At 34.3% G+C, this 43,142-nt stretch carries 46 protein-coding genes and 2 tRNA genes; 28 read left to right on the top strand and 20 right to left on the bottom strand.

The annotated features are described in order from the left end of the window. Positions 1-143: 143 nt before the first annotated feature. The 11 genes from BM227_RS06865 to BM227_RS06810 form a co-directional block, all read right to left on the bottom strand. The gene (locus BM227_RS06865; RefSeq protein WP_092912425.1) at positions 144-461 is read right to left on the bottom strand and encodes a hypothetical protein; all 318 of its coding nucleotides are present in this window, start codon (positions 459-461) and stop codon (positions 144-146) included. A 65-nt stretch (positions 462-526) separates the two neighbouring features. Then, positions 527-1,204 (bottom strand): serine O-acetyltransferase, encoded by a 678-nt coding sequence (gene cysE / locus BM227_RS06860; RefSeq protein WP_092912423.1) that lies wholly within the window; start codon positions 1,202-1,204, stop codon positions 527-529. A gap of 26 nt (positions 1,205-1,230) precedes the next feature. Then, positions 1,231-3,105: a biosynthetic arginine decarboxylase gene (speA, locus tag BM227_RS06855; protein WP_092912421.1), complete on the bottom strand. Its 1,875-nt coding sequence runs from the start codon at positions 3,103-3,105 to the stop codon at positions 1,231-1,233. Beyond that, positions 3,083-4,297 carry a histidine--tRNA ligase gene (gene hisS, locus BM227_RS06850; RefSeq protein ID WP_092912419.1) on the bottom strand — a complete coding sequence of 405 codons (1,215 nt, stop codon included), beginning with the start codon at positions 4,295-4,297 and terminating at the stop codon, positions 3,083-3,085. Before hisS ends, speA begins: the two co-directional genes overlap by 23 nt. Before the next feature lie 7 nt (positions 4,298-4,304). After that, positions 4,305-4,883 (bottom strand): dTMP kinase, encoded by a 579-nt coding sequence (tmk, locus tag BM227_RS06845; protein WP_092912417.1) that lies wholly within the window; start codon positions 4,881-4,883, stop codon positions 4,305-4,307. Beyond that, positions 4,883-5,368, bottom strand: a complete 486-nt coding sequence (gene coaD, locus BM227_RS06840; RefSeq protein ID WP_281244309.1) for a pantetheine-phosphate adenylyltransferase — start codon at positions 5,366-5,368, stop codon at positions 4,883-4,885. The genes tmk and coaD overlap by 1 nt, the downstream gene beginning before the upstream one ends. Further along, on the bottom strand, positions 5,355-5,894 hold the full coding sequence (locus BM227_RS06835) for a UbiX family flavin prenyltransferase (RefSeq protein WP_092912416.1): 540 nt from the start codon (positions 5,892-5,894) through the stop codon (positions 5,355-5,357). Before BM227_RS06835 ends, coaD begins: the two co-directional genes overlap by 14 nt. Further along, the gene (gene flgA / locus BM227_RS06830) at positions 5,891-6,655 is read right to left on the bottom strand and encodes a flagellar basal body P-ring formation chaperone FlgA (protein WP_143089710.1); all 765 of its coding nucleotides are present in this window, start codon (positions 6,653-6,655) and stop codon (positions 5,891-5,893) included. The genes BM227_RS06835 and flgA overlap by 4 nt, the downstream gene beginning before the upstream one ends. A 113-nt stretch (positions 6,656-6,768) precedes the next feature. Further along, a tRNA-Gly gene (locus tag BM227_RS06820) sits at positions 6,769-6,843 on the bottom strand. Between the two features lie 24 nt (positions 6,844-6,867). Beyond that, a tRNA-Leu gene (locus tag BM227_RS06815) sits at positions 6,868-6,954 on the bottom strand. Between the two features lie 89 nt (positions 6,955-7,043). Then, complete coding sequence (locus tag BM227_RS06810; protein ID WP_092912411.1) at positions 7,044-7,319, bottom strand: HU family DNA-binding protein; 276 nt, start codon at positions 7,317-7,319, stop codon at positions 7,044-7,046. A 177-nt stretch (positions 7,320-7,496) separates the two neighbouring features. Here BM227_RS06810 and BM227_RS06805 point away from each other — a divergent pair, with 177 nt between their 5' ends. The 4 genes from BM227_RS06805 (at position 7,497) to BM227_RS06790 (ending at position 15,361) form a co-directional block, all read left to right on the top strand. Further along, a complete protein-coding gene (locus tag BM227_RS06805) occupies positions 7,497-9,968 on the top strand; it encodes a flagellin N-terminal helical domain-containing protein (protein WP_092912409.1) in 2,472 nt (823 codons plus the stop codon). A gap of 75 nt (positions 9,969-10,043) precedes the next feature. Then, entirely contained in the window at positions 10,044-12,233 is a 2,190-nt protein-coding gene (locus BM227_RS06800) for an FtsK/SpoIIIE family DNA translocase (protein ID WP_425431717.1), read from the top strand. A 135-nt stretch (positions 12,234-12,368) separates the two neighbouring features. After that, a complete protein-coding gene (gene acnB, locus BM227_RS06795; RefSeq protein ID WP_092912406.1) occupies positions 12,369-14,942 on the top strand; it encodes a bifunctional aconitate hydratase 2/2-methylisocitrate dehydratase in 2,574 nt (857 codons plus the stop codon). A gap of 50 nt (positions 14,943-14,992) precedes the next feature. Beyond that, a complete protein-coding gene (locus BM227_RS06790; protein WP_092912404.1) occupies positions 14,993-15,361 on the top strand; it encodes a hypothetical protein in 369 nt (122 codons plus the stop codon). 8 nt (positions 15,362-15,369) lie between these two features. Here BM227_RS06790 and wrbA read toward each other — a convergent pair whose 3' ends face one another. Continuing rightward, positions 15,370-15,981, bottom strand: coding sequence for an NAD(P)H:quinone oxidoreductase (gene wrbA, locus BM227_RS06785; RefSeq protein ID WP_092912403.1), 612 nt, complete (start codon positions 15,979-15,981; stop codon positions 15,370-15,372). Between the two features lie 195 nt (positions 15,982-16,176). On the opposite strand from wrbA, the gene BM227_RS13340 reads away from it, so the two are divergent. The 10 genes from BM227_RS13340 (at position 16,177) to BM227_RS06740 (ending at position 23,627) form a co-directional block, all read left to right on the top strand. Further along, positions 16,177-16,419: a DUF6868 family protein gene (locus BM227_RS13340; RefSeq protein WP_092912401.1), complete on the top strand. Its 243-nt coding sequence runs from the start codon at positions 16,177-16,179 to the stop codon at positions 16,417-16,419. A 30-nt stretch (positions 16,420-16,449) separates the two neighbouring features. Beyond that, positions 16,450-17,238: an SDR family oxidoreductase gene (locus BM227_RS06775; protein WP_092912400.1), complete on the top strand. Its 789-nt coding sequence runs from the start codon at positions 16,450-16,452 to the stop codon at positions 17,236-17,238. Between the two features lie 84 nt (positions 17,239-17,322). After that, positions 17,323-17,790 carry a tRNA (cytidine(34)-2'-O)-methyltransferase gene (locus tag BM227_RS06770; protein WP_092912398.1) on the top strand — a complete coding sequence of 156 codons (468 nt, stop codon included), beginning with the start codon at positions 17,323-17,325 and terminating at the stop codon, positions 17,788-17,790. Beyond that, complete coding sequence (locus tag BM227_RS12740) at positions 17,787-17,936, top strand: hypothetical protein (protein WP_177202011.1); 150 nt, start codon at positions 17,787-17,789, stop codon at positions 17,934-17,936. The genes BM227_RS06770 and BM227_RS12740 overlap by 4 nt, the downstream gene beginning before the upstream one ends. Then, positions 17,933-18,376: a D-aminoacyl-tRNA deacylase gene (gene dtd, locus BM227_RS06765; protein ID WP_092912396.1), complete on the top strand. Its 444-nt coding sequence runs from the start codon at positions 17,933-17,935 to the stop codon at positions 18,374-18,376. The genes BM227_RS12740 and dtd overlap by 4 nt, the downstream gene beginning before the upstream one ends. Positions 18,377-18,380: 4 nt before the next feature. Beyond that, on the top strand, positions 18,381-18,671 hold the full coding sequence (locus BM227_RS06760; RefSeq protein ID WP_092912395.1) for a cupin domain-containing protein: 291 nt from the start codon (positions 18,381-18,383) through the stop codon (positions 18,669-18,671). A gap of 53 nt (positions 18,672-18,724) precedes the next feature. Further along, positions 18,725-19,243, top strand: a complete 519-nt coding sequence (locus BM227_RS06755) for a hypothetical protein (protein WP_092912393.1) — start codon at positions 18,725-18,727, stop codon at positions 19,241-19,243. A 59-nt stretch (positions 19,244-19,302) separates the two neighbouring features. Continuing rightward, positions 19,303-21,354 carry a glycine--tRNA ligase subunit beta gene (gene glyS / locus BM227_RS06750; protein WP_092912391.1) on the top strand — a complete coding sequence of 684 codons (2,052 nt, stop codon included), beginning with the start codon at positions 19,303-19,305 and terminating at the stop codon, positions 21,352-21,354. A gap of 57 nt (positions 21,355-21,411) precedes the next feature. Continuing rightward, positions 21,412-22,515: a methyl-accepting chemotaxis protein gene (locus BM227_RS13415; protein ID WP_143089709.1), complete on the top strand. Its 1,104-nt coding sequence runs from the start codon at positions 21,412-21,414 to the stop codon at positions 22,513-22,515. Further along, on the top strand, positions 22,512-23,627 hold the full coding sequence (locus tag BM227_RS06740) for an NAD(P)/FAD-dependent oxidoreductase (protein ID WP_092912388.1): 1,116 nt from the start codon (positions 22,512-22,514) through the stop codon (positions 23,625-23,627). The genes BM227_RS13415 and BM227_RS06740 overlap by 4 nt, the downstream gene beginning before the upstream one ends. A 52-nt stretch (positions 23,628-23,679) precedes the next feature. On the opposite strand, the gene cysS is transcribed toward BM227_RS06740, so the two are convergent. Beyond that, on the bottom strand, positions 23,680-25,083 hold the full coding sequence (gene cysS, locus BM227_RS06735; protein ID WP_092912387.1) for a cysteine--tRNA ligase: 1,404 nt from the start codon (positions 25,081-25,083) through the stop codon (positions 23,680-23,682). Then, positions 25,070-26,479: a murein biosynthesis integral membrane protein MurJ gene (gene murJ, locus BM227_RS06730; protein ID WP_092912385.1), complete on the bottom strand. Its 1,410-nt coding sequence runs from the start codon at positions 26,477-26,479 to the stop codon at positions 25,070-25,072. The genes cysS and murJ overlap by 14 nt, the downstream gene beginning before the upstream one ends. 84 nt (positions 26,480-26,563) lie before the next feature. On the opposite strand from murJ, the gene BM227_RS06725 reads away from it, so the two are divergent. From BM227_RS06725 to BM227_RS06680, 10 genes are all read left to right on the top strand, one after another. Continuing rightward, a complete protein-coding gene (locus tag BM227_RS06725) occupies positions 26,564-28,495 on the top strand; it encodes a flagellar assembly protein A (RefSeq protein WP_092912383.1) in 1,932 nt (643 codons plus the stop codon). Next, positions 28,496-29,059 (top strand): Holliday junction branch migration protein RuvA, encoded by a 564-nt coding sequence (gene ruvA, locus BM227_RS06720; RefSeq protein ID WP_092912381.1) that lies wholly within the window; start codon positions 28,496-28,498, stop codon positions 29,057-29,059. A 27-nt stretch (positions 29,060-29,086) separates the two neighbouring features. After that, on the top strand, positions 29,087-30,133 hold the full coding sequence (locus BM227_RS06715; RefSeq protein ID WP_092912379.1) for a D-alanine--D-alanine ligase: 1,047 nt from the start codon (positions 29,087-29,089) through the stop codon (positions 30,131-30,133). 17 nt (positions 30,134-30,150) lie between these two features. After that, positions 30,151-30,420 carry a hypothetical protein gene (locus BM227_RS06710; RefSeq protein ID WP_092912378.1) on the top strand — a complete coding sequence of 90 codons (270 nt, stop codon included), beginning with the start codon at positions 30,151-30,153 and terminating at the stop codon, positions 30,418-30,420. A gap of 109 nt (positions 30,421-30,529) precedes the next feature. Beyond that, a complete protein-coding gene (locus BM227_RS06705; RefSeq protein ID WP_092912376.1) occupies positions 30,530-32,242 on the top strand; it encodes an ABC transporter ATP-binding protein in 1,713 nt (570 codons plus the stop codon). After that, positions 32,239-32,925 (top strand): fused DSP-PTPase phosphatase/NAD kinase-like protein, encoded by a 687-nt coding sequence (locus BM227_RS06700; RefSeq protein WP_092912374.1) that lies wholly within the window; start codon positions 32,239-32,241, stop codon positions 32,923-32,925. Before BM227_RS06705 ends, BM227_RS06700 begins: the two co-directional genes overlap by 4 nt. A 2-nt stretch (positions 32,926-32,927) precedes the next feature. Further along, the gene (locus BM227_RS06695; protein ID WP_092912373.1) at positions 32,928-33,662 is read left to right on the top strand and encodes an alpha/beta fold hydrolase; all 735 of its coding nucleotides are present in this window, start codon (positions 32,928-32,930) and stop codon (positions 33,660-33,662) included. Next, on the top strand, positions 33,659-35,098 hold the full coding sequence (locus BM227_RS06690; RefSeq protein WP_092912371.1) for a Mur ligase family protein: 1,440 nt from the start codon (positions 33,659-33,661) through the stop codon (positions 35,096-35,098). Before BM227_RS06695 ends, BM227_RS06690 begins: the two co-directional genes overlap by 4 nt. 9 nt (positions 35,099-35,107) lie before the next feature. Then, complete coding sequence (locus BM227_RS06685) at positions 35,108-35,608, top strand: TRAP transporter small permease subunit (RefSeq protein ID WP_092912369.1); 501 nt, start codon at positions 35,108-35,110, stop codon at positions 35,606-35,608. After that, positions 35,605-36,900, top strand: coding sequence for a TRAP transporter large permease (locus tag BM227_RS06680; RefSeq protein WP_092912367.1), 1,296 nt, complete (start codon positions 35,605-35,607; stop codon positions 36,898-36,900). The genes BM227_RS06685 and BM227_RS06680 overlap by 4 nt, the downstream gene beginning before the upstream one ends. Here the strand turns inward: BM227_RS06680 and BM227_RS06675 are convergent. Beyond that, complete coding sequence (locus BM227_RS06675; protein ID WP_092912365.1) at positions 36,881-37,090, bottom strand: hypothetical protein; 210 nt, start codon at positions 37,088-37,090, stop codon at positions 36,881-36,883. The genes BM227_RS06680 and BM227_RS06675 overlap by 20 nt on opposite strands. A gap of 120 nt (positions 37,091-37,210) precedes the next feature. Here BM227_RS06675 and BM227_RS06670 point away from each other — a divergent pair, with 120 nt between their 5' ends. Beyond that, on the top strand, positions 37,211-37,702 hold the full coding sequence (locus BM227_RS06670) for an HIT family protein (RefSeq protein WP_092912363.1): 492 nt from the start codon (positions 37,211-37,213) through the stop codon (positions 37,700-37,702). Between the two features lie 21 nt (positions 37,703-37,723). Here BM227_RS06670 and BM227_RS06665 read toward each other — a convergent pair whose 3' ends face one another. Genes BM227_RS06665 through BM227_RS06655 form a run of 3 tightly spaced genes read right to left on the bottom strand, consistent with a single transcriptional unit; the run spans position 37,724 to position 39,335 of the window. Beyond that, on the bottom strand, positions 37,724-37,993 hold the full coding sequence (locus tag BM227_RS06665) for a tetratricopeptide repeat protein (RefSeq protein WP_177202010.1): 270 nt from the start codon (positions 37,991-37,993) through the stop codon (positions 37,724-37,726). 32 nt (positions 37,994-38,025) lie between these two features. Further along, positions 38,026-38,553: a hypothetical protein gene (locus tag BM227_RS06660; RefSeq protein ID WP_092912359.1), complete on the bottom strand. Its 528-nt coding sequence runs from the start codon at positions 38,551-38,553 to the stop codon at positions 38,026-38,028. After that, positions 38,553-39,335 (bottom strand): inositol monophosphatase family protein, encoded by a 783-nt coding sequence (locus BM227_RS06655; RefSeq protein WP_092912357.1) that lies wholly within the window; start codon positions 39,333-39,335, stop codon positions 38,553-38,555. Before BM227_RS06655 ends, BM227_RS06660 begins: the two co-directional genes overlap by 1 nt. A 61-nt stretch (positions 39,336-39,396) precedes the next feature. Between BM227_RS06655 and BM227_RS06650 the strand changes: the two genes are divergently transcribed. Further along, on the top strand, positions 39,397-39,942 hold the full coding sequence (locus BM227_RS06650; RefSeq protein WP_092912355.1) for an HD domain-containing protein: 546 nt from the start codon (positions 39,397-39,399) through the stop codon (positions 39,940-39,942). Then, positions 39,939-40,304: a diacylglycerol kinase gene (locus BM227_RS06645; RefSeq protein WP_092912353.1), complete on the top strand. Its 366-nt coding sequence runs from the start codon at positions 39,939-39,941 to the stop codon at positions 40,302-40,304. Before BM227_RS06650 ends, BM227_RS06645 begins: the two co-directional genes overlap by 4 nt. On the opposite strand, the gene BM227_RS06640 is transcribed toward BM227_RS06645, so the two are convergent. Next, on the bottom strand, positions 40,292-41,041 hold the full coding sequence (locus BM227_RS06640; protein WP_092912351.1) for a sulfite exporter TauE/SafE family protein: 750 nt from the start codon (positions 41,039-41,041) through the stop codon (positions 40,292-40,294). The two genes, BM227_RS06645 and BM227_RS06640, sit on opposite strands and share 13 nt — an antisense overlap. Positions 41,042-41,056: 15 nt before the next feature. After that, complete coding sequence (locus BM227_RS06635) at positions 41,057-42,616, bottom strand: endonuclease/exonuclease/phosphatase family protein (protein ID WP_092912349.1); 1,560 nt, start codon at positions 42,614-42,616, stop codon at positions 41,057-41,059. 258 nt (positions 42,617-42,874) lie between these two features. Here BM227_RS06635 and BM227_RS06630 point away from each other — a divergent pair. Then, on the top strand, positions 42,875-43,142 hold a 268-nt coding region (locus tag BM227_RS06630; RefSeq protein WP_143089708.1), incomplete at its 3' end, for a transposase family protein.

The following is a 43,142-nucleotide window of genomic DNA, read 5'->3' as shown; positions in this document are numbered from 1 at the left end:
ACAGGGGGTATAAAAAGACTTTTTAGCTCTTTGGTTAGACTGTGATTAAGTTAAAGATCTGAAGTCTAATTTCTTCATTCTTGATAGTAATAATTTAGAGTTAATTTTTCAATCCTTTTTGGATGAAAATCTCTAAATTATTTCTATAAATGTATTATACGAGGGTAGAAAATATGCTCATACTCACTTAAAATTTCATTGCATCTCTTTTTAAGAGAGATAATGACTTCAGTTCTGTTTTCATAGCATTTATCTTCTAGATGGCTCAATTCAAGAATTTCTGCAATGGAGTCTCTGTTAAAGCCGTGTTCAGTTACTACTTTCGTTTCAAGGTTGAATGTTTTAATAATATGAGAGACAAGATATCTTACACTTGCTAACTCTTCTACTTCAATTAATGAAGATAGGTTTCCAATTCTGTTGTTGGATTTTCTACGTCTAATATTTTTAACTGAAGCCATCTTTTCTCCTCTATCTAGTGTGATAGAGGAATTTTAGTTTATATGGATGACAACATTGTGTCGTACTACTTCATAGATTTGAGGAATGCTTGGTATATCTCATCAAGTTTTTGATCTTCTTCTAGTAACTCTTTATGCTCTGGGGCTAAAATATGCTCAATGACGGCTACACGTTTTAGAAGATACTCAAACAGCTCTTTGTTTATATCTGGAAGCTTGTTGTGGCTTAGAGGACTTTTGTCTCGTCCTTTTGTTACTACACGGGCAGGTATTCCAACTGCTGTTGATTCTGGTGGTACAGATTTTATGACAACAGAGTTTGCACCTATTTTACTGTTGTATCCAATAGTAATGTTTCCAAGTACTTTTGCTCCTGCACCTATAACTACACCGCTTTCAATTGTAGGGTGACGTTTTCCAGAGCTTAGTGAAACACCACCAAGAGTAACCCCTTGATATATAGTAACATCATCACCTATAATAGCAGTTTCACCAATTACAACACCGATGCCGTGATCTATGAAAACTCTTCTACCAATAGTTGCGGCAGGGTGAATGTCTATGTTGGTAAAGATTTGAGATATTCCCATCCACATTCTTGCAATTAGACGAAAACCTTTTTTATATAGCCAATTTGCTATACGATAGTTTGCAATAGCCCATACACCCGGATAGTTAAAGAAAATCTCTATGCGAGAGTGTATTGCAGGGTCATTTTTATAGACACTGTTTATATCTTCCATTATTAGCCGAAAGAGAGATGGCAACTTTAGCCTCCTTCTGAAAAATTAATGGTTCTAAGATAACCATTTTCACTTAAGTAGAGGTAAAGTTCTCCAAGTATCTCTTTTTTCTCATCTTCAGCAATAGTGTTTGACTCTTCTAACAACTTTCTAATTCGACGCTCTATCTCTTTAGTATCATAGTCTATGTCATCTAGTACATCAAGAATATTTTGTGCTTCTGTAATTTCACTTATAGTATAGTTGCCATCTTCATCAAAAGCTACAGTTGCTTCTGTTGGATGTGTAAAAAGGTTATGTCTCATTCCAAGAATCTCTTGATATGCTCCGACTTTAAAAAATCCAAGAAAATACTCTTCATTTTCAACATCTACATCGTGTAGGTAGAGTGGGTTGTCTAGGTTAAAGGCAATCTCTCCATCACTGTCACAGGTAATGTCCCAAAGGCTTGCTGACCTTGTAGGTGCTTGATCTAGTCTATCTAGTGGCATAACTGGAAAGTTTTGTCCAAGTCCCCAGTAGTCTGGAAGTGACTGAAAAAGTGAGAAGTTTACAAGGTATCTCTCTTGAACACGATCTAAGATTGCTTTGATCTCTTTTGATGGTTTGTTACGTAAAAGATCAAGTGCTTTTTTAATGATGAGATGTACCAAAGTTTCTGTATTGGCTCTATCTGTTAGGTCAATATAGCCTAAGTCAAATAGAGTTAAAAGAGACTCCATATGATCCAGTGCATCGTGAAGATACTCTCTGGCATTTTTGGTTGAGATCGATCTATACAGGTCATAAAGCTCTTGTACCAAAGGTGGATTTTTCTCTTTTAAACGTAAAATCTCTTCACTATACTCTTGGCTAAAAAGTTCTAGAACCGGTGCAACTAAAACAGCGTGGTTGGCGGCTACATATCGTCCAGATTCTGTAAAAATTGTAGGTTCTTGTACATCTTTTGCATTTGCAATCTCTTTAAGCAAAAAGACAACATCATTTGTAAACTCTTCAAGAGTATAGTTTCTGCTAGATTGTCCCTCTTGTTGACTATATTCAACTGCCAATCCACCACCAATATTGATGGCATGAAGGTTGTCAGCCCCCATTTTTCTTAGCTCTGCGTAGATGTTACCAGCCTCTCTAATAGCCTTTTTCAGCGGAGAGATATGGTTCATTTGTGAACCTATATGAAAGTGGATCATAGAGAGTCTATCTGTAAGTTTATGCTCTTTTAGCAGATCCATTGCTTCAAGCAGTTCAGTAGATGTTAGTCCAAACTTTGAACTGTAGCCACCACTTTTAGCCCATATGCCAATTCCTCCAGTATGAAGACGTATGCGAAGTCCTATCTTTGGAGTAGGGGAGCCTAAACGTTTTGCCTCTTTTATGATAAGTTCTAGTTCATTGATCCCCTCAATTGTCAGAGTAATGTTATGACCCATTTTAGCGGCTAAAAAGCCCATACTTATCATCTCTCTATCTTTAAAGCCGTTTACTGTAATTGGTTTGCCTAAATTTGTATAGCTCATAGCTAAGATTAACTCAGCTTTACTACCGGCTTCAAGACCATACTCTAAATCTTTTGTAGCTTCCATTAAAGGTATGACAAATCCGGGGAATTGATTTACCTTTAGTGGAAATACGGCTTTAAATTTGCCTTTGTAGTTAAACTCTTTTTTTGCTCTTTCAAAATGTTTAAAGAGAGTACGAACATTTTGTGCTGCAAGGTGCGGAAAACGGAATAGAAGAGGTCCTTTATATCCCTTTTCACGCATACCTTTAGTTAGATCAATTAAAGATGGTTTGTTTCCATAGTTTACTTTAACTACGCCATCTTCAACAATAAAGTTTCCTTCTCCCCAAACGTGGATTCCATAGCTCTTTTTTGGATCAGTTAAACTGGTTGATGGCAATACGTTTCTCCTCTTTTGTCTCAAGATCTTTTACCCATATTTCACCTGCTTTAAGCTCATCTTCTCCAATAATAGCACACTTCTTAACACCCAGTCTGTCAGCAGCTTTTAGGTGAGCTTTGAGTGACTTTTTATTGTACTCAGTATATACCTTTTGGTTTTGGCGCTGAATATGAGCGAGTTCAAGTATAGTATTTATAGCTTCAGGCTCCATAATACCCAGATAGAGTCCATCTCTTTTAGCTTCAGGCATTTTAACAAGCTCTATAATTCTCTCTATTCCCAATGCAAAACCGACTGCTGGTGTAGGTTTTCCATCTAAAAACTCAACCAGTCGGTTGTAACGTCCACCACCAGCAATAGCGCTTTGCGCTCCTATCTCATCGCTTACAAACTCAAATGCTGTGCGTGTATAGTAGTCAAGCCCACGAACAAGTTTTGAGTCTAGTTCAAAAGGCAAGTTATGCGATTTTAGCATTTCTATAAGTTTGTTAAAGTCGCTGTCACACTCCTCACACAGATTCTCTACAATAACAGGTGACTCTTTTAAGAGATTTTGGCAAGCTTCAACTTTACAATCAAGCACGCGAATAGGATTTGTCTCAATTCGTCTTTGGCAATCTTCGCATAAACCATCTTGTATATCTTGCAAATGTTTAATAAGGTTTTTACGATACCCTGGCATACACTCAGGACACCCAAGAGAGTTTATTTTTATTCTGTATCCAATGCCTAGTGCATCAAAAATATCTTTGATCATTAAAATGATTGTAAAGTCTTCATAAACACTTGTTTCACCAAAACTTTCGCATCCAAACTGGTGAAATTCACGCAGTCTACCTTTTTGAGGACGCTCATATCGAAACATTGGTCCATAGTAGAAAAATCTGTTGATACCGCCTTTTTTATCGAGTTTATTTTGAATAAAAGCTCTTACTACACCGGCAGTTCCTTCTGGACGCAAACAGACATCATGACCACCTTTGTCAATAAATTGATACATCTCTTTTCCGACAATATCACTACTTTCACCAACACTTCTTTTAAATAGGGCAGTCTCTTCTAAAAGAGGTGTTTCAATATATTGATACCCATACCGTTTTGCAATACGACTTGCAGTCTCTATGATAAATTCAAACCGCTCATTATCAGGTGATAAAATATCTTTCATTCCTCTTAATGCTTGAATCATGATTTCTTTATCCTTGCTTGATATAGTTTATAATTTTTTGGGTTATTTCATCTATTGGCAACTTCGCATCAATTTTAATATGATCAATGCCAAGAGAATCTACAATATCGATCATTGTTTGTTGTACCTGCATCATATAATCAATTCCTCTAACCTCTATTGCATCACTTGTTTTAGAGCCTAGTCGTGATTTTAGTGTTGTTTCATCTATGGTAAACAGAACTATGCGATCTGGAAAAATTGAGTCAGTCGCAAATCTATTTAACTCTAACAGTTTTTCAATCTCTATTTTTTCATGTACATGAGCATAAGCTATGCCTGAAATAAATGAACGGTCACTTAAAATCATTTTGTCAAGATTTGGGCGGATCAGACTTTCTGTATGTTCAGCTCTGTCTGCAAGAAATAGCAATATTTCGCTTCTTGGCTGAATACCTCCCTCATCAAGCACAATCTTTCTAATCTTCTTACCAAGAGGAGTGCCTCCTGGCTCTTTTGTAACTATAGCATCTGGAAAGTTTTTTGCAATACGTTCAATTTGCGTACTTTTTCCTACGGTATCAATTCCTTCAAAAACTATATACATTATTTTGACTCTTCTATGATGATTTTATTTACTTGTGGTGGTACTAAATGTGCACAAGATGAGTTATGCTTGAGTATGGAACGTACTATGGAAGAGCTTATAAAAGAGTGCTCAAGGCTTGTCATAAGGTAAATTGTCTCTATTTCTGAAGACAGTGATGTATTGGCATAGCCCATTTGCAGTTCATACTCAAAATCACTAAATGAACGTAAACCGCGAATAATGATCTTTGCATCCATTTGATGGCAAAACTCAACTAAAAGGTTTGAAAAACCTTTAACCTTGACATTATCAATAGATTCACAAGCAACTTTTGCCATTTCAATGCGCTGTTTGTGTGAAAACATTGGTCCTTTTTCATTTGACTTTGCAACGGCGACAATAATTTCATCAAACAGATTAGCTGCTCTTTTAATAATATCCATATGACCATTTGTAATAGGATCAAATGTTCCTGGATAGATTGCTCTTTTAATTTTCAAGATCTGCTTCCTCTATTTTCCAACGTTTATAAAGATTGTGTTCTATACCAAGTAGGTCAAACCATTTTCCTATAATGAAGTTTTCCATTTCATCTAGGCTATTTTGTTCACTGTAATACCCTAAAATTGGAGGCGCTATGGTGATGCCAATACGTGAAAGTTTAAGCATATTTTCTAATGCTATTGCACTAAGAGGCATCTCTCTTGGTGCTAGTAGCAATGGTCTTTGCTCTTTAATCATTACAGATGCAGTGCGTGTAACCAGGTTATCAGCAATACCGCAAGAGATTTTGGCAAGTGTATTCATACTGCAAGGTGCAATAATCATAGCATCACTCGGAAAAGAGCCTGATGCTATTGGAGCAGATATATCTTTATTGTCATACATATGCACAGGCTCATGTTTTAAAACTTCTTTTGCGTGTTCTGAGACTATTAGATAGGGAGTAATACTTTTAGGTAAAAGATCTAATATTTTCATTCCAAGATGTGCACCGCTTGCACCTGTTATAGCAACAACTAATCTCATTTGATTTCAACCAAATTTTTTCTCAAAACTACACCTTTTATGGTTCGTCCATCTTCTCTTTTTAAAACTATTTCATCGCCTATATATCCATTTTGCATAGCTTCAGCATTAAACTCAATATGCACGGCACCATCTTGAATAAAACAGTTTACTGTTTCATGTTTTTTTACAGCTGGGACTGGTACTACCATAGATGAAGTTATAATCTTGTCTTGTGCAATATTTTGCTTTGCCATGATCTCTTTTTCTTCCAAGTTGTATATTGGAAGAGAGTAGATGGTTTTAAAAATAATTCTCTCTTTTCTTATAGCTTTTGAATCTATTATTTTATCTTTTTTTATTTGATGATTCGCTTTATAAACATCAATAGTGGCATCTATATAAAATTTAAAAAAGTAGCTTTTTTTGTTGCATTTAACAACAAATGTTCCTCTATTTCTTTTCAGCATTGCTCTTGATAAGTTAATAGAACACTTTGAAGGATCAAAAATAAAGTTTTCAGTGTTATGGCTTGTTGGAAATATAGATATATTTTTTATTTGCATAGTATGGTACTTTTGTAAATATAACTTTTTCAACTCTTTTTTTAGAGATGAAAGATCAAGGTGTATTTTTTTTTCAAATATAATTGTGCTAGATGATGGACGTTTAACAGAAATTCCAATTTTATTTAAAGCATTAATCAGTTTAAAGCTTGGAATTTCCCATCTGTTTCTACTGTTAGATAGTTTTATAATGCAAGAATTGTTTGAATCATACACTCCTAAAGTACTTAGTGTTATACAAGAAGATTCAAAAGTATAATATGATTTTAATTCAAACTGTTTAGCAAAAGAGTTTGTAAAAAAAAGAAGAAGTAAAAAAAATATGAAGATGGAGCGGGAGACGGGGGTCGAACCCGCGACCCCAACCTTGGCAAGGTTGTGCTCTACCACTGAGCTACTCCCGCATTGTAGAATCTCATTATTATGAATGGTACCGAGGGCCGGACTCGAACCGGCACGGGCTAATGCCCACCAGATTTTGAGTCTGGCGTGTCTACCAGTTTCACCACCCCGGCTACTGGCACCCTTAATAATCACGAGCGAAATTTTATAGATTTTATACTTAAATGCCGATTAAACATCGGCATTTATTAAAAAATTCAGATTATTTAGCAACTGCGTCTTTAAGATTTTTTCCAACTTTGAACTTAACAGCACGTGTTGCAGGAACATCAACTACACGATCAGTGCCCGGTACTTTCGCTTTTCTAGCAGCACGTTCAGCCGTACTGAATGTACCAAAACCAATGAAACTTACACTTTTTCCATCTGCAAGAGCTTCTGTTATTGTTTCTAAAGCTGCATCAATGACTGCTTCAGTATCTTTTTTTGACAAGCCCGCTTTTTCCGCAACTGCTTGAACGAATTCAGCTTTTTTCATATGGCTATCCTTATAAGAGATTTATGCGCTCATTGTACAATGTTTTATTTCAAATTGCAAGAAAATTTATATAAAAATTAAACTAAATCTCGTTAATACCGATATTACTACTAAATGGAACTAAATTTGCTTGTAGGTTTTTGAGTATCTTTGTAAATAGAGAGAAAGAGGTGTAAGATGCGTGTAACTCAAAATAATTTTTATAATAGTTTTATTTATGATCAGCAAAATTTTAAAACTGAACTTAATACAGTAAACAGACAAATATCATCGGGACTGAAAATAAAATATGGCTATGAAGACACTTCAGTTTTTGCAGATACATTAAGACTTGACTATGAAGAGCATTCACTCAATCAAGTTGTAAATGTAGCTACTGATGCACAAAATTTTGCAAATAACACAGATAGTGTTATGTTTCAGTTTACAGATGCGCTTACACGCTTTAAAACCCTCTTGGTTCAAGCAGCTAATGGCACAAATGATGATAATAACTTTTATGCCATTAGTAATGAGTTGGAATCTTTAAAAGATAATATGATAAATCTTGGAAACACCTCTATAAATGGACGCTATCTATTTTCAGGCAGTGCTACTGATGTTAAACCGATTGATGCAAATGGAAACTATTATGGTAATGATAAAACATTAAAAGCTGTAGTTGGTGCAAATGTTGAAGTTCCATACAACATTCCAGGAACAGAACTATTTTTTGGTGAAGACAACAACTACCACAGAACTGTTACAACAAATGTACCACTTTATAAAAAAATTGATTATGATAAAAAAGAGTTAGGGTTGACAGATGTTCGTCCAGATACTCCAGAGTACATTACTACAGAAAATACTCTTGAAGAGATGACTGGATGGGAAGGGGATGTCAGTAACGATAATAAAATCTACTTTTATGTAACTGGAAAAGATTCAAACGGTAAAAGTTTTAAAGATATTATGGAGTTTGACAAAGATATAAAAGTAGATGAGTTATTAGAAAAAATAGGAAATATTTATGGCAATACACCTACAAACAAAGTAGTAAATGTTACGTTGAATAATGGAAGAATAGAGATACAAGATAAACAAAGTGGCAGTAGTATGCTTGATTTTTCAATGGTTGCTTCTGATAAAAAAGTAACTGATATTAGAGAGACTTTACAAGATCCAGATGCACATGTAATGTTTTTTAATTCAGGTGAAAGAGCACCAGATTTTGCACTCTCTACAATTGCAAGCAGTAGAAATACAGATGTTACTAACAGTTTCATACTAAATACTCTCTTTTTAGATAAAAATTCTCAAAAGCAGGCAGACTTAAATACAAAACTTAAAGATATATTTCCTTCAGACAATGATGGCTCAAACAATGATGATGTAAAAAGTATATCATTTAGTGGAAAAGATGTAAATGGAAACAATGTAAATGGTTTTATTAATATAGATGATACTGCAACAATGCAGGATCTATTAAATAAACTCAACACTACATTTGGGGTAGATGCTGTTTTAAATGAACAAGGTCGTATAGAGTTGGTTGACAGCAGTGGAAATAATGGAGATAACTTTTTTATTGACAGTTTTTCAACAATGAATGATGTTAATGGCGGAGGCAGTGCTATTGATGGGCTTAGAAGTGAAGTAACAGTTGAGAGTAATGACTTTACCAAGAGTGCAAATATGCTTTTGTCAAGTGTTTCACAAATAGTAAAAGCAGATAACAGCTATGCTGTTGACTCAACCAAACTTGTAGATGTATCTGCTGGAAGTGATATTGATAATTTATCTTTAGATATGGATTTAACAGATAAAGATGGCAATAATGTAGCAGCTAATATCTTTAGAGATAGTGCAGATGGCGGAAAGATAAAAGTAAGAGTTGATACAGATAAAGATGGAACTTGGGATAAAACTTTTACAGTTAAAAATGCAGATGGTACTGATACAGTTGAAGATAGTGTAAATGATATTCATCAATTCACTATGAAACAGTTAACAGATGTTGTATCTGTAGTTATGGCTGGTAAATATAATGATATAGATTATACTACTACTCCACCATATACATATACAGATGCTGTGGATAGTGCTAGAAAAAGTGTAGATACACGTTTGGATGATAAAGGTAGAATTGTAATAGAAGATAAAACCAAAGCTGATACGAATATGAGAATTTCACTATTTGACAGTAATAGTTATGATTATACTCCTGATGCTGATGGCAAATATACAAGCAGTCTTTTTACTTTTCAATCAAATAATTCATTAACTATAGATGATCCTAAACACGATTTTTTTGCTTCATTAGATGAAGCCATAGAAGCAGTACGTTTAGGAAGATTCAGACCAGATGGAACTGATATTGTAAGTTCTAGAAATATTGGTATAGAGGGATCATTAGAAAAAATTGATCATGTTTTAAATCATTTTACTAAAGAGCATACAAAGATAGGAGCAATGTCTAACAGATTGGGATATGCTGTAGAGAGAAATGAAACATTGAAAATTAATGTTCAAACTCTTAGATCTGATATTTTAGATACAGATATAGGAGAGGCTTCAATGAGATTAAATCAATTAACACTTAATTTTCAGGCACTCTATTCTACAATTACAAAAATAAATAGCTTATCGCTGGTCAATTATATGAAATAATCGTATAATTACACTCTAAATTTTTGTAAGAAGGAATTAACAATTTTTAGGACAGCTTTTTTAATTACAGTAGCAATATGTTTAATTTATGGGGCAATTTCGACTGTTTTTCCTCAAAGTGGAATAGTTGGCACATTTGGTACCTATATTGGTACACATAATCTAAGACTTTTTGGGTACTTGGGTTATGTTGATTTTATTTTTCTTACTATAGCTCTTTACAAACTGCATAAGTTAAAAAGTTTTAAAGAGTTTGACTTTGAGAGATTTTCTGCTTGGGTACTCTTTATTTTTTCTCTCCTTATATTGCAAGCTCTTGTAGTTGATAAACCTCAAAATGGGTGGATAGGTGAAAGTATTGTAAGTTTTTTACATCCTTTTGTTGGTATTGCAGGAGTATGGCTCTTTTGGTTGATGACTATAACATTATCGGCTATCATTTTATGGGGAGATAATATTTTAGATAAACTTTCCAATCTAAAGAGAATAAAAATAAGCAGTAGTACGCCTTCAATTATAAAAGTACCAAAGCCTGCAAAAGAGGAGATAAAAAATAGAAAAATTAAAGAAGAGACAGTAGAAATTGAAGAAGATATAGAGATTGAAGAACCTGAAATAAAAGTAGTTGCAGATATTGATAAAAAAGTTATAGAAGAAGATAAGATTGTAGAAGAAACAGTAGATTTGGAAGAAGAAGAGACGATTGTACCTGAAATAGATAATGCAATAGATAATACAATTGACAAAAAAGATAATAAGAAAAATGATAAGAAAGAACACGCATCTATAGAGATTGTTCAAGAAATTGAAGAGAATAAAAAACTGCTTGAACAGATTGATATTGGTGAACAGGAGAAGCCTAAAAATTTCAAACTACCAAAATTAGACTTTTTACAAAAACCTCCAAAACGAACCAATGAAGTAAATGAAGCAGAAATAGATGCAAAGATAAGTGATTTGTTGGAAAAACTTATCAAGTTTAAGATAGAGGGTGATGTTGTACGTACATATGCAGGACCGGTCGTAACTACATTTGAGTTTAAACCTGCTGCTCATATTAAGGTTTCAAAAATTTTAAATTTGCAAGATGACCTTGCAATGGCACTAAAAGCTCAAACTATCAGAATTCAAGCACCAGTTCCCGGTAAAGATGTAGTTGGAATAGAGATACCTAACAAAGAGGTTGAAACAATCTATTTAAGAGAGATTTTAGAGGATAATATTTTTAAAAAGTCAAAGTCACCTCTAACAATTGCATTGGGTAAAGATATTGTTGGTAAGCCTTTTGTAACAGATTTGAAAAAATTACCACATTTATTGATAGCAGGAACTACGGGTAGCGGAAAAAGTGTTGGAATAAATGCAATGATTTTGAGTCTTCTTTATAGAAACTCTCCAGATCAGTTGCGTCTTATGATGATAGACCCAAAGATGCTGGAGTTTTCTATCTATAATGATATTCCTCACCTTTTGACCCCTGTAATTACACAGCCTAAAAAGGCGATAACTGCTCTGTCAAATATGGTTGGAGAGATGGAGCGTCGCTACCAGCTTATGAGTCAAACTAGAACAAAAAATATTGAAACATATAATGAAAAGGCTAAAAAAGAGAATCGAGACCAATTACCATATATTGTAGTTGTTATCGATGAGTTAGCTGATTTGATGATGACAGGTGGTAAAGATGTAGAGTTTTCTATTGCAAGGCTAGCTCAAATGGCTCGTGCAAGCGGAATTCATCTTATTGTAGCAACGCAAAGACCAAGTGTTGATGTTGTTACTGGACTTATTAAAGCAAATCTTCCTTCACGTATAAGTTATAGAGTAGGGCAAAAAATTGACTCTAAAGTTATTTTAGATTCAATTGGCGCTGAGTCACTTCTTGGAAGAGGTGATATGCTCTTTACACCTCCTGGTGGAGGAGGGTTGATTCGTTTGCATGCCCCTTGGAGTAGTGAAGAGGAGATTGAAAACATTGTTGAGTATCTAAAAGCTCAACGACCTGTTGAATATGATGAGCATTTTTTAATTGAAGGTGATAGTGAAACGGAATCAACAGGTAGTGTTGGTACTGTTGATGATATTGATCCACTTTTTGAGGAAGCAAAACAGATTGTCTTAAATGATAAAAAGACAAGTATCAGCTATCTTCAGCGTCGTTTGCAGATTGGTTATAACCGTGCCGCAAGAATAATAGAGCAACTAGAGAGTATGGGAATCATTTCTGCTCCTAATGCAAAAGGGCATCGTGAAATTATTGGTTGATTTGATTTAACTTTTAAAATAAAGTTACAATTTTACACATAGGTATAATTTTAGTGTTACAATATGTTACAAAACTGCACTGACCCATCTCCATTCTGATAAAATTATCTAAACCAAAATAATGAAGGAGAAATAATGGGTTTTATGGCCGATTATGAAAAGCATGTAAAAGAGCGTGAAGCACTTGGTGTACCTCCGCTTCCTCTTACTGCAGAGCAGACAGCACAGGTAATTGAGCTTCTAAAAGAGATTCCTATTGTTGAAGAGGAAAAGCTTCTAGATCTTTTACAAAATCGTGTTCCACCGGGAGTTGATGATGCTGCATATGTTAAGGCTGCATTCTTAAACGATATTGTTCAAGGAAAAGCTAAAACTGCTGCTATTTCTCCAGTTAATGCAGTTAAAATGCTTGGTATGATGCTTGGTGGATTTAACGTTAAGCCACTTGTTGACGCTCTTGCACATGAAGATGCTGAAGTTGCACAAGAGGCTGCTAATCAGTTAAAACACACTATGCTTGTTTATGATGCATTTAACGATGTTAAAGAGCTTGCTGACAAAGGCAACAAATATGCAAAAGAGGTTCTTGAGAGCTGGGCAAATGCTGAGTGGTTCCTAAGCCGACCTGAACTTCCTGAAGAGATTACTGTTACAGTATTTAAAGTTCCTGGTGAAACAAATACTGACGATCTCTCTCCTGCAAGTGAAGCATTTACAAGAAGTGATATTCCTTTGCATGCAAACAGTATGCTTGTTGCTAAAATGGATGATCCACTTGGTACTATCAAAAAACTTAAAGAGAAAGGTCACCCAGTTGCATTTGTAGGTGACGTTGTAGGAACTGGTTCTTCTCGTAAATCTGGTATTAACTCTGTTCAGTGGCATATTGGTGAGGATATTCCTGGTGTTCCTAATAAGCGTACTGGCGGTGTTATTATTGGTGGTATTATTGCTCCTATCTTCTTTAACACAGCAGAAGACTCTGGTGCACTTCCAATCGAAGCTCCAGTAGAAAATCTTGAAACTGGTGATGTTATCACTGTTAAGCCTTATGAAGGCAAAATCCTTAAAAATGGCGAAGTTGTAAGTGAATTTAAACTTAAGCCAAATACACTTCCAGATGAAGTTCGTGCAGGTGGACGTATTCCACTTATCATTGGACGTAACTTAACAAGAAAAGCTCGCGAAGCACTTGGAATGGGTGAAGAGAATATCTTTGCACGCCCTGAACAGCCAGAAGGTAAAGAGGGTGTAGGTTATACACTTGCACAAAAAATGGTTGGACAAGCATGCGGTATGGAGGGTGTTCGCCCAGGTATGTATGTTGAGCCTGAAGTTAAGACAGTTGGAAGTCAAGATACTACAGGTGCTATGACTCGTGATGAGATTAAAGAGCTTGCTGCGCTTAGCTTTGGTGCTGATCTTGTTATGCAGTCTTTCTGTCATACAGCTGCTTATCCAAAACCGGCAGATATTAAACTACAGCACACATTGCCTGAGTTTATTACAAGCCGTGGTGGTGTTAGCCTTCGACCTGGTGATGGTGTTATCCACAGCTGGCTAAACAGAATGGTTCTTCCAGATACAGTTGGTACTGGTGGTGACAGCCATACACGTTTCCCAATCGGTATTAGTTTCCCTGCAGGTTCTGGTCTTGTTGCATTCGCAGCAGTTACAGGTACAATGCCTCTAAATATGCCTGAGTCTGTTCTTGTTCGCTTCAAAGGTGAATTGCAGCCTGGTATTACACTACGTGACCTTGTTAATGCAATTCCTTACTATGCGATTAAGCAAGGATTGTTGACTGTTGAGAAGAAAGGTAAGAAAAACATCTTCGCAGGTCGCGTTCTTGAGATTGAAGGTCTTCCATTCCTTAAGTGTGAGCAGGCATTTGAGCTTTCTGATGCATCAGCAGAGAGAAGTGCTGCAGCTTGTACTGTAAAACTTGATAAAGAGCCAGTTATTGAGTACATCAACTCAAACATCAAGCTTCTTGAAGCTATGATTGATAACGGTTATGAAGATAAACGAACTATTCAGCGCCGAATCGACAATATGAAAAAATGGCTAGAAAACCCTGTTCTTCTTGAAGCTGATGAGAATGCAGAGTATGCTGCAGTTATCGAAATTGATCTTAACGACATTACTGAGCCAATTGTTGCATGTCCAAATGATCCAGATGATGTTGCAACAATTAGTGAAGTTCTTGCTGATCCAAAACGTGCTAAGAAGATCGATGAAGTATTTGTTGGCTCTTGTATGACAAACATAGGTTTATTCCGTGCTCTTGGTGAAGTTCTAAAAGGTAAAGGACAAGTTCCTACAAGACTTTGGATCACTCCACCTACAAAAATGGATGAGAAACAGCTTATCGAAGAGGGTTACTATGCAATTTATGGTGCAGCAGGTGCGCGTACTGAGATTCCTGGATGTTCACTATGTATGGGTAACCAAGCACGTGTTGCTGATAATGCAGTTGTATTCTCAACTTCAACACGTAACTTTGACAACCGCCTTGGTAAAGGTGCACAAGTTTATCTTGGTAGTGCAGAGCTTGCAGCTGTATGTGCGATTCTTGGACGCATTCCAACTAAAGAAGAGTACCTTGATATCGTACCTCAAGCAATCTCTGGCAAGGAGGAAGATGTTTATAAATATCTTAACTTCCACCTTGTTGACAAAGAGACACTTGAGTATATGGTTAGCTAAGACTAATAGACCGGGCATATGCCCGGTCATACTTTATTAAAGACTTCAATATGAAAAAACTCCTCTTCTTACTCTTTATGAATCTATCTCTTTATGCAACACTTCTTAAATTTGATCAAATTGATACTTCCATTCTTTCAAAAAAGGATAGTTCTTATGTAAATGTAAAGCTTTCAATTGTGCTGCAGGGGCGTGATCTTGAAGAGCATCAAATAGAGCTTATGGATGTTGTTCAAACAGTTATTGGAAATTTTTTGGCTGAAGTACTTATAACAGCAAAAGGAAAAGAAAATTTTAAAAAGATGATAGTAAACTTGGCCGATAAACAGTACGGAATAGAAGTAGATTTTGTATATATCCAAAATATCCGTATTGAATCCGATCCGCTAGAAAAATGTCGTAAACTTTTGAAAAAGTGATACTAAAACTATTGTACAAGTTTTGATGTTATTGTAGCAATGTGCCTGCCTTGAAATCTTGCACCATCAAGTTCATTTTCATCTGGTATGCGAGAGTTATCTGCTCCTGCAATAGTACTTGCTCCATAAGGTGATCCGCCACGAATTTTATCTACCCCCATCTGTCCTTGAAATGAGTAGGGCAATCCTACTATGATCATTCCTTGATGTAGCAAAGTAATGTGACAGCTAAGGATGGTAGACTCCAAACCACCGTGTTGTGTAGATGCACTGGTAAAAACACCTCCAACTTTTCTTACTAACGTTCCATCTTTCCAAAGCTCTCCTGTTGAATCAAAAAATTGACGCATCTGTCCGCACATATTTCCAAATCTTGTAGGTGTACCAAAAATTATTGCATCTGCAGATGCTAACTCTTCCAAACTGCAAATTGGTATATGGGCAAATACTTTTTGCGGTTCTATGGCTCCCATCTTTTCTAACACCTCTGTAGGGAGTGTCTCTGGTACACGACGCAACTCCACTTCTGCTCCTTCAACCATTTTTGCCCCCTCAGCTACAGCTTGTGCCATTTGGTGAATATGCCCATACATTGAGTAGTAAACTACTAATATCTTCATAATATGCTCCATATAAAATTTATTTATCAGTCATCTTAACATATCAACATAAATTAAGCATCCACTATTTTATAACTTTATATTTAATTAAGGTTCACCTTTGTTATATAAAAATTTATAATTAATATAATAATGAGTTGTCAATTTACAAGTATGTAGGTAAACTTAAACAGATTTATTATTTAAAGGCAAGCTATGAGTATAGAGACAATAAGAGAGTTTTTGGGTTGGTCCTCTTTAATCAATATAGGGGTATTGTTATTCTATTCAATGTTCATAATTTTATGGAGAAGTAAAATAGCACCTATTCATATGAGAATATTTCAGTTGGGTGAAAATGACGTATCAAGAGGATATTTTCAATATTTATCATACTACAAAATTTTGATAATTATTTTTAATATTGTTCCATATTTTGCTTTAGTAATTATGGATTAGTCTATTTATATAAAAAAGAAAGAGTTTGTAATGGAAAAGTTAATGAAAAAAAGAGTATTGATAACAGGTGCAGGTTCTGGATTTGGTAGAGGAACTGCTTTTGAACTTGCAAAAAGAGGTTATGATGTGATTGCATCTACCCAAACAGATGAACAAAAATCTCTATTAGAAGAGGATGCAAAAAAAGATAATATTGCTCTTACTGTTAAAAAACTAGATATTACTGATGCTAATGATAGATTGCAAGCAGAAGAGTGGGATGTAGATATACTTATAAATAATGCGGGCATTGCTGAATCAGGACCACTTGCTGAAATACCAATGAAATATCTTCGTGAAAATTTTGAAGTCAATGTGTTTGGTACTATAGCACTGACTCAAAGTATTGTTAAAGGAATGATGAAGAAGGGATTTGGTCAGATAATCATTGTCTCTTCTGTTGCTGGACGTATGACTGCTCCCTATTTGGGTTCATACTGTATGACTAAACATGCTCTTGAAGCAGCTGCTGATGTTCTACACGCAGAGTTGAAGCCTCATAATATCAAGGTAAGTGTGATTGAACCAGGTACATATTCAACAGGGTTTAATGAACGTATGAATCAATCTAAGTATAAATGGTATGGAAAAAACTCTATTTTTGCTTCAGATGATAAGGCTATCAAGGATGTAGAAGCTTGGGTTGAGAGTGATCAGTCTGATCCTTCTGAGGTTATTGATAAACTTGTAGAGATTGTAGAGAGTAAAGATCCAAAATTTCGCATTTGCATACCAGAAGCGTGGGAAAAAAGAGTAAGAAGTGTAGTTTGTGAAAAATAGTAATTATCTAAGTTAAAGTACTTTTATTGGGGGATCAATTTTTTTAGCTACAATTTTAGCAATTTATTTTGGAGCAATAGAAAAATGGTAAATATAGTACTCGTTGAACCAAAAATTGCCCCCAATACTGGGACTATAGGACGGCTTTGTGTAAATATGGGCGCATCTTTGCATCTAATAGAGCCGTTAGGATTTGTAATAGAAGATAAACGATTAAAAAGAGCAGGGCTTGATTACTGGCATAAACTCAATCCTACTATCTGGCCATCATTAGATGCTTTTATGAAAGAGCATGGCAATAAAAGAATGTGGCTTGCAACTACAAAAACAGACAGACCATATTTTGAAGTTGAGTTTAAGCCTGGTGATTTTTTGCTTTTTGGCAGTGAAACAACTGGACTTCCAAAAGAGTTGCTGGATGCAAATAAAGAAAAGTGCATTACGATTCCGCAGACTCCTGAGGGAAGAAGTTTAAATATATCCATAAGTGTAGGTATCATTGCATATGAAGCTGTAAGACAAAATTTTGAAACTTTTAAAGGATTGATGTGAATGGATTTATGGATGTAATTATGATAATTGGTTTTGTCCTCTTTATGGTTTGGATAATAAGAGGATACCACGCAAATAAGTATGAAGAGCGTTATGGTGATAATGGTAGTGAGTCTAACCAAAAGCAGATGGAGGATAAAAATTGATAGCCCTTTTGCAACGTGTTAGCCGCTCTAAAGTAACTGTAGATGGTGAAACTGTTGGAGAGATTGGTTTGGGTTACAATATTTTGCTTGGTGTACTTAAAGAAGATGATGAGGCAGATATAGAAAAACTGGTGCAAAAAATCGTAAATTTAAGAGTATTTGCTGATGAAAATGGCAAGATGAATAAAAATATTTTAGATGTTAAAGGTGAGGCACTTGTAGTTAGCCAGTTTACACTTGCCGGCAATGTTAAGAAGGGCAGAAGACCAAGTTTTGATAATGCTATGCCGCCAGATGAAGCAAAAAGGCTTTATGAAGAGTTTTGTTTGCAACTTGGCAAACATATAGAGGTTCAAACAGGCAAGTTTGGCGCAATGATGGAGGTTGAGATCATTAATGATGGACCTGTAACATTCATCATAGACTCCAAGGAGCTTTGAGCAAATGGCTAAGGTTGTCAAAACTTCCATAACAGATGAAAAAAAGATAAAAGAGATTTTAGAAAAAGAGGGATATTTCAATATTTTTAAATGGTGTGACAGTGAAGGGACCAAATATCCTGAACATACTCATCCACATTATGAAGTGCGTTGGATTCTATCTGGACATCTACAAATTATTGAAAATGGTAAAACAATCGATCTATTCCCTGGTGATAGAATGGAAAGTGTTGCAAATACTCCGCATAGTGCTTATGTACCAAAAGATGTTTGCTATATCTGTGCAAGTCGTTAAAATAAAAAAATTTTAACCGATATATTTTCCATAAAGTTTATGGAGAAATAGAAATGATGCATATAAACTCTCTCAACTCTACATCAAATGCTTTTTCATTCGAATTAAAGACAAGCTCAGGTGATGAGGTTTCACTATCTTTTTATGACAATAAAAGTGTCGAATTTGATGCAAAGGAGAGTAGCAGTGAGCGCTCTTTTTCTATGAGACTCAGACACGAACTTGGGTATAGCTTCTCTTACAAAGGTGATGGCATCAGCGAACAGGACCAAAAAGAGATAGAAGAGGCTATGAAAAAGATTAAGCCTTTATATCAGAAGTTTTTGGAAAATGTAAAAAAGAGTGATGAAATCCCTGGATTTAAAGAGATTACAAACTTCTCTCAAGTAATGCGAAACAATATGCCTAAATTGGAATCACCAGATTCACAAGAGTTCCTAAAAGATAAAACAGTAGATGCAATGGATGAAGTTTTAGATATTTTTGAAAAGAGCCAAAAATTACTGGAGAGTACAAAGAGGCTTTTTGACAAACTCTTTGAGAATATGGATGGCTTTGATTTTTATGCATAATTTTGTCAAAAGCGCATTTTTGATAAAATCGGGTCAATTTTTTAGAAAGTGGAGACGCTATGACCCAACCCCTTCTTATTGAAATCGGTGTAGAAGAACTACCAGCTGTTCCTCTGTTGAAAATAGTTGATGATATAGAAAAGTCTTGGGTGAAGATCCTTGAAGAGAATCGACTGTTATGTGAATTTGAGTTTTCATATACTCCTCGTCGACTTGTTTTATGGCATTCAGAGTTTTTGAAAAAACAGCCAGATAGCGAAGAAGAGCTTTTTGGACCTCCTGTGCATATAGCATTTAAAGATGGTGAACCAACTCGTGCAGCTGAAAGCTTTGCAAAAAAGTGTGGAGTATCAATAGATGAGTTAGGTAGAGGCCAAAAGGGTGGTAAAGAGGTACTTTACTATAAAAAGAAGATTGAAGGCAAAGATAGTGAAGAGCTGCTTAATGAAATGGTAAATGCCTGGATCGCTTCTATGCGATTTGGGAAAATGATGCGCTGGGGCAGTTTAAAAGAGGAGTTCATTCGCCCAGTTAGATGGGTTCTTGCTCTTTTTGGAGAGAGTGTGCCAAGTATTGAACTTTTTGGTGTAAAAAGCTCTAACACAACACGTTTACATCGCCAGGTATCTTTTGACCCAATTAGAGTTGATTCACCTAAAGATTACTTTGATGCACTAAAAGATGGTGGTGTTGAACTATTTGCCGATAAGCGTCGTGAAAAGATTTTACAAGGATTTGAGTCCATAGAGAAAGATGAAGGAGTCTCTGTAGGGCGTGATGAGAGCCTTTTGGATGAAGTTGTTGCTATTACTGAGTATCCAACACCACTTATTGGTCGATTTGATGAAAGTTTCTTAAAACTTCCGCCAGAAGTCATTATGACAAGTATGAAAGAGCATCAACGCTACTTTCCTGTCTTTAAAGATGGGACTTTGCATAACAGTTTTGTTGTTGTATCTAATGCCAAGACAGATGATTTTAGTCAAGTAATTGCAGGCAATGAGCGTGTTTTAAAGCCAAGACTAAGCGATGCAATGTTTTTTTATGAAAATGACCTTAAAAATGGTCTTAATCCTGAAGGATTGAAAAATATCATCTTTATGGATGGTCTTGGTTCAATGTATGATAAGAGTGTTCGTGAAAGTGTTATTACAACAAAGCTTGCTGAAGTTTATGCCGACAAGCTTGAAAAAGAGACATCCAAAGATGCAAAAGAGCTTAAAGAGTTGGCATCTCGTGCAGCAATGCTGGCAAAAGCAGACTTGCTTAGTGAGATGGTTTATGAGTTTACTGAATTGCAGGGAATTATGGGATATTACTATGCAAAAGCACTTGGAGAAGATGATTTGGTCTCTCTCGCTTTGCGTGATCAGTACCTTCCAAGCGGTGAAGATAGTGACTTACCTGCAAATCTTTTTGCTGCACTTTTAGCTATTGCATATAAATTTGATAATTTAATGGCACTATTTTCTGTAGGTAAAATTCCTACAGGATCACGTGACCCGTTTGCTCTTAGACGTGCTGCGGCTGGTATTATACGTATTGTTACACACTTTGACATAGCGTTTAATATTACTAAGATGGTTGAGACTTTTAAAAATGAGTATGCAGATTTTGACCTTAATGAACTTGAGAAATTTTTTAATGAGCGTTTTTATAAAGCATTAGATGCCAACCCTTCAATCATTACAGCAGTTTTAGCTAGCGGTGAGCGTGATGTAAATGAGATTGTCAAGAAGGTAAATGCTCTTAAAAACATTGTTGAAAGTGATGAATTTAAAGAGATATTCACTACTTTTAAACGTGTTGCAAATATAAGTAAAGATATTGATCTTGAATGTGATTTGAAAGTAGATAAGACTCTTTTTGAAAAAGAGGAAGAGAGAGATTTATTTGAAGCATTCCAATCTATAACCCAAAAATCTTATGATAATTATGAAATGAAACTAGATGCACTTTTTTCTCTTAAACCAGAACTGGATCGTTTTTTTGACAATGTTATGGTAAATGCAGAAGATGAAAAATTGAGAGTTAACAGACGAGCTATTGTTGGTTTAATATATAAAGCATTCAAAGATATTGCCGATATAAAAGATATAGCTTTTGATTAGTTTTTCTATTAATTAGGAAAACTAATCTTATAATTTTAAAAAGAGAGGTAAGTGTTTATGTTTTTTAATAATAAAGCTATCAATAAATTAGAAGAAGAGAATAGAAAGTTAAGAGAAGAGATTGAAAGATTAAGAGAAGAGAATGAAAGGTTAAATGATAGCTTAATAAATATAAATAATAGAAAAGATATAAATAATAGAAAAGATGATAACTTTAAAAAATTAATGAAGTATGAAAATGAAAATTTAAAAATAGGACTTTTTGATGTTCAAAATAATTTATCTAGCAGTATAGAACAGACTAAAAACATAATAGATAATTCAGATGAAGTTATTACAGATATGAAAGGTCTTTTAGATAGTGCAAAAAATGTTGTAGAAAAATTAGACCAATTAAATCAGATTTCTCAAGATAGTGCAGTAGCATCATCTGCACTATCTGAAAGAGCAAATGAGATAACAACTATATTATCGTTAATTAAAGATATAGCAGATCAAACAAATTTACTGGCATTAAATGCAGCAATAGAGGCAGCGCGTGCTGGTGAACATGGGCGAGGTTTTGCAGTTGTTGCTGATGAGGTTAGGCAATTGGCTGAACGAACAAATAAGGCAGTTGGAGAAATACAAATAGTAATACAGTCAATGGGACAAGATGTATTACAAATGAATGATTATAACAGTATATTAGGCAAGGGTATAGTTGAAAGTAATGAGTATATATATGAATTAGAGAGTAAGCTGTCGGAAGAGGTAATGGTTATTGAAAAATCTTTTAAATCTTTATATAGTGCAGCAGATAGAGTTTTTATGAGCCTTGCCAAGTTAGATCATATTATTTGGAAAGTTAACACATATCTTTCAGTAATAGAAGGAAAAGGGGTATTCAACTTTGTTGACTACCATAATTGTAGGCTTGGAAAGTGGTATTATGAAGGTGATGGCAAAAGAGGCTTCTCGAAAGTATTAAGCTATAAAGACCTTGAAACTCCTCATTCTGGTGTTCATAATGCTACAAAACTTATATTTGATGTAATAAAAAGATCACCTGAAGATATAAAAGAGATTGAAAAACATTTAATGGCAATGGAAGAGAGTAGCAAAAAAGTTTTTGAAGTATTAGATAAAATCTTACAAGAAAAAGATGAGACATTTAATTGAAACAAGAGAGATTTGATGCAATAGTCATTGGTGCTGGTATAGCTGGGCTCAGTGTTGCTTATTGGTTGAAGGAAGCAGGTCAAAAAGTTCTTATATTAGAAAAAGATAGTCTACTCTCAGGAGCTAGTGGCGCGGCAGGTGCTTTTTTATCTCCAAGGCTGGGAAAAGGTGGAGACCTTCAGCTTGTAACTAATAAAGCATATCTTTTTGCACTAGATTTTTACAAAAAAACTGTTCCTAAAGGCTTTTATCAGAAGGGTTTGGTACGCATTCCAAAAGATGATAAAGATGCTGATGAATTTGAGGTTTTTAAGAGACATTTTGAGCTTTCTTATAAGTGGTGTGAGCCTAAAGATTTTCCTTTTATCTCCTCTGAATCTTTGAAAAATGGTGCATTCTACTTTGAACATAGTGCTTTTGTAGATCCAATGACAGTAGCCAAAAAGCTTATAACTTCTATTGATGTTCGATTTGGTTATGAAGCAAAACCTATTTATGAAAATGGATTTTGGCATATAGGTGAATTTACAACTAAAAACATAGTTTTGGCTACAGGGGCAGATAATTTACCTGTTGAAACTCCTTATATTACAATAGGTGGAGTTTGGGGAGAACGGGTTGATGTTAAAACATCAGCAAAAGTTCCTGTAACTGTACACAAAAAACTTTCAGTATCTCCTAATATTGATGGAATAGTAAGAATAGGTGCTACTCACGTAAGAGATGATTCTCGTAGTGAGATTGAGCGGATAAATCAACTGATTCAAGATGCAATTGAATTAGTTCCAGAATTGAAAGGGTGTGAGTTAGTTAAGATCTATTCAGGGCATCGCTCTGCTGTTAATGATCACTTTCCAATTGCTGGCAATTTGGCAGATGCAAATGAAGCAAAAAATAGATTTAAACCACCATATAAAAATATAAAATTAGAGTCTGAAGAGATCCCTTATTTGTCTGGATGCTACATCATAGGAGGTTTTGGAGGTAGGGGATTTGTATTTGGACCTCTAATTGGAAAAATGTTGGCAGATAAAATATTGAAAAACAAATCTATTGATCTAACTGTTTCTACAGATAGATACCTTGTTAGATATTTGAAAAGATCAAATTAGCTTATTTAATTGCACTATCGGTAATAGTAGATAGTGCAATTATTACCTCTTATTACTCTGCTTTCTCCCAAACAGTACCGTTAGGTGTATCCATTAACTGAATTCCCATAGCCAATAGTTCATCTCTAATTGCATCTGCTTTTTCAAAATCTTTAGCTTTTTTAGCCTCATTTCTCTCTAAGATTAAAGATTCAATTTTTGAAATCTCCTCTTTACTTACTCCTAGCTGGAAGTATGCAAATGCATCTTTACCTCCAACTCCAAGAACTTCATTAAGCCAGTCGATATTTGCTATAACACTCTGTTTAAAGCCTTTATCTTTAGGGTTTAGGTCAAGGTGTTCATTTGCAGAAGTTACCATCTCATCAACAATGGCTAATGCTTTTGAAATATTAAGATCATCACTTAGTGCATCTAGCATCTCTTTTTGAAAGTTAGAATCGACTCTACCTTTTTTCACTCCATAAAGACGCTTTTTTAGACGATATATCTTATCTAGACGTTTCTTTGATGCTAAAAGATCCTCTTCATTGAAGTTAAAGTTTGCCCTGTAATGTGTGCTTAAAAGATAGAATCTAATTATCTCTCCATCGTAAGCTTTAAGTGCATCTTTTACAAAAAAACTATTGCCCAAGCTTTTACTCATCTTTTCACCATCAATGGTAACAAAGCCGTTATGCATCCAATATTTTGCCAATTTTTGATGTGTAGCACACCTTGTTTGAGCTGCTTCATTTTCATGGTGTGGAAAGAATAGATCTGCACCGCCACCGTGGATGTCTATGGCATACTCTTCATCTTTATAGGCTAAATACTCATCGATCATTGCTGAACACTCAATGTGCCATCCAGGTCTTCCTCTTCCAAAAGGTGAGTCATAACATACATCATTTTGCTTGCAAGCTTTCCAGAGAGCAAAATCTCTTAGATGACGTTTTCCCTCTTCATGTTCAATGCGAGCTTGTGCATCTTCATCATCACTGCATCTATGTGATAAAGAGCAGTAAGCACTATCTTTTGTTGTATCAAACCATACAGTACCCTCATCACTTTGATAAGCAAATCCATTCTCAAGAAGTTTTGAGATCATACCTATAATAGCTTGAATTGAGGTTGTTGCACGAGGTGAGATATCAGCATCTTTTACATTAAGAGCTTTCATATCATTGATATAATGCTCAGTATATCTCTTTGTAATAGATTCAATCTTTTCACCAGTTTCAATAGATTTTTTAATGATCTTATCATCAATATCTGTAAAGTTTCTTGCAAATGTTACATTAAAACCTAGTTCTGTAAGCGTTCTATAAAGTAGATCAAATGCAATTGCACTTCTAGCATGCCCTAAATGAGCATCATCATAAACTGTTGGTCCACATACATAAAGACGTACTTGATCCTTTTTTAATGGTTCAAATGGAACTTTCTCTTTCTTTACCGAATCATAGATAACCATGAATAATCACCTTAAGCCCCCACGCAGCCACTGCAGATACAATTATAAACAGTAGTGATAAAGGAGCAAATTTTGATCGAATTATATCGAAAAAGATCTCATTACCTACTGCTTTAATTGTTAGAATAAACAGAACCCAACCTCCAATACTGCTTGCAAGTGCTAAACCAGGTGCTGCAAATGGTCCTATGAGAAGAATTGAAAATAGAATATTTACACCAAGAGACTTTGCTGCAATTTTGGCAGCTTCTGCTTGTCTTTGCATTGCATAAAGCCATAAAGAGAAGAGTTTTGCCAAACCAAATGGCATAAGCCCAACCATATACATTACCATTACCTCTGCACTGTTTTGTGTATCTGTATGATCAAATGCACCTCTTTCAAAGAGTAGCCATATAATCTCTTCAGAGAGTATGACAGCTATCGCAGTTGCACCACCAAGCAGACCAAAAAGGATCCAAAATACTCTTTTTGATTGAAGTTTTGCTTCATCAAACTCTTTGCGTTTTAAGAGTTTGCTAATACCTGGGAAAAGTGCAGTAGAAGCTGCTGTAGCAAATAGTGCTAAAGGGAGTTGAAAAAGGCGATTTGCATAAAAAAGATAGCTAATAGAACCGCTTACCAAAAAAGAGGCAAGCCAAGTATCTATAAAAGAGGAGATTTGTGCCGTAGAGTTTCCTAAAACTGAAGGAAAAAATGCTTTACTGAAACGTGAAATATCATTTTTTAAAGCCTCTCTCTTTTTTTTCATATACTTATAGCCACCAACCAGCATAGGACATAAACCAATCTTGCGAATCATCCATATATGCACTAGTAACTGTAATGCTCCACCTATCAAAACTGAGTAACTGAGTGCATACACAATAGTTTCAGGATCATCATGTCTAAAAAGTACTAATGCTGAAATCATTGATATATTTAAAAGAACTGTTGAAAATGCTGTAGTCGCAAAATGCTCTTTATATTGCAGTAAGGATGCCAAAAATGTGACAAGAAAAATAAAGTCTAAATAGTAAAAATTTATTGCTACTAGAGGAGATGCGGCTTTTATTGTATCGTCATTAAAACCTATAGCTATAAGTCTAGTTACTTCTGATGAAAAGAGTGTGACAAGCAGTGATACAAACATAAGAAAAAAGAAAAATCTTATTAGAATAGATACAGCAAAAACTGAAGGGTGTCGTGAAGATATAAATGTAGGAAGGAAACTTTGAACAAATGCACCCTCTGCAAAAATTCTTCTAAACAGATTAGGTAGTTTAAAAGCTACGAAAAATATATCTGTAAAAATATTAGCCCCTAAAATTGAAGCCATAAGAAGATCACGAATAAATCCAAATATTCGAGAAAGTAATATTCCTGCACTGTTAGTGAATATAGATTGTAACCTCATAGTATTGAACCTTAGGTATAATTGATGCAATTTTAACTATAAATAGATTAAAATACTTCTACTTAGTATGTTTGGAGAAATATTATGGGATTATTTGATGTATTTAAAAGTTCAAAAGATTCAAAAAGTTCAAAAGCTAAAACAAAAAATGATGACTTTACTCCATTTGTAATTAAAACTGATAATATTTCTCAGGCATTACATAATGCAGCAAAGAAATATTCACTTAGTACTGCTAGACTTGATTTTATTTTATTAAGTTATCATACATTGGTAAAAATGGATCCTAATGATCCAGATTGGACAGAAATAGAGCATAGAGACTGGAATAATTTTAATCAACCTAAAATTATTTTAAATCCAAATGTTTTAATAAAACAGACATACGAGATCGAGATAATTAAACATAAAGAAGAGCCTTGGTGTAGGGACTTACAGCTTCATATAATGACAAATAAGGAAAAAAACAGAATTTCAGCTATTTTAAAAGCTGGTTCAAAACTTATTGAAACTGAAGATCTATTTAATAAATTAAAAAATAATATTCATAAGCAGATGATGAGGGCTGGTATGCTAATAGAGCTATGGGAAGTTGATTATGATAATGCTCTTAATGAAATATGTGCTCAAGTTCGTGTTAATAAGCAGTATTTAGTTCCAGAAGATATAAAGTTTGATGTAGCACAATGTTATCCATCAATACAGTCTATAGATAGTCAATTAATTATGCATTATAAAAATAAACAAGATTCCGTAGATCAAAATGATAGAATAGACTATAGCAAGAGAGGTTATGTTCAAGCAGTTGAAAAAGGTGAGATGATAATTGAATATATAAAAGCAAAATCAGGCATTCCTGGAAGAAATTGTAAAGGTGAATTTATACCTGTTGCACCTCCTAAAGATAAAGAGAGACCTAACTTTAATGTTTCAGATAATATTGCAGTTATAGAAGATGAATCTAAGATAATTTATAAGGCACAAAGAGGTGGATATGTTGTATTTAACAACAATACATATGATATTCAAGATGAGATGCAAATTGATGAAGTAAGTTTTAAAAAAACTGGTTCTATAGATGCAGGAGTTGAAACTGAAGTAAAACTTCATATACACGAAAAAGATGCAATTAAAGATGCTATTGGAACAGGTTTAGAAGTTGAAGCTGAAGAGGTAAAAGTTGAAGGTAATGTAGGAGCTTCAAGTAAAGTTACTGGAGAAAAAGTTTATATAGGAGGTCAAACTCATAAAACTTCTGAAATTTTTGCTAAATATGCAAAAATAAATGTTCATAAAGGTTTTTTAAGAACAGAAACAGCTGAAGTTACACGGTTGGAAGGTGGAAAAGTAGAAGCTAGACATGTTAAGGTTCAGCAGGCTATTGGAGGAGAAATTAAAGCAATGGATATTGTTATTAATAAAATAGGTTCCAATGTAAAACTTTATGCAATATCATCAATTGAAATAGAAGATATGCTCGGTGAAAATAATAAAATTGTAATTGATGCTAATGAAATACCTGTTTATAATAAAGAGTTAACAGAATTAAAAGAGAAGAAAGAAAAACTCAAAAAAAAGATCAGAAAAATAGAGGAAGAGCTTTCAAAGCTTAATAAAATAAAAGAAAAATCTGAACCAGCAGTTAAAACTTTAAAACAAAAAATTGTACAAGATAAAGCTAAAGGTATAAAACCACAAACTTCATTTATAATTAAAATTAAACAATTTCAACAACTCATAGAAAAAGTTGAAGAGAAAAATCTTGAATATACACATTTAAAAGATGAAATGAAAATTATAAATACTAAACTTTTAACATATCAAGAGATGGTTTTAAATGCTAAAATTATAAATAGAGGTGTTTGGAAAGATTTTACTGAAGTAGAATATCAACTTTTAAATCCACCTCAGCGAATTACATATTACCCAAAAGCTGGAGAAAAGAATCAAGAGTTGTATTTGAAGGAACAAGATGATGGAATGTACCAAATTTTGGCAAAAAAGGCTTCTAACTAAATGATTGTAGGCATTAAAGGAAAAATAGAAAAAAAAGATCCAACTCATCTGCATATATTGACAAGCAGTGGATTGATTTATGAAGTTTTTGTATCGTTACATTGTAGTGCAGCGATTAAAGAGAGTGAAGTTAAGCTTTATACAACACACATCATTAGAGAGGATGCTCAACTGCTTTATGGCTTTTTAGATATAAACGAAAAACGCATGTTTGATACATTAATTAAAATTAATGGAGTAGGTCCAAAGGTAGCAATGGCAATATGCTCTACCTTTACTCCTCAAACATTTGCACAGATTGTTGAAAGCAAAGATGTAGGAATGCTTAAGCGTGTTCCTGGCATAGGACCAAAAAGTGCAGGTAGAATTCTAGTTGAGCTTGGAGGATTCTCGTTAGAAATTGCCGGTGAGTCAAACCCTGCAAGCAAAGCACACAATGAAGCAGCAATGGCACTTGAAAGTTTAGGCTTTAAAAAAGAGCATATTACAAAGGTACTTTCACAGTGTATAGGAAGCGATACAGAGAGCCTTATTAAAGAAGCGTTAAAAAAATTGAGTAAATAGTGTTTAATAAGAGGAGATTTTTTTAGAATGAGACTAGCTATATTATTTGGTGGTATGAGTTTTGAACACGAAATAAGCATTGTAAGTGCAATAGCTTTGAAAAAAGTTTTGAATATGCCACTTACATTTATATTTCTGGATGCAGATGGAAGTTTTTATCTTATTCCGGCTAATAGTATGAAATCGAACCATTTTAGCTCAAAAAGCTATAAAAAAGATGAGAAAATATATTTGACAAAAGGTGGTTTTGAAAAAAGAGGACTTTTTAAATCAAAGCCTGTTAAAGATTTTGATACAGTTTTAAATCTTGTCCACGGAGGGCAGGGAGAAGATGGTACAGTTTCAGCACTGCTTGATTTCTACTCTATCCCTTATATAGGTCCCAGAAAAGAGGCTTCAGTTCTTAGTTTTAACAAATGGCTTACAAAAATGTATGCCAAAGAGATTGGTGTTGAGTGTTTGGATTATCAGATTGTTTCAATTAATGATAAAAGAGAGATAAATTTTGACTATCCGGTAATCATCAAGCCGCTTAGACTTGGCAGTTCAATAGGTGTTAGCATCGTTAAGTCAGCCAAAGAGTTAGACTTTGCACTTGATGTTGCATTTGAGTTCGATGATGAAGTTCTTGTTGAGCCTTTTGTAGAAGGTATCAGTGAATATAATGTAGCAGGTTGTAAAGTAGGTGATGAGTGGATACTTAGTCGTATAGAAGCACCACAGAAAAAAGAGTTTCTCGATTTTGAACAAAAGTATCTCGATTTTTCAAGAACAGAAAGTGTAAATAGTGCCAAAATTGGCTCTGAATTGGAAAATAGTCTAAAAAATAGTTTTAAAACTGTATATGGTTCAATGTTTGAAGGGGCGTTGATCCGCTGTGACTTCTTTGTAAAAGATGGAAAAATAGTTCTTAATGAGATCAATCCTATTCCTGGATCTATGGCAAACTATCTTTTTGATGATTTCACTTCAGTTTTAACTAAACTATCTTCACATTTGCCAAAAAATAGAGTAATTAAGCCTGATTATGCTTACATAAATCAAGTACAGTCAGCAAAAGGTCCTAAGGTTTAAAACATAAGGAGTTTAAAATGATGAAAGTTGACATAAGAGAGTTACCTCAAAGTGTAGATAAACTTGAAGGGGTAGATTTTATTGAGGTAGAAGATAAAAAAGAGAAAAAATTGCAAGGAATCTTTATCTCTCATAAATTGGCAGGTGAGTTTAAAAGATTTTTAGAAGAGAAAAAAGAAAAAGAGGTCCAAGAGAAGTTAGAGATATTAGATAGGATAGCAGGAAGTTGCAGGGGGATGTTTGTGGGTAAATCTATACAAAGTATAAAAGCAGAGATGGAGATTTAGGTGAGAGTATTTGTGGATATTAATGTAATCTTAAATATCTTTGATTCTGATATAGAGTATCATATCATCAAAACAATTTTGTGAAAAGTTTTTAAATGAGAATAATTAAATGAAAAAATTTTTTAAAACATACTTACCATACTACCGTGATTATAAGGTCAAGATAGTTATGGCAATTATCGGTATGTTGCTTGCTTCTGGGGCAACTGCTGCAATTGCCTATTTGGTTAAACCTTTAATGGATCGTATCTTTGTTGAGCAAGATATTCAAATGCTCTATATTCTGCCTATTTTCATAATACTTGCTTTTGTTGGAAAAGGGCTTGGAACATTTATGCAATCGTATGCTTTAAGCTTTATTGGGCAAGATATTATTAGAAAGCTTCGTAACAGAATGCTTAACCATATGATGCACCTTGATATGGACTTTCATTTCAGGTTTCATAGTGGTGAATTGATAAGCCGTATCAGTAATGATATATTACGGGTACAAACTGCCATCTCTTCAGATTTGGCAGTTGTGCTTAGAGAGCTTGTTACAGTTTTAGCTCTTCTTGGTGTAGTCATTTATCAAAGCCCAACACTTGCACTATACTCTCTAATTATTATTCCATTAGCTGTTTATCCGGTTGAAGTGATCTCAAAAAAGATAAAAAAGCTATCTCATAAATCTCAAGAGCTCAACTCTGATCTTATATCTACTCTTTCAGAAATCTTTGCCAATTATGAGATGATTAAATCATATAACGCTCAAGAGTATGAGCTTGGTAACTTTAAAGAGCGTAACAAGAGTTTTTTTACGACCAACATTAAGACTGTTAAAGTTCAGCAGATGCTCATACCTATACTTGAGCTTGTTGCCGCTATTGCAATTACTAGTGTTATTATTATAGGTGGTAGAGAAGTTTTAATTACCAAAGAGCTTACAACCGGTGAATTTTTCTCTTTTTTAACAGCACTCTCTCTTTTAATCGATCCATTACGACGAATTTCAACGGCTTACAGCCACTTACAGGATGCAGTAGCAGCAAATGAGCGGATAGAGCAGATTCTTCAATATAAACCTATGATAATAAGTGGAGATAAAATACTTAAAAATGTCCAAAATTTAGAGTTTGAAAATGTAACACTAAAATATGGTGACACTGTTGCGCTGGAAAATATATCTTTTAATGCTAAAAAGGGTGAAGTTATAGGTTTGGTAGGCGATAGTGGCGGAGGAAAGAGTTCTATGGTTAACTTGATTCTTCGCTTTTATGATCCAGTAGAAGGTGTAGTAAAAATCAATGGCATAGATGCAAGAGAGATTGATGTTAAATCACTTCGTGATCGAATTGCTATCGTTACACAGCGCATATATATAAGCAATGATACAATTGCTGCAAATATAGCTTACGGTGTTGAACCAGATGAAGAAAAAGTAATAGAAGCACTTAAAAAGGCAAATTTATGGGAGTTTGTCAACTCTCTTGAGAATGGCATCTATACAGTACTTAGTGAAGGTGGTACAAACCTCTCCGGCGGACAGCGTCAGCGGATTGCAATTGCAAGAGCACTTTACAAGTCACCTGATATTTTAATTCTTGATGAAGCTACAAGTGCATTAGACAATAAGAGTGAAGCGGCTATTATAGAAACAATTTATGCCTTAAAAAAAGATCTTATAGTCTTTATGATCGCACATCGTCTTACAACCATTGAACGTGCAGATAAGATTTTAGTCTTTGAAAATGGTCATATTGTATGTCAAGGCAATAAAGAGCAACTCTCAAAAGATTGCGATACATTTAAAAAACTTTACCACATAGCGAGCAATATATGAGTAAAAAGCCACCTGTAAAGTATGAAACGCTTTGGGATAAAATCAAAGCTTGGTTTACCTCAATGATAATTGAGCATAATTTTACCAATATCTTTCGTCTCAATCTTCATAAGGTTAATGACAATCTTTATCGTTCCAGTCAGCCAACTCCGTGGCAGCTAAAAAAGATTGTCAAAGAGAAGGGGATTAAAACAGTTATTAATCTACGTGGTACACAGCCTCATAGTCCAGTCTATATGCTTGAAAAAAAGACATGTGATGAGATTGGTGTAAAGATGATTGATGTTGAAATTTACTCCAGAGCACTTCCAGACAAGGAGCGTCTAGAAAAGCTAGCAAAAGCTTTTGAAGAGGCAGAGTATCCTGTTTTAATGCATTGTAAAGCAGGAGCTGACAGAACTGGACTTGCTGCTACATTTTATCTTTACTATAAAGAAGGATTACCACTAGAAAAGATAGATCAGCTTAAATTTATTCCATATGGCCATATTAAAAGCTCTAATGCCGGAATTATAGATTACTACTTTGAAGAGTTTGCAAAGCATAAAAAAGAGAATCCTAATGCTGATATTTTTGAATGGACTGAAAAGTTGGATAGAGTTAAGATGAAAAGATGTTTCAAAGAGCAAAAAGAGAGTTTTCTTTCTGATTTTCTTAATAATGTTATTCTTAGAAGAGAGTAGTTATGGCTGTCAAACCTATTCTTTACAAAGGAAAAACATTTAAAATCTCTTATGATATGGTAAATCCGTCACAAAAAGATACAATTATTTTTTTACACGGATGGGGAAGTAATAAAGAGATTATGAAGCAGGCTTTTGGCAATGCATTTAAAGAATATAAGCATATCTATATCGATTTGCCAGGGTTTGGAAAGAGTGATAATGAAATAGTATTAACTACTTTAGATTATGCAAATATTGTAAAAGAGTTTTTAAATGCAATAAAAATTAATCCTGATGTTGCAGCAGGACACTCTTTTGGAGGCAAAGTTGCAACTCTTTTAAACCCAGACTCCCTTATTTTGCTTTCAAGTGCAGGAATTGTTATGCCAAAACCTTTTAAAATAAGGGCAAAAATTGCATTTTTTAAACTGCTTAAACCGTTTGGAGGGAAGTTTTTAAGAAAGTTTTTTGTTTCACAAGATGCTGCTGGGATGCCTGAACATATGTATAAAACTTTTAAAAATGTTGTGGATGAGGATTTTGAAAAAGTTTTTAGTGAGTTTGTACATTCTGCATTAATTTGCTGGGGAAAAGAAGATAGTGCAACACCACTTACAGCTGGTAAAAAGATATATAATCTTATGCCTAATGCAGATTTTAAAGTTTTTGAAGGAGATCACTACTTCTTTTTAAAACAAAAAAATGAAGTAATCAAAACAATAGAAGAGTTTTTAATAAAAAGGAATAGACAATGACATTGACCTTGTTTTTACTGATATCACATATTTTACTTGTTCTTTCTTTAGGGTGGTACTTAGCTACTAACTTGCAATGGTACAGTTACAAGATAGAACGTGTAATTTTACACCATACAAAATATCACTGGCATATTATCTACTTTTTGATTCCGCTTTTTGCCTACTATTTTACAGATATCTATTTTTGGATCTATTTCTATTTTGCTTACTTGCCGTCTCTTTGGCTCTGGAATAAAAAACTTGATAAAAAGTTGGTAGTTACAGGACGAATAAAAAGATTTTTTGCACTGCTTCTTATGCTTACAGTTTTTCAAGATATTTTATGCCTTGCAAAAGAGGCATGTCAGGTATTTGGAGTAATTTTACCATTGACAATGACTGTAATTGGCTCAATGATGATAGAGAAAGTTTTATTTCATGGCTTTAAAATAAAAGCAAAAGAGAAGCTAAAAAAGATGGATAATCTTATCATCATTGGTGTTACAGCAAGTTATGGAAAAACAAGCATAAAAAACTTTATTGCACAAATTCTTGGCAATGAAAGAAAAGTATATGCTACACCAAGAAGTGTTAATACTCTTGGTGGTGTAATGAAAGATATAAATGACGATCTACCTGAAGATACTGAAGTTTATATCGTTGAAATGGGAGCAAGGGGACCTGGAGATATAGCTGAAATTACAGAGTTTGTTCAGCCACACTACGCTGTGGTTGGTGTCATAGGTCCTCAGCATATAGAGTATTTTAAAACGCTTGAACGCATAAGAAATACAAAAATGGAGATTTTGTCAAGTAAAAGATTAGAGCACGCTTGGGTACATACATCTGCTAATGTTAAACCATATGAGAAGGTTACTATCTTTGGTGATGAGATCAAGAATATCAATGCTACATTAGAGGGAGTTGAGTTTGATCTTGATCTGTCGCAAGGTACGCTTCATCTGCATATTCCAATTCTTGGTAAGTTTAATGCAATCAATGTAACAGCTGCTCTTCACGTGGCTAATGCTCTTAGTATTCCTTACGAAAAAGCTGTTACATATGCTAAAACTCTTCAACCAGTTGAACATCGTCTGCAACGTATTGAAGCAAATGGGAAAGTGATCCTTGATGATAGTTTTAATGGAAATATCGATGGAATGCTTAACTCTTTTGAACTAGCTTCACAACACTCTGGACGTAAAGTACTGGTAACTCCGGGTCTTGTTGAAAGTGACACTGAACTAAATGAAAAAGTAGCAAAAAAAGCAGATGAAATTTTTGATCTGATCATAGTAACAGGTAAGATAAATCAAGAAACTTTCAAAAAGATAGTTGATAATGAGAAACTACATATATTAAATGATAAATCTAAAATGCAAGAGTTATTAGCAGAACTGACAAAACCAGGAGATCTGATACTCTTTGCCAATGATGCACCTAATTTTATATAGGAGGCAATAATGCTTAAACTTTCCTATTGGATTGATGAACTGAGTAAATGGGCAGGGGCATTAGGTGCTATTGCCACTTTTGTTTTAGCACTTCTGATCGTATATGATACTTCTATGCGATACATCTTTAACGAAGGTTCTGTAGCACTTCAAGAGTTGGAGTGGCACCTTTTTGATATTCTATTTTTATTGGGTCTTTCATATGCACTAAAACACAACAAACATGTAAGAGTAGATCTCTTTTATGCTAGGATGTCTGCAAAATTTAAAGAGATAGTGCAGATTATAACTATGATCTTTTTTGTTATTCCGTTAGGTTTGTTAGTGGTATGGTTTAGTTGGGATTTTGTGCTTCAAAGTTTTTTGCAAGGTGAAATGAGTCCTGATCCGGGTGGACTCTGTTGTCGCTATATCATTAAATCATTTGTAATCATTAGCTTCATTTTGCTCATACTGCAAGCTATAAGTGAAACAATCAAAGCTTTTTATCGTATGGGAGAGTTGAAATGATTGGTGTGCTTATGTTTTTAACGGCTTTATTCTTTTTGCTTTTAGGCATACCCGTTGCTTTTGCTTTTGGTGGAGTTGCAATTCTTTTTGCACTCCTCTTTCCATGGGATGTAGGGCTTCAAGTATTTGAACTACTGCCATTTAGAATCTACGGAATTATGCAAAATTTTACTCTAATGGCAGTTCCTCTCTTTATATTTATGGGGCTTGTTCTGGAAAAATCGAAAATGGCAGAAGAGCTTTTGGAGTCAATGGCAAAACTCTTTGGACCGGTTAGAGGAGGTTTGGCGATCTCAACTGTTTTAGTGGGTGCAGTTTTGGCTGCCAGTACAGGGATTGTAGGGGCAAGCGTTGTTATGATGGGGCTTATTACACTGCCAATTATGCTTAAACACAATTATGATCCTAAATTAGCCTCTGGAACTATTGTTGCTAGTGGAACATTGGGTCAGATTATTCCACCATCAGTTGTTTTGATTGTTTTGGGTGATGTAATGTATGTGAGTGTCGGTGATCTCTTTAAAGCGGCTATAGTGCCAGGTATTTTGTTGACAATGCTTTATATTCTATATATCCTTATTCTTGCTTGGCTTAAGCCTTCTGTTGCTCCTGCAATGAAGAGTGAGCAGATACCTTATAAAGAGTTGTTGGTAAAAGCATTAAAAGCGATCCTTCCTCCACTACTTTTGATCGTTGCAGTATTAGGCTCAATCTTTGCCGGAATTGCCAGTCCTACCGAATCTGCCGCTGTTGGTGTTTTGGGTGCAATAGTTTTAAGTATGCTCAAACGAACCTTCTCTTTTAAAACTCTTCGCTATGCTACGATTGAGACTGTAAAACTTAGTGCAATGATCTTTATGATCTTAATTGGTGCAACAGCTTTTAGTTTGGTTTTTAATGCTTTTGATGGTGGTGACTTTGTACATCAATTCTTTACAGAAGATCTTGGCGGCAAGTGGACATTTATCATTGTAACAATGATTCTAATCTTTATCTTAGGCTTTTTTGTTGACTTTATCGAAATCTCATTTATTGTTGTGCCTATTTTAGTACCAATTGCTGCCAGTTTTGGAATAGATCCAATATGGTTTGCTGTTTTAATAGCTATGAATTTACAAGCATCATTTCTTACACCGCCATTTGGCTTTGCTCTCTTTTATCTAAAAGGAGCTGTAGGCGATAAAGTTACAACCGGCCAAATTTATAAAGGAGTCATCCCCTTTATTTTATTACAATTAACAGCCCTTGCAATTTTGATGCTTTGGCCAAAAATTATTTATCTGTTTGACTAGGCTTATTTTCATTTGTTTGGAATTTTTTTAACTCTTTAGCCCCTTTTTGGGGTACATCACAGGTTCTATAGCATGAACGACCTTTACTAACATCATTAATTACCCAAGCTGTTGTAATGATCATAAAAAGAACAAAACCTCCAAGAATTATCGATACAAGAACAATATTTTTATATGAGCCTCCTACCATTTTTCAACTCCTCCTTTCAAAAGGATATACACTTATTATTCATCTTTCTTATTTAAGAACTGCTTTGAATATAAATTAGTGTATAATTTTTCTAATTTATAAATAATTGGAGAAGATTAAATGGATCATCTCTACGCTCCATGGCGGACTGAATATATTACGGGTGAGAAGATTGAAGGGTGTGTTTTTTGTTATATTAGTAAACATGCTGAATTGGATGAAAAGAGTCAAGTTCTCTTTAGAGATGAATACTGCTTTGTTGTTATGAATAAATACCCTTATACTCCAGGGCACTTTATGATTATTCCTCATTTTCATACAGACAGTCTTGAAAAGCTTGATCCTAAAGTTTGGATGCGAATGAGTCAGTTGGCTCAACAAGGAGTTGCTATGCTAAAAGATGGGTTTGGTGCTGAAGGGGTTAATATGGGTATGAATTTAGGTAGTGCAGCTGGAGCTGGGATTGCTGAGCATATACATCTTCATCTTGTACCTAGATTTTCTAGAGATACAAACTTCATAACAACAATTGCAGAGACTAGAGTTTACAGTACCGATTTTCAAAGAATTTATGAGAAGTTAAAAGGCTTGGCAACTGAGTATTTAAAATAGTACCAAGCCTCTCTCTACAAGTTATGCTTTGCAGCAGCTTGTAGTATTTCCTTCGCAACAAAGCAGCATATATTCACCATCCAGACTTCCTTGTCGTGATGCCCTTTTAAACCAATATTTTGCTGTCTCAATATCTTTTTCTACTCCAAACCCTTCATAGTAAATCATTCCAAGATAGTACTGTGCTTCTGCATTTTTCTTGTGCTGTTTCAGTGCTTTTAAGCTCTCTTCATATTTTTCATTTTCATAAAGTTCTATTGCTTCATCAAGCGTATACTGTTTCTCTTCCATAATTTTCTCTCCTTTAGTTTTAAAATTACATTTCAAAATCCCACTTGGTATGCTCCCCATCCATGTAACTTTTTAGCTGTCACTACATCATAGTCATCAAAAATATCAATATGGTTTATTGCCACAAAATAGCTCTCTTCAAGTTTTTTATCTATGGTATCAAGTAATGGTTCGCGTTTTGGAATAAGAATTACTACTACTCCGGCATTTTTCATTATACGAAAGAATTTTTTAAACATCCCTACAGCATCAGCTTCAATATACTCAGGGTTTAAAGTAACAAAAATATTCTCATACTTTTTTGAATGTTGATTATAGACTTTGGCATTGATATCAAGTGGTTTTATAAAAATATCGTTATGCTCTTGAATAGGTAAATCATTAATTTCTGTATTGATCATACGTAGGTCATACTCATGTCCTTTTGTCTTTGTGAACTCAAAAAGAGCCTGATGAAGATTGTTACAACCATCTGTTAAATGCAAAATTTGTTGATTTGGGTAGTGAGTAGAGATTATTTGCAACAGTAGATCGCATTGTTCTTTTTTTAGAGTTTTCATTAAACTTCCTCCTCATAATCTGCAAGTTTTTCTATTAATGCATTATGATTGCAACCATTGGTTGCTACAATAATAGGATCACCTAAATTGTAAGCTTCTCCTTTATGATTGCTAACTTTACCACCAGCTTCTTCTACTAGTAAAATTCCTGCTGCTACATCCCAAGGTTTTAGATTACATTCATAAAAAGCGTCAAAAATACCATTGGCAACATAGCAAAGGTCTATTGAAGCAGCACCTAAACGACGAATATCCTGTGTATAAGGCAAGAGATTCTCCATAGTTTTAACAACCCATCTGTAATCTCGTCCTTTTTCTACTTTTGTATAAGGAAAACCTGTTGCTAAAAGGGAGCGTTGCAGCGAATCAGTTGATGTAACTGAAATCTTTTTTCCATTACAAAATGCTCCATCGTTTCGTTTTGCATAAAAGAGTTCATTTAGTATTGGATTGTAAACTATTGCTATCTCAGCTTTTCCTTCTATCCAAATTCCAACAGATATAGCGCAAACTGGAATTTTATGAACAAAGTTTGTAGTTCCATCTATAGGGTCTATATAAATGGCCTTTGTAGCACGCGTAAACTCGTCTGAACTCTCTTCACCAATAATCGTATATTCTGGAAGCAACTTTGAGATTTTCTCTTTTAATAGGTTTTCTACTGCTACATCATATTGTGTTACAAGGTCAACACTTCCTTTATAACGGACCTCTTTTGTAGCATTAAAGCCTTCTTGAAACAGTTTACCTGCCTCTAGTACGATTTTTATTAGATTTTCCAACTCTTTTTTCCCCTTATTTTTGGTAAACTTCCATATCCAAATTTCTTTCAAAAGTTTACGAATGATACCAAATACAGATCTATTTCACAAAGCCCTTAGACTAGCATCGTGGGCTCATTATGGTCAGATTACCAAGTTTGGTGATCCTTACATCACTCATCCAACTGCTGCAGCGTATGAAGTGACTGCTGCTTTTATGGCAGGAGAGAAGGCTGATTTGGATCTTGCCGTGGTAACAGCACTGCTGCATGATGTGGTTGAAAAGAGTGATATAACCCTTAAAGATATAAAAAGAGATTTTGGCAAAGCGGTTGCCGAAGGCGTTTCGGCTATGACTAAAAATGTGGAGCTTCCAAAGGAAGAGCAGTTAAGAGATTCTTTGATGCGTATTCTTGAGCAGCCTAAAGAGATTGCTATGGCTAAATTGGCAGATAGAATAAGTAGTATGCTACCGCCACCACCAGAATGGGAAGATAGTAAAATAAAAACTATTCTCGAAAATGCCAAGATGATACACCAAATGCTTGGTGAATCTAGCAAATATTTGTCAAAAAGATTGCAACAAAGAATAAAATGCTATGAAAATGCTTTGGAAAAAAGAAGATGATCAATAAACCAAAATACAGCATTTGGAAAAATGCAAATTATGCTATTGAAGGTTTTTTTGAGGTTTTAAAAAATGAAACCTCTTTTAAAATTGAAATAGCCATTACTATTGTTGTTTGGATTGGTCTCTTTTTCGCTCCAATGCCTTTTATAGCTAAATCTGTACTTGCTCTTTCTATGTTCATTGTCATTATTGCCGAGCTTGGCAATAGTGCCATTGAACGCACTGTTGATTTGGTAACAAAAGAGCATCATACTTTAGCCAAACATGCTAAAGATGCAGGAAGTGCAATGGTCCTTTTTGCTGTAATTTTAACTATACTTATTTGGATTGTAACTATCTATAGTACCTATTTTTCTTGAGATGGAAGTATCTTTAATTCTTGATGCATTTTATGCATTTTTTTCTTGATCACTTCAGGATTAGTGATCATTATATACCCTTTATAAGCTGTAAAGAGTCCAAAAAGCATTACAACAACTGCTGCAATCTTTAAAATCAGTTGCCTGTATGATGCTCCTTTAATTATTGATGAGAAGATACCTACACCCATCATTGCTGGTATTGTCGCTACACCAAAAACTCCCATTACAATAGCACCTTTAACAGCTGAACCAGCTACAATTGCGGCAGTGGCAAAGAAATATACCAAACCGCAAGGAATCAAACCATTAAGAACTCCCATAAAGTAGAAGCTCATAAGACTTTTAGAGTGTATTACAGCCTTAAACAGTTTGCCAAATATTGAACTTTGAGCAATAGAAGATTCAATAGAGTTTAGAAATTTTATTTTACCAATAAGAGATAAACCAATAAGAAGCATCAATATGCCTACACTTATAAAAAGAGTGCCTTTTGTTGTCATATTAAAACTGACTTTTTGTCCCAAATAGCCAAACAGGGCACCAATAAACATATAGCTTGTAACACGCCCTAAAGAGTAGAGCAAATGTACAATAATTTGTCTTGTTTTAGACCACTGGTGATCTACTTTTGCAGCTGTATATGCAAGTACAAATCCTCCACACATACCTATGCAGTGTCCAAATGCACCTAAAAGAGCGACTGTAAAAATTGTGCTTATTTCTAAATTTATCATAGTCATATCTCCAATCTATTCAACTACAAGTTCTGGTTTGTTTTTATATAATCCTATACGGATATTTTTTAATGTAACGGTTTCATTATTTACTGGAATAGATTCACCATTTTTAAAATATATTTTAATCTTTTTACCGTTTTTATAGTATAAATATCCATCTCTATATTTTCCGGTAATTTTTTTTACTACTTCATTTATATACTCTTTTTTATTTAAATCTTTGAAGTTTTTTAATAAAAGGTTATTGATATATCTTTTACCCAAATCTTTTAATACTTTAAGTTTTGTTATTTCACGAAGACCTCTGTACTCATATAGATCTTTTACAAGAACTTTATATTTATGAGAGTATCTTAAAGCATTTATATCTTTATATACCAAAATTGCACGATCGTTTGGTTCTTTTAAAATGGCAAAGGGAGGCTTTTTATAAATCACAACTGCTTCAGGAATAGTAATATTTTTCCATCCCAATGGCATATTGTAAAGATCTGAAATATGAGCTATATTTTTTTCTAATTTAGTAGATGGACTTTCTACTTCAACCTTTTTTGTTGTTAAAATAAATGGTTTGGTTGTAAACTCTGCATATATTGGTAAATGATCAGAGTACCCTCTATTTAAATGTTTACCATACCCTTTTTCAGAAACTTGCCATCTGAAAATTGAACCATCTCTTTTAATAAGGTAATTTGGTTTAAAAACATGAAATGTTTTATCTTTATAGTTTATTCCCTTATTGTCAAACATACCATATGGTAAAATAATATGATCAAGTGCACTCTTTTTACCGAAAAAATTGTGAGACCATCTTTTTTCAGGGGGTAATTCCAACCATAGATCGTAATGGTAAGGCCATCTTATATTAAATTTAGTTACAAGTTTGTCATCTTTTATTGTTTTAAGAATATGATTGATACCTGTTATTCCATTTGTGTCATTAAGTCTAGGAGTTCTTAATATAGTTTTATATTCATCCCAATTACTGTTGAAATCACCTAATAGAATATAATCACTATTTTTTGGAAGTTTCAAAAGTCGTTTCATTAAAGCTTTTGCACTTGTAATTCTTCTACTCTCAGCCCCACTGCGTGACTTCCAATGATTGACAAATATAAATAGTCGTCTGCCAGCTACATTTAAAAGAACTTCTAAAATATTTCTGCTTCTCAATTTACCGTCAGGATCAATTTCACGCTTTTTTATAATAGGATATTTGGAGAGTAGGGCAGTTTTTACTGTAGATGGTTTTTTATTCGCTATAGCTCTATATGGCATTCTTAAACCACATCTTTTCAAAGCTATTTGAAGTGCTTTAAGTGAGTAATCGCTTTCAATCTCTTGCAAGCCTATAATATCAGGCTTCATATCACAAATAACTTGAGCTATGTTATTTACTTTAATGTTGAAAGCTCTTTTATTCCATCCATACTTTGTAAATGGAATATACTCAGTATATTCTGAGCCACTTCTTTGCAAGTCAAATAGGTTTTCCACATTATAACTTGCTACACGGAAATCTTTTGCTAAAAGAAAAGAAGATAAAATAAATAAAATAATTAAGTTTTTCATTCCGAAATTGTAGCAGAAAAAGTCTAAAATGCCTTCTATTTCACGGTAATTCAAAACTAACTTTAACTTAATTTTAATGACTTACAAGTTTGCAAAATCTCTAATTTTCGGGACTAAAGTCCCGACCCCAATTGGGGATGCGACTTCAGTCGCACAATTTATGCTTAATTTTGAATTACCATACTTCTAGCCCATTCCGATACTAAGGAATACTTTTTGCTATAAAGCCAAAAAAGTATATTTATATCGGGAGAAAAAATGGAGCCAGAATTATTGAAAATTTTAAAAGAGCATATATCAGAACAGGCAAGACCACAGGGGAGACAGTATAGTTTGCCGGTAATAATGTTTTTATCGATAATAGCTATATTAATGGGAGCAAAGAATCCAATAGAGGTATATAAATGGATGAAAGCAAACGCTAAAAGGAAGGAGATAAAAAAATTACTAGGAGTAGAGTTTATACGAATACCTGGGAGATCAAGATTATATGATTTTTTTGAGATAGTAGATAAAGATGAATTAG

The sequence above is a fragment of the Hydrogenimonas thermophila genome (genome assembly GCF_900115615.1).
In the GTDB taxonomy this organism is placed as follows: Bacteria; Campylobacterota; Campylobacteria; order Campylobacterales; family Hydrogenimonadaceae; genus Hydrogenimonas; species Hydrogenimonas thermophila.
The sequence above is the reverse complement of the archived record's forward strand: the minus strand, read 5'-3'. Positions and strand labels throughout refer to the sequence as shown.

Excerpts from the sequence above, each read along its gene's own strand:
- BM227_RS06865 (WP_092912425.1), bottom strand. The coding sequence starts at position 461 with ATGGCTTCAGTTAAAAATATTAGACGTAGAAAATCCAACAACAGAATT.
- cysE (WP_092912423.1), bottom strand. The coding sequence starts at position 1,204 with ATGGAAGATATAAACAGTGTCTATAAAAATGACCCTGCAATACACTCT.
- hisS (WP_092912419.1), bottom strand. The coding sequence starts at position 4,297 with ATGATTCAAGCATTAAGAGGAATGAAAGATATTTTATCACCTGATAAT.
- tmk (WP_092912417.1), bottom strand. The coding sequence starts at position 4,883 with ATGTATATAGTTTTTGAAGGAATTGATACCGTAGGAAAAAGTACGCAA.
- BM227_RS06835 (WP_092912416.1), bottom strand. The coding sequence starts at position 5,894 with ATGAGATTAGTTGTTGCTATAACAGGTGCAAGCGGTGCACATCTTGGA.
- BM227_RS06810 (WP_092912411.1), bottom strand. The coding sequence starts at position 7,319 with ATGAAAAAAGCTGAATTCGTTCAAGCAGTTGCGGAAAAAGCGGGCTTG.
- BM227_RS06805 (WP_092912409.1), top strand. The coding sequence starts at position 7,497 with ATGCGTGTAACTCAAAATAATTTTTATAATAGTTTTATTTATGATCAG.
- acnB (WP_092912406.1), top strand. The coding sequence starts at position 12,369 with ATGGGTTTTATGGCCGATTATGAAAAGCATGTAAAAGAGCGTGAAGCA.
- BM227_RS06790 (WP_092912404.1), top strand. The coding sequence starts at position 14,993 with ATGAAAAAACTCCTCTTCTTACTCTTTATGAATCTATCTCTTTATGCA.
- wrbA (WP_092912403.1), bottom strand. The coding sequence starts at position 15,981 with ATGAAGATATTAGTAGTTTACTACTCAATGTATGGGCATATTCACCAA.
- BM227_RS13340 (WP_092912401.1), top strand. The coding sequence starts at position 16,177 with ATGAGTATAGAGACAATAAGAGAGTTTTTGGGTTGGTCCTCTTTAATC.
- BM227_RS06775 (WP_092912400.1), top strand. The coding sequence starts at position 16,450 with ATGGAAAAGTTAATGAAAAAAAGAGTATTGATAACAGGTGCAGGTTCT.
- BM227_RS06770 (WP_092912398.1), top strand. The coding sequence starts at position 17,323 with ATGGTAAATATAGTACTCGTTGAACCAAAAATTGCCCCCAATACTGGG.
- BM227_RS06760 (WP_092912395.1), top strand. The coding sequence starts at position 18,381 with ATGGCTAAGGTTGTCAAAACTTCCATAACAGATGAAAAAAAGATAAAA.
- BM227_RS06755 (WP_092912393.1), top strand. The coding sequence starts at position 18,725 with ATGATGCATATAAACTCTCTCAACTCTACATCAAATGCTTTTTCATTC.
- glyS (WP_092912391.1), top strand. The coding sequence starts at position 19,303 with ATGACCCAACCCCTTCTTATTGAAATCGGTGTAGAAGAACTACCAGCT.
- BM227_RS13415 (WP_143089709.1), top strand. The coding sequence starts at position 21,412 with ATGTTTTTTAATAATAAAGCTATCAATAAATTAGAAGAAGAGAATAGA.
- cysS (WP_092912387.1), bottom strand. The coding sequence starts at position 25,083 with ATGGTTATCTATGATTCGGTAAAGAAAGAGAAAGTTCCATTTGAACCA.
- murJ (WP_092912385.1), bottom strand. The coding sequence starts at position 26,479 with ATGAGGTTACAATCTATATTCACTAACAGTGCAGGAATATTACTTTCT.
- BM227_RS06725 (WP_092912383.1), top strand. The coding sequence starts at position 26,564 with ATGGGATTATTTGATGTATTTAAAAGTTCAAAAGATTCAAAAAGTTCA.
- ruvA (WP_092912381.1), top strand. The coding sequence starts at position 28,496 with ATGATTGTAGGCATTAAAGGAAAAATAGAAAAAAAAGATCCAACTCAT.
- BM227_RS06715 (WP_092912379.1), top strand. The coding sequence starts at position 29,087 with ATGAGACTAGCTATATTATTTGGTGGTATGAGTTTTGAACACGAAATA.
- BM227_RS06710 (WP_092912378.1), top strand. The coding sequence starts at position 30,151 with ATGATGAAAGTTGACATAAGAGAGTTACCTCAAAGTGTAGATAAACTT.
- BM227_RS06705 (WP_092912376.1), top strand. The coding sequence starts at position 30,530 with ATGAAAAAATTTTTTAAAACATACTTACCATACTACCGTGATTATAAG.
- BM227_RS06700 (WP_092912374.1), top strand. The coding sequence starts at position 32,239 with ATGAGTAAAAAGCCACCTGTAAAGTATGAAACGCTTTGGGATAAAATC.
- BM227_RS06695 (WP_092912373.1), top strand. The coding sequence starts at position 32,928 with ATGGCTGTCAAACCTATTCTTTACAAAGGAAAAACATTTAAAATCTCT.
- BM227_RS06690 (WP_092912371.1), top strand. The coding sequence starts at position 33,659 with ATGACATTGACCTTGTTTTTACTGATATCACATATTTTACTTGTTCTT.
- BM227_RS06685 (WP_092912369.1), top strand. The coding sequence starts at position 35,108 with ATGCTTAAACTTTCCTATTGGATTGATGAACTGAGTAAATGGGCAGGG.
- BM227_RS06680 (WP_092912367.1), top strand. The coding sequence starts at position 35,605 with ATGATTGGTGTGCTTATGTTTTTAACGGCTTTATTCTTTTTGCTTTTA.
- BM227_RS06675 (WP_092912365.1), bottom strand. The coding sequence starts at position 37,090 with ATGGTAGGAGGCTCATATAAAAATATTGTTCTTGTATCGATAATTCTT.
- BM227_RS06670 (WP_092912363.1), top strand. The coding sequence starts at position 37,211 with ATGGATCATCTCTACGCTCCATGGCGGACTGAATATATTACGGGTGAG.
- BM227_RS06665 (WP_177202010.1), bottom strand. The coding sequence starts at position 37,993 with ATGGAAGAGAAACAGTATACGCTTGATGAAGCAATAGAACTTTATGAA.
- BM227_RS06660 (WP_092912359.1), bottom strand. The coding sequence starts at position 38,553 with ATGAAAACTCTAAAAAAAGAACAATGCGATCTACTGTTGCAAATAATC.
- BM227_RS06650 (WP_092912355.1), top strand. The coding sequence starts at position 39,397 with ATGATACCAAATACAGATCTATTTCACAAAGCCCTTAGACTAGCATCG.
- BM227_RS06645 (WP_092912353.1), top strand. The coding sequence starts at position 39,939 with ATGATCAATAAACCAAAATACAGCATTTGGAAAAATGCAAATTATGCT.
- BM227_RS06640 (WP_092912351.1), bottom strand. The coding sequence starts at position 41,041 with ATGATAAATTTAGAAATAAGCACAATTTTTACAGTCGCTCTTTTAGGT.
- BM227_RS06635 (WP_092912349.1), bottom strand. The coding sequence starts at position 42,616 with ATGAAAAACTTAATTATTTTATTTATTTTATCTTCTTTTCTTTTAGCA.